This is a genomic window from Stutzerimonas sp. NM35 (genome assembly GCF_054604355.1).
Genome location: NZ_CM137728.1, coordinates 3,986,297 through 4,043,967, shown reverse-complemented (window position 1 = coordinate 4,043,967; position 57,671 = coordinate 3,986,297). Strand labels below are relative to the sequence as shown.

Sequence of the window (57,671 nt, the reverse complement as noted above, 5' to 3'; positions counted from 1 at the left end):
CCCACCGGCGAAGGCGGCACCGTTGCCGCCGCCCGCGAGGCGATGAAGATCACCTTCTTCCACTGGGGCCTGCATGCCTGGGCGATCTACGCCATCGTGGCGATGATCCTGGCCTATTTCGCCTACCGCCATGGCCTGCCGCTGACCCTGCGTTCGGCGCTCTATCCGTTGATCGGCGAGCGCATCCACGGCCCCATCGGCCATTCGGTGGACATCTTCGCCATCATCGGCACGGTGCTCGGCGTCGCCACCTCGCTGGGGGTCGGCGTCACCCAGATCAACACCGGTCTCAATCATCTGTATGGCCTGCCCATCTCGGTGCCGGTGCAGATCGTGCTCATCATCGCCACCACGGCCCTGGCGACCATTTCGGTGGTCACCGGCCTGGACAAGGGCGTACGGCGGCTTTCCGAGCTAAACCTGACGCTCGCCGTGCTGTTGATGCTGCTGGTACTGGTCGTCGGGCCGACGGTGTTCATCCTGCAGACCTTCGTGCAGAACACCGGCAACTACCTCTCGCAGATCGTCACCGCCACCTTCAACCTCTACGCCTACGAACCGAACGACTGGATCGGCGGCTGGACGCTGTTCTACTGGGGCTGGTGGCTGGCCTGGTCGCCCTTCGTCGGCCTGTTCATCGCACGCATTTCCCGAGGCCGGACGATCCGCGAATTCGTCAGCGGCGTGTTGCTGGTGCCCACTGCCTTCACCCTGTTGTGGATGACGGTGTTCGGCGACACCGCCATCCACATGATCCTCTGGGAGCACGTGACCAGCCTGGGCGAAGCCATCGACCGCGACAGCTCGCTGGCGCTGTTCGCCTTCCTCGAACACTTTCCGTTCGCCTCCGTACTGTCGCTGGTGGCGATCATCATGGTGGTGGTGTTCTTCGTCACCTCGGCGGACTCCGGTGCGCTGGTGGTGGACATGCTCGCCTCCGGCGGCCAGGAAGGCACGCCGGTCTGGCAGCGCATCTTCTGGGCCGGTTCGATGGGCGCCGTGGCCGTTGCCCTGCTGCTGGCCGATGGCCTGACCGCGCTGCAGACCGCCACCATCGCCAGCGCCCTGCCCTTCACCATCGCGCTGCTGTGTTCGATGTGGGGCCTGCTCAAGGCGCTGCGCCTGGATGCCACCAAACAGACCCTGCGTTATCAGGCCATCACCACGTCGCCGGCCACGCCACGGGCCTACAGCGACTGGCAGCGCCGCCTGCGCAACCTGATGATGTTCCCACGCCGCTCCCATGTGACGCGCTTCATCGCCGAAGTGGTCCGGCCAGCCTGCGAGGACGTCGCCGTGGAAATGCGCAAGCAGGGCTATGACGTGACGGTCAGCGAAGGCGAGGACCGCCGCATCCGCATCGAGATCGTCCACGAAGGCGAGCCCGACTTCATCTACGAGGTGCGTCCGCGCGCCTACGCCATGCCCAGCTTCGTGCCCGGCAGCGACGAGGACGAACCGGGCGAGCGCAAGTACTTCCGCGCCGAAGTCCATCTCAAGGAAGGCGGCCAGGACTACGACGTCATGGGCTGGAGTCGCGAAGGCGTGATCGGCGACATCCTCGATCAATACGAGAAGCACATGCATTACCTGCATATGGTGAGGTAAAGCGGGCTGGAGGCGAAAAGCGCTGGAGGCTGGACGAAGGAGCAAAAGCGAATCCCCATGCTTTTTCGTTCAGCCTCCAGCCTCCAGCCTCCAGCAACCATGCCGCACCTGACGACCGATTGCCGCTGCTGAATCCTCGCCCGGTATTGGCCGCGCAGCCCTGCTAAACTCCCGCCCCGCCTTCAACAACCCGAACGACCATGTCCCGACTCAATCCCCGGCAGCAGGAAGCCGTGAACTACGTCGGCGGCCCCATGCTGGTGCTCGCCGGCGCCGGCTCCGGCAAGACCAGCGTGATCACCCGCAAGATCGCCTACCTGATCCAGCAGTGCGGCATCCGCGCGCAATACATCGTCGCCGTGACCTTCACCAACAAGGCCGCGCGCGAGATGAAGGAGCGCGTCAGCAGCCTGCTGCGCGGCGGCGAAGGACGCGGGCTGACCGTCTCGACCTTCCACAACCTGGGCCTGAACATCATCCGCAAGGAGTACGCGAAACTCGGCTATAAGCCCGGTTTCTCGATCTTCGACGAAGGCGATATCAAGACCCTGCTGACCGACATCATGCAGAAGGAATACGCCGGCGATGATGGCGTCGACGAGATCAAGCACTACATCGGCAGCTGGAAGAACGACCTGATCACGCCCGAGCAGGCCCTGAGCGAAGCACGCAACCCCAAGGAGCAGACCGCCGCCATCGTCTACACCCACTACCAGCGCACGCTCAAGGCGTACAACGCGGTGGATTTCGACGACCTGATCATGCAGCCGGTGAAGCTCTTCCAAGACCACCCCGAGGTGCTGGAGAAGTGGCGCAACAAGGTCCGCTACATGCTGGTGGACGAATACCAGGACACCAACGCCAGCCAGTACCTGCTGGTGAAACTGCTGGTGCAGGAGCGCGCGCACTTCACCGTGGTCGGCGACGACGACCAGTCGATCTATGCCTGGCGCGGCGCGCGACCGGAAAACCTGATGCAACTGAAGGACGACTTTCCTTCGCTGAAGGTGGTGATGCTGGAGCAGAACTACCGCTCCACCAGCCGCATCCTCAAATGCGCCAACGTGCTGATCGCCAACAACCCGCACGCCTTCGAGAAGCAACTGTGGTCGGAAATGGGCCACGGCGACCCGATCCGCGTGATCCGCTGCCGCAACGAGGAAGCCGAGGCCGAGCGCGTGGCGATGGAAATCCTCACGCTGCACCTCAAGACCGAGCGGCCCTACAGCGATTTCGCCATCCTCTATCGCGGCAACTACCAGGCCAAGCTGATCGAGCTGAAGCTGCAGCACCACCAGATTCCCTATCGACTGTCCGGCGGCACCAGCTTCTTCGGTCGTCAGGAAGTGAAGGACCTGATGAGCTACTTCCGCCTGCTGGTCAACCCGGACGACGACAACGCCTTCCTGCGGGTGATCAACGTGCCGCGCCGGGAAATCGGCTCCACCACGCTGGAAAAGCTCGGCAACTACGCCACCGCGCGCAAGATTTCCATGTACGCCGCCTGCGACGAAATCGGCCTCGGCGAGCTGATGGACAGCCGCTTCACCGACCGCCTGTCGCGCTTCAAGCGCTACATGGACAACCTGCGCCAGCAGTGCGCACAGAACGATCCCATCGCCGCCCTGCGCAGCATGGTCATGGACATCGACTACGAGACCTGGGTGCGCTCGCAGACCTCCAGCGACAAGGCCGCGGACTTCCGCATGAGCAACGTCTGGTTCCTCATCGACGCGCTGAAGAACACCCTGGAGCGCGACGAAGAAGGCGAGATGACCATCGAGGAAGCCATCGCCAAGCTGGTGCTGCGCGACATGCTCGAACGCCAGCAGGAAGAGGAAGAAGGCGCCGAGGGCGTGCAGATGATGACCCTGCACGCGTCCAAGGGCCTGGAATTCCCCTACGTGTTCATCATGGGCGTGGAAGAGGAAATCCTCCCGCACCGCTCCAGCATCGAGGCCGACACCATCGAGGAAGAACGCCGCCTGGCCTACGTCGGCATCACCCGTGCGCGGCAGAACCTGGCCATGACCTTCGCCGCCAAGCGCAAGCAGTACGGCGAAATCATCGAATGCATGCCCAGCCGCTTCCTCGACGAGCTGCCGCCCGAAGACCTGGAGTGGGAAGGCCAGGAAGACGCGCCGGTGGAAGTGAAGGCCGCACGCGGCAACGACGCGCTGGCGGCGATGCGGGCGATGCTCAAGCGCTGACGCAGGGAAAAGCCGGGCGCTGAATAGCCAAGCTTTACGAAACAGACTTGCCCATTTTCGCCATCAGCTCAAGCAGCCTGTCATCCTTGAGCACCAGCTCTTTCATCTGCTGACGCAGGGACTCGCTGAAGTCCTGGTCAAGAATCGTTGCCTGGTAGTGCGCCTCTACTCCCTGGATACCATTGGCTTCAAGCACCGCCTGGTAATGTCCCTGGACAAGTTCGGCATACTCACTGCGCTCGGCTATCGAAGTGGATGCGGCCTGGGGATATTTTTCAGCGAACCAGTTGGCCCCGACACCCAGCTTGCCCGGTACTTGAAACATATATTCGGCGCGCCAGCCTGGCACCTGGTACATCTCCAGTGAATGCCCCATGGAAGTGCCATCCTGCACAGCGGGTATAACGCCTTCGGCACTGGCGGCCTGTCTGGCCGTATCGGATATCGTTACGCTGTCTGCTCGTTGGACATTGTTGTCTTGAGCCCTTGGGGCAGGCTCCATGACTCTTGCGCGGCTCTGGCTCGTATAGGCACCCTGCATTGCCGAATGCACATTGCTGATAAGCATGATTTCCCCTGCCCTTTCCAATACGTAGAACGTTCCATAAGCACTGCTAATGCCAAGGCTCAAGCAAGAGCCAGGCCACTAAAAGTCATACTTATTACTCATGACCATGCCCCGCTATATGCCAGTGCAATACGCCTGCTTTTGTGGGAGGGCCTTGGCCGAGAAGCGATACGCAGGCCTAACGGAAACCAACCTCGTCACTCCCGCGAATGCGGGAGCCCAGCGTGGTGCGGGGTATGACAGGCACTGGATCCCCGCGTTCGCGGGGATGACGGGGTGTGAGGGGTGATGGAACCGCGCTGATGGTTCGGGCATCTCTTCGCGGACAAGTCCGCTCCCACAAGGGGCTCGGCAGACCTCTCAAGTGCTCCTTGTAACTCACTGGGTTATCAGCCTTGCCAATGAAGGCCTCTGTCGGTGCATGACCTATGCATACTTGTAGCCGACGCTATGGATATGACCGGAAGAAGCACTTCACAGCGGCAATCTCTTGCCGATCCGAGAGTCGGTTTGCCGCTTGCGGCGGCCCCTATCCACCGACGATTTTTTCCAGCTCCTTAGCCGCCGCGCGCAGGCGTGGCGCGAAGCCCAGCAGGCGTTCCATCGAGCAGCGGATCACCGGCGCGTGGCTGAACAGGCAGGCCAGCAGCCGACCCTGGGCGTCGCGCACCGGCACCGCGCAGGCGACCATGCCGTCGATGAACTCTTCCGAATCGGTGCCCAGGTCTTCCTCGCGCACGCGGGCGAGGTCGTCACGCAGGGCGCTGAGGTCGGTGAGGGTGTTGCGCGCCAGTTGCTGGATCGGCAGGCGCGGCAGTACCCGCTCCAGCTGTTCGGACGCCAGCGAGGCGAGGTAGAGTTTGCCACTGGCGGTACACCAGAGCGGGGTATGGCTGCCGATGGGCAGGTTGATCTGCAGCGGCCAGTTGGTCTGCACCCGGTCGAAATAGAGCATGTCCAGCCCATCGGGCACGGACAGCCCGCAGGTCTCGCCGATTTCCTCGGACAGCTCGCGCAGAATCGCCTGGCGCAGCGCCTTGTGCCGGCCACTGTTGAGAATGTTCACCGCCGTCGCATGCAGACGCTCGCCCGGCAGCAGCCCGCCACGCAGGCCGAACTGCAGGAAGCCTTCGCTCTCCAGCGTCTGCACCAGACGATGGGCGCTGGCCTTGGGGATATCCAGTTTTTCCGCCAGTGCGGTCGGCGTCAGCGGGTCTTTGGCAGCGGCCACGGCTTCGATGATTTCCAGCACACGGGTGATGGAGGAGCCTTTTTCACGGGGAGTATTGCGCATTGATCGCTGCCCGCTTGCGGTGAGTGAGTAATAAGGAGCCGCCCCGAAGGGCGGCGAAGTTTAATCAATTCAGCGAAGATTCGAGCCGCTTCATTCGCGAATGAATTCGCTCCCACGAAAGCGCATCGCTACTTCATCGTCGGCATGGCGAACTCGGCACCGGCGCGGATGCCAGTGGGCCAGCGCCGGGTCACGGTCTTCATCCGGGTGAAGAAGCGCACGCCATCCGGGCCGTGCATGTTCAGCGGGCCGAAGATCGAGCGCTTCCAGCCGCCGAAGCAATGGAAGGCCATGGGCACCGGGATCGGTACGTTGACGCCGACCATACCGACCTGAACGTTTTCCTCGAACTGCCGCGCAGTATCGCCGTCGCGGGTGAAGATCGAGGTGCCGTTGCCGTATTCATGGTCATTGACCAGCTGCAGCGCCTCGTCGAACGAATCGACGCGGACCACAACCAGAACCGGACCGAAGATTTCCTCCTGGTAGATGCGCATCTGCGGCGTCACGTGATCGAACAGCGTCGGGCCAACGTAGAAACCGTTCTCGTAGCCTTCGACCTCGATGCCGCGACCATCGCAGACCAGGGTCGCGCCCTCCTCCACACCGAGGTCGATATAGCCGGACACCTTCTGCTGATGCTCGCGGGTGATCAGCGGCCCCATCTGCGGCTCGGGCTCGACGCCCAGGCCGGGGCCGGTGCGCATCTGGCCGATCTCGTCCCTGAGCATGCCGACCAGCTTGTCCGCCACCTCGTCGCCGACGCACACGGCCACCGAGATCGCCATGCAGCGCTCGCCCGCCGAGCCGTAGGCCGCGCCCATCAGCGAGCTGACCACCTGCTGCGGGTCGGCGTCGGGCATGATCACCATATGGTTCTTCGCCCCGCCCAGGGCCTGGCAGCGCTTGCCGTTGGCCGAGGCGGTCTTGTAGATGTACTCGGCGATCGGCGTCGAGCCGACGAAACTCACCGACTGCACGCGCTCGTCAGTCAGCAGTACGTCCACCGCTTCCTTGTCGCCATTGACGATGTTCAGCACGCCAGCCGGCAACCCGGCTTCGGCCAGCAGTTCGCCGATCAGCATGGTCGCGCTCGGGTCCTTCTCCGACGGCTTGAGGACGAAGGTATTACCGCAGGCGATGGCCACCGGAACCATCCACAGCGGCACCATGGCCGGGAAGTTGAACGGGGTGATGCCGACGCAGACACCCAACGGCTGCATCAGCGAGTTGGAATCGATGTCGCGACCGACGTTGGAGGAAAACTCGCCCTTGAGCAGGTGCGGAATGCCGCAGGCGAATTCGACCACTTCCAGCCCGCGCGTGACCTCACCCTGAGCATCGGAGAAGACCTTGCCGTGCTCACTGGTGATCAGCCGGGCCACATCATCGCGACGCGCTTCGAGCAGCGCCTTGAAGCGGAACATGACCCGCGCGCGCACCAGCGGCGGGGTTTTCGCCCAGCCCTCGAACGCCGCCTGGGCGGCGCCGATGGCCTCGCGGGTGTCATCCGCCGAGGACAGCGAAACCTGCAGGCGCGGCTCGCCGGTGGCCGGGTTGTAGACGGTCGCGTGGCGCTCGGAACGGCCAGCGACGGCCTCGTTGTCGATCAGGTTGCCGAGGGTCTGCATAGGGTCACTCCTGGTTCCAGACGGTTTCGTAGAGGTCGATGATTTCCGCTTCGGTAGGTACGCGCGGATTGTTGCCTGGCGAGCCGGATGCCAGCGCCTGCCGCGCCATGGTTTCGCGCAGCTCGAAGAAGCGTTCGCGGGTGATACCGAACTGCGCGGGGCTCGGCACCTGCAGCTCCTGGTTCAGTGTGCGCAGTTCGCTCAGCAGCTTGTCGTTGGCCGTTTCAGTGCTGTCGCCCTCGCCGGCCACGCCCATGGCGCGGGCGCAATCGGCGTAGCGCTCGGGTGCCGCCGGAATCGAGAACGCGGTGACCGCCGGCAGCAACATGGCGTTGGACAAGCCGTGGGGCACATGGAAGAAGGCACCGATGGGCCGGCTCATACCATGCACCAGCGCCACCGAGGCGTTGGAGAAGGCGATGCCGGCCAGGGTCGCGCCGAGCATCATCGCCTCGCGCGCGGCCAGGTTGCGCGGCTCGTGGAAGGCGCTGCGCAGGTTCGGCGCCAGCAGGCGCATCGCTTCCAGTGCCTGGGCGTCGCTGTAGAGGCTGGCCTTGCGGCTGACGTAGGCCTCGATGGCGTGGGTCAGGGCGTCGATGCCGGTGTCGGCGGTCACCCGTGGCGGCAGCGAGAGGGTCAGCTCGTAGTCGATCAACGCGGCGACGGGCATGAAGCCGAGGCCGGCGCAGAGCATTTTCTCGTCGCTGGTCTCGTCGGTGATGATGGTGAAGCGCGTCACCTCGGAACCAGTGCCGGCGGTGGTGGGGATGGCGATCAGCGGCAGCCCGGCGTCGCTGACGTCGCGCGGAAAGCGGTAGTCGCGCATCTCGCCGCCGAACTTGCCGAGGATGCCGATGGCCTTGGCCGAGTCGATGGGGCTGCCGCCCCCGAGGGCGACGATGGAGTCGAAATCGCCCTCGCGGACCATCCGCACGCCGGCTCGGATCGAAGCGGCGCTGGGCTCGGGCTCGGTATCGGCGAAGCATCGGCTGGCGATGCCCGCCTGTTCCAGTTGTTCGGCCAGGCGGGCGACATAGCCGAGCTCGACCATCATACGGTCGGTGACGATCAAGGGGCGGTTGCAGCCCAGGTTGCGCAACACGACGGCGAGCTGCTGGCTGGCGCCGGCGCCCACTTCCATCAGACGCGGTAGAACGATGCGATGACTCATGAAATCTCTCCGAAAAAGGCTGCCTGGTTTTTTTCTCAAGGCGACAGCTTCTTGTTTTGAGACTTAAAGTCTCATTATCATTTTCGGAGAGTAGGGTTACCCGAGAGTCTCGTCAACTCAAATCGAGACTTTTTATCTCATTCAGCCGTTCGCAGATCGTTCCAGCCCAGCAGCACGTCAAGCATGCGATTGGAAAACGCCCACTCGTTGTCATACCAGGCCAGCACCTTGATCAGATCGCCCTGTACCCGGGTATGGCTGAGATCGGCGACACAGGAGGCCGGATAACCGTTGAAGTCGCTGGAAACCAGCGGGCGGTCATTGCACTCCATCACGCCCAGCGGCAGCTTGCGCGCGCCCTCCACCAGCACCTGATTCAACGCTTCGACACTGGCGGGCGGTCGCTCAGCGGTGAAGGTCAGGTCCACCAGCGAGACGTTCGGCGTCGGCACCCGCACCGACAGGCCATCCAGCCGCCCGGCCAGTTCCGGCAGCACCAGGCCGATGGCCTTGGCCGCGCCGGTGGTAGAGGGAATCATCGACAGCGCCGCGGCACGGGCGCGGTAGAGGTCCTTGTGCGCCTTGTCCAGCAGGTTCTGGTCATTGGTGTAGGCATGCACGGTGTTGAGCAAGCCTTGGCGGATACCCACCGACTCGTGCAGCACCTTGGCCAGCGGCGCCAGGCAGTTGGTGGTGCAGGAAGCGTTGGATACCACCCGCTGGCTGCCCAGCAGCTCATGGTTGACGCCATAGACCACGGTCAGGTCGGCGCCATCCAGCGGATGTGAAGCGAATACCCGGCTGGCGCCGGCCTGCAGGTGCTGCTCGGCCAGCGCGCGGGTCTTGAACTTGCCCGAGCACTCCAGCACCACGTCGACACCGAGCTGCTTCCAGGGCAATTGCGAGGGGTCGCGCTCCTGCAGCAGGCGGATCGACTGACCGCGGATCTGCAGCACATCCTCGTGCAGGTCGACCTGGCCATGGAAGCGTCCGAAGGTGCTGTCGAAGCGGGTCAGATGGGCCATCGCCGCCTGATCACTGAGGTCGTTAATCGCCTCGATACGAATCTGGTTTTCCAGATTGCGCTCGAACAGGGCGCGCAATACGGCTCGACCGATACGGCCATAACCATTGATAGCAATACGTAACATGGCGGTCTCCTGGGTTCGTGGCTGAGGTCCGCCGAGGCGCGCACCGCTTCGACCGACCCTGTCTTAGGCGGAGTATGGACCACGACGTTCACTTCGATCCGACGCGGATCAAGGAACTCGCGAACCTCCTCGCCTCGCTGCAAGTCACAAGGCAGACAGGCTGCACGCAGCGGCGCAGGCACATCGACGATACGGGAGCCCAGCATGCGCGACTCGAGCGATCATCCGTGGTGGAAAGGCGCGACCATCTACCAGATCTACCCGCGCTCCTTTGCCGACAGCAACGGCGACGGCATCGGCGATCTCAACGGCGTACTGCGCCACCTCGACCACTTGCAGCAGCTGGGCATCGACGCCGTCTGGCTGTCGCCGATCTTCCGCTCGCCGATGCTGGATGCCGGTTACGACATCAGCGATTACTGCGATGTCGACCCGCTGTTCGGCTCGCTGGATGACATCGACCGCCTGATCAGCGCGGTGCACGCACGCGGCATGCGCCTGCTGCTGGATTTCGTGCCCAACCACACCTCGGACCAGCATCCCTGGTTCCTCGAATCGCGCAGCGCGCGCGACAACCCCAAACGCGACTGGTACGTCTGGCGCGACCAGCCGAACAACTGGCGCGCACAGCTGAACGCCGGCGGCGCCTGGACCTGGGACGAAGGCACCCAGCAATACTACCTACACCTGTTCCTGCCGCAGCAACCGGACCTGAACTGGCGCAACCCCGAAGTGGTCGAGGCGATGCACGGCGTATTGCGTTTCTGGCTGGATCGCGGCGTGGATGGCTTTCGCATCGACGTCATCCACTGCACCGGCAAGGACCCGAGCTTCGCCGACGATCCGCGCTGCCTGGCCGGCGAACCGCTGGCCAACTTCAACGACCAGCCCTACAGCCACGAGGTGCTGCGCGGGATACGCCGGGTGGTCGACAGCTACCCCGGCGAACGCGTGCTGGTCGGTGAGGTGAACATCCGCTCCACCGAACGGGTGCTGCAGTACTACGGGGCCGGCGACGAGCTGCACATGTCGTTCAACTTCGCGCCGCTGGACGCGCCCTGGGAGCCGGTGATGTTTCGCACCTGCATCCGTGATGTCGAACTGCTGCTGGCGCCCGCCGGCGCCTGGCCCACCTGGGTGCTGTCCAACCATGACAACAGCCGCCAGCGCAGCCGCTACCACGGGTCGCTGCGCAGCGCCCGGGCCGCGGCCGTGATGCTGCTGACGCTGCGCGGCACGCCCTTCATCTACCAGGGCGAGGAACTGGGCCTGGAGGATGCGCAGATCGACGCCGAAGACCGGGTCGACCCGGGCAACCGCGACGGCTGCCGGGCGCCGCTGCCCTGGCTGGCCGAACCGCCCCACGGCTGGTCCGGCAAGGAACCCTGGCTACCGTTCCCGCCGGATGCAGACGAGTTGGCCGCGGAGCGCCAGGTGGGCGCCGCCAACTCGACCTTCGACCTCTACCGCCGGCTGATCGCCGCACGCAAGGCCAGCCCGGCGCTGACCAACGGCAGCTGGGAAGAACTGCGTTCGCACCCCGAAGTGCTGGCCTACCGCCGCCGGCACGGCGCCGACGAGCGAATCGTCTGCATCAACTTCGCCGACAAGCCCCACGTCTGCCCGATCAACGGCCACTGGCAGGTGCAGATCGCCAGCGATGGGGTCGGCGAAGAACAGCCCTACAGCGGCGAACTCGCGGCCGGCCAGGCCCTCATTCTCTGTCCACAGGAAGCCTGACATGCGCCCCTTCTGGTACCGAAACGCCGTGATCTACCAGATCGACCCGACCCTCTTCCGCGACCACGACGGCGACGGCTGCGGCGATCTGCGCGGCGTCACCGAACGCCTGGACTACGTGCGCGGCCTCGGCGCCACCGCCATCTGGCTGATGCCCTTCTATCGCTCGCCCTTCGAGGACGCCGGCTACGACGTCAGCGATCACCTGCAGGTCGACCCGCGTTTCGGCGACTTGGCCGACGTGGTCAACCTGCTGGAAAAGGCCGAAGAGCTCGGCCTGCACGTAATCATCGAGCTGGTGGTGCAGCACACCTCCATCGAGCATCGCTGGTTCCAGGAGGCGCGACGCGACCGCCATTCGCCCTTCCGCGACTACTACCTCTGGGCCGACGAGCCGGACGACAGCATCGAGCCGATTTTCCCCACCATCGAGGACAGCGTCTGGACCTGGGACGAGGAAGCCGGCCAGTACTACCGACACCTGTTCTACAAGCACGAGCCGGACCTGAACCTGGCCAACCCGCGAGTGGTCGAGGAGATCGAGCGGATCATGGCGTTCTGGCTGCGCCTGGGGGTTTCCGGCTTCCGCGTCGATGCCGCCTCGCACCTGATCGAACAGGCCGGCGAAGGCGACAGCGCCAAGGGCTACTGGTTGCTCGAACATTTCCGCGACTTCGTTTCCCTGCGCCGCCCCGAAGCCGTGCTGCTGGGCGAGGTGGACGTGGAGCCGGAGCACTACGCCGACTACTTCGGCGATGGCGACCGGCTCACCCTGCTGCTGAACTTCTGGGCCAACAATCACTATTTCCTGGCGCTGGCCCGCAGCGACGCCAGCCCCCTGACGCGTTCACTGACCGAACAGCCGACGCCGCCCCGCCGCGCGCAATACGCCACCTGGATACGCAACCATGACGAGCTGGACCTGGAGCGTCTGACCGAGGAAGAACGCGAGGAGGTGATGCAGGCCTTCGCCCCCGATCCCGACATGCGCGCCTACAACCGCGGCATTCGTCGGCGACTGGCGCCCATGCTGGAAGGCGACGAACACCGCCTGGCGATGGCGCATGCGCTGCTGTTCTCCCTGCCCGGCACACCGATCATCCGCTACGGCGAGGAAATCGGCATGGGCGAGGACCTGTCGCGGCCCGAGCGGCTGGCCGTGCGCACGCCGATGCAATGGTCCAACGAAGTGAACGCCGGCTTTTCCTGCGCCGAAACCGACAGACTGGTGGTCGAGCCGATCGACGAAGGTCCGTTCAGCTACCGCACGCTGAACGTCTACGCCCAGACCCTGCGCGATGATTCGCTGCTGGCCAAGACCGGCAACATGATCCGCAGCCGTATCGGCCTGCGCGAAATCGGCGAAGGCAAGGCCTGCCCGGTGGATGTCGGGGTGCCATCGGTATTCGCCATTCGCCACGATGCCGATTCGACGGTACTGATGCTGGTGAACCTGGCGGACGAGGAAGTCACCGTCGAAATCCACGACAAGGACCTGGAGCAACTGGTCGATATCCTCGCCGACAGCGATTACGAACAACCCGAGGGACATCCACTGAGGCTGCGCCTGTCGGGTTACGGCTACCGCTGGCTACGCTGCAAGCAACAACTGTTCGGCTGACGATGCCGATAGTTCCGCCCGGGCGGCCCGCCAGCAGTGCGCCGATTCAACGGCACCGGGTGCCCCTGACCGGGCGGCCGCTCGTCCGAACGGCGAAACGGACTGCAGCAGCCTTTGAATTTGGAGGGGAAATTGAGCGAGAATGCGCGGCTTTCCGGACTCACGGAAAGCTCCAACGCTCGCCATCACCATTTCACGGCAGCCTGCACGCCCCGTTCCACGGCGCGTTGCCTGCCGCGTCACTGCGTATCGGGTCAAAGGGTTTCCGAAGTCTGTCCCGTGGGGTTCGCTTGAGGTAGCGCGTTCGTGGAACAGCTGAAACAGAAAATTCGCAGTGAAGGTGTCGTACTCTCCGACCGGGTACTCAAGGTCGACGCTTTCCTGAACCATCAGATCGACCCCCTGCTGATGAAGCAGATCGGTGAGGAGTTCGCCCGCCGCTTTCGCGACGAGGGCATCACCAAGATCGTCACCATCGAAGCCTCCGGTATCGCTCCGGCGATCATGGCCGGACTGGAGCTGGGTGTGCCGGTGATCTTCGCCCGCAAGCACCAGTCGCTGACCATGACCGATCATCTGCTGACCGCCTCGGTGTATTCCTTCACCAAGCAGGTGGAAAGCACCATCGCGATCTCCACCAATCACCTGTCGGACCACGACCGCGTGCTGATCATCGATGACTTCCTGGCCAACGGCAAAGCCGCCAAGGGCCTGATCGCCATCATCCAGCAGGCCGGTGCCAGCATCGCCGGGCTGGGTATCGTGATCGAGAAGTCCTTCCAGGTCGGGCGCCAGGAGCTGGAAGAAGCCGGCTTTCGCGTCGAGTCGCTGGCGCGGGTTCAATCGCTGCACGACGGTCAGGTTCAGTTCATCGACTGACCGCGACACCTTCACGCCAGAGCGTCACCAGCGCCCCTTGTGTGCCGGTCAGCGGATCGCTGATCGGCACGCCGACCCGGGCGATGCGCTCACGCGCCGCATCGTGGCTGCATTCATCTGGACGCAGCAGGTCGTAGCGCTGGTCCGGCGGATAGCCCGCCACGACCTGAAAATCGGCACTTGCCTGAACGCCACAATGGCCGGTTCCGGCCGGTAGCACCAGGGCATCGCCCGCCCGCAGCTCGAATTCCCGCCCCTGTTCGCCACCCAGCACCAGCCGCGCCCAGCCGCGAGACACGCCGAGCACCTCATGGGCGGTGGAGTGGTAATGGTGGTAGTCATAGACACTGCCCCGCCACTGCGCCGGCCATAAATGGCTGGCGAACAACCGCTCGAAGGCGGCGGCGATATCTGCATCGCTCAGCGGCAGCTGGCGATAGATCAGTACCGGGTGCGGACTGTTGGGAGTGCGCCCGTCGCTGGCGAAATGCAGCTGTTCAGGTTGCGGCGCGGAACTGGACATGACGACCTCTCGTGACGGCGCAGACCACGGGTTCGGTGGCCACAGGCTTCGAGACATCGGACCGACAGGTCGCAGCTTTGCTCCCGCAGATACGACAAAGCCGCCCGAAGGCGGCTTTGCGATGACGCGGATTATCCGATCAGAGACCGGACATGTGCTGGATCGCGCTCTTCAGCTCGTCGTCCGAGCAGTCCGCGCAAGTACCCTTCGGCGGCATGGCGTTGATACCGCTGATGGCGTGCTTGAGCAGGCCGTCCAGGCCGCCAGCCGCGTCCGCGCGGCCTTTCCAGGCGGCGGCATCGCCGGTCTTGGGCGCATTGAGCAGCCCGCTGCCATGACATGCGGTACAGAACTTGCCATAGACCTCTTCACCGCTACGGGCAGTGCCGCCAGCGGCAGCCACGGCACCGGCACCCGCCGCCGCGCATTCTTCGCCTTGAATACAGACTTCACCAACCGGCTTGAGACGCTCGGCGATGGCTTCATCGGTCGCAGCCTGAGCGCTCATTGCCCACAGGGCTACTACGGCAGTCTGCGCTACCAGGATCTTCTTAATCAGGTTCACCTTATCCCCTCATGTGGCTTGATACGCTCGCGGCCACGGTACGCGAGCGGCGGCTAGTATAGCGGCAAGCCGGGCCTGCCGAAACAACCCTTATGTCGCAAGCATGCCGGGCATCGGCCTGCGACTCGCCCATCAGAAATTCGCGGGCGTGGTGGCGCTGATCAGGCGCGCCGGCTCGCCGAACGGATTGCGAAAACGATGGGGTTTGCTGCTTTCGAAGTAGTAGCTGTCGCCGGTTTCCAGCACATGGACCTGGCCGTTCACGGTCAACTCCAGACGCCCCTCCACCAGCAGGCCGGCCTCCTCGCCCTGATGCGCGAGCATCTCCTCGCCGGTGTCGGTGCCGGGCGGATAGGTTTCGTCGAGAAAGGCGATGGCCCTGCTCGGATGCGCCTTGCCTACCAGTTTCATGCTCACTGCACCGTCGGAGATGTCGATCAGCTCACCGGCCTTGTAGACGACCTGGGTATCGCTGTCCTGATCGCCATCCGGGGAAAAGAACTCCACCAGCGACATGGGAATGCCGCCCAGGACCTTCTTCAACGAGCTGATCGAAGGGCTGACGCTGTTCTTCTCGATCATGGAAATGGTGCTGTTGGTGACGCCCGCACGCTTGGCGAGTTCACGCTGGGACAGGCCCTTGAGCTTGCGAATGGTTTGCAGTCGAACGCCGACGTCCAATACGGGAGCCCCCTTTCAAGAGCGAAGCGATGAGGGCGCTAATGATGGCAATGGCGTTCAGTATTTACAACACGCTGGTGCGATTTTCCGGGCACTCCGGATGGGCATGATGCCGTAGGGTGGATAACGCCGCTTGCGGCTTATCCACCACCACGATGGGCAAGGCTGCCCCGTTGTCCACACTATGCGGGATTGCGGCGCCTAGAGCACCGGTCCGGCCAGGTCGGGCATGGCGGCCACCACGGTGATCTCCACACGCACTTGCGGCCGGTACATCAGCGCCTGCACCGCGGTGCGCGCCGGTGCGGCTCCCGCAGGGAGCCAGGCATCCCAGACTTCGTTCATCCCTGCGTAATCGGCCATGTCGCGCAGATGTATGGTCGCCGACAGCAGCCGCGACTTGTCGCTGCCGACCTCCGCCAGCAAGCGCTCGATGCTGGCGAGCGTCTCGCGGGTCTGCTGGTGGATGTCGCCCTCGAGATCATCGGCCAGTTGGCCGGACAGATAGACCGCGCCGGCGTGTATGACCGCCTCGCTGTAACGGGTTTCAGTGTGCAGACGCCGGATGGGCATGCTTGCCAGCCTCCTTGTGCTTGCCATAGCGGAAGATGTCCAGTCCCTCGGTGCTGATCTGCGGCCGCCTGGATAACAGCAGGTCGGCCAGCAGACGCCCCGAACCGCAGGCCATGGTCCAGCCAAGGGTACCGTGTCCGGTGTTGAGAAACAGGTTGCGATAGGATGTCGCGCCGACGATCGGCGTTCCGTCCGGAGTCGCCGGGCGCAGGCCGGTCCAGAGCTCCGCCGTGGCGGGATCGCCGCCCAGCGGGAACAGATCGCTGACCACCATGGCCAGGGTGGCGCGCCGACGCGGATCGAGCGACAGGTCATGGCCGGCGATCTCGGCCATGCCGCCGACACGGATGCGCTGGTCGAAGCGGGTGATGGCGACCTTGTAGGTCTCGTCCAGCACCGTGGACACCGGCGCCATCGCCGCATCGCTGATCGGCACCGTGAGCGAGTAGCCCTTGAGGGGGTACACCGGGGCGCGCAGGCCGAGCGGCTCGAGCATGTCGGCGCTGTAGCTGCCCAGCGCGAGCACGTAGCGGTCGGCCTTTTCCAGCTTGCCGTCGATCCACACGCCGGAAAGGCGATCGCCGGCGTATTCGAGGCGCTGGATGTTCTGCTCGAAACGGAACTCGACGCCCAGCCCGCGCGCCATCTCGGCCAGGCGCGTGGTGAACATCTGGCAATCGCCGGTCTGGTCGTTGGGCAGACGCAGGGCGCCGCTGAGTTTGTCCGAGACCCGCGCCAGCGCCGGTTCGGCACGGGCGATGCCGACGCGATCGAGCAGCTCGTAGGGCACGCCCGAGGCCTCGAGCACGGCGATGTCCTTGGCCGCCGCATCCAGCTGTGCCTGGGTGCGGAACAATTGCGTGGTGCCCAGTTGGCGCCCCTCATAATCGATCCCGGTTTCGGCACGCAGCTCGTCGAGGCAGTCGCGGCTGTACTCGGACAGCCGCACCATGCGCTCCTTGTTCACTGCATAGCGCGCCGCCGTGCAGTTGCGCAGCATCTGTGCCATCCACAGGTATTGGCGGATGTCGCCGGTGAGCTTGATGGCCAGCGGCGCGTGCCGCTGCATCAGCCACTTGATGGCTTTCAACGGCACGCCCGGCGCGGCCCAGGGCGAGGCATAGCCGGGGGAAACCTGCCCGGCGTTGGCGAAGCTGGTTTCCATCGCCACGGCCGGCTGACGGTCCACCACCACCACTTCGAATCCGGCGCGGGCCAGATAGTAGGCACTGGTGGTGCCGATCACGCCACCACCGAGAATCAGTACACGCATTGCAACCTCCCACCCGTTCGACGAGCTTCTTCGGGATACGCTATTGAAAGGGAGTATAGGAAGGCTCGCCTGGTGAAATTCACTATATAAGCAGCTATCTTTGCGCTTTATTCACGTCGATAACGCTTTTCCCTGAGGTAATACACCTATGCGAACCCGGCACCAGGTACGCCGCGAACTGGACAGGATCGACCGCCAGATCCTTCGCTTGCTGCAGGCCGAAGGGCGCATGCCGTTCACCGAACTGGGCGAACGCATCGGACTGTCCACCACGCCCTGCACCGAGCGCGTGCGCCGCCTGGAGCGCGAAGGCATCATCATGGGCTATTCGGCGCGCCTGAATCCGCACCACCTCAAGGGCGGGCTGCTGGTATTCGTGGAAATCAGCCTGGCGTACAAGTCCGGCGATATCTTCGAGGAGTTCCGCCGCGCGGTGCTCAAACTGCCCCACGTCCTCGAATGTCACCTGGTCTCCGGCGATTTCGACTACTTGATCAAGGCGCGCATTTCGGAAATGGCCTCGTACCGCAAGCTGCTCGGCGACATCCTGCTCAAGCTGCCCCATGTGCGCGAATCCAAGAGCTATATCGTCATGGAAGAAGTCAAGGAATCGCTGGAAATGCCGGTACCGGATTAGGTCGAACAGGGTGTTCTTTGCTCCCTGGCCAGCGACCGGTCTACCCTTCTGCCACGCCATTCATCCAGGAGCCTTTCATGCGCGCCCGCCAAGCCGCCATTCATAGCGAAGATCACCCGGCCTCCTATTACGCCGCCAGCATCAACCGACCGCTCGAGCTGCCTCGCCTGGAGGGTGAGCAGACGGCCGATGTCTGCATCGTCGGCGGCGGTTTCACCGGGCTCAATACCGCGATCGAACTGGCCGAGCACGGCCTGTCGGTGGTCCTGCTCGAGGCACGGCGTATCGGCTGGGGCGCCAGTGGTCGCAACGGCGGCCAGCTGATTCGCGGAGTGGGCCACGACGTCGAGCAGTTCGCCCCGGTGATCGGCGAAGACGGCGTGGACGCGTTCAAGCGCATGGGCTTCGAGGCCGTCGAGATCGTCCGCCAGCGCATCGAGCGCTACGGCATCGACTGCGATCTGACCTGGGGCTACTGCGACCTGGCGACCAAACCGCGACACCTGGACAACTTCGAGGAGGAGTACGCCGACCTCCAGCGCCTCGGCTACCCCCATCCGTTGCGACAGATCGCCAAGGCCGACCTCCACGAAGTGATTGGCTCTGAGCGCTACCTGGGCGGGCTGTTCGACCCCGGCTCGGGCCATCTGCACCCCCTCAACCTGGCCCTGGGCGAAGCCGCCGTGGCGCAGACGCTGGGCGTGCGTCTGTACGAACATTCCGCCGCCGAACGGATCGACTACGGCGCCGAGATTCGCGTTCGCACCGCAACCGGCACGGTACGCGCCCGGCAGCTGGTGCTCGCCTGCAATGCCTATCTCGGCCAGTTGCATCCGCAGCTGGCGGGCAAGGTGCTGCCCGCCGGCAGCTACATCATCGCCACCGAGCCGCTGCCCGAAGCGCTCTGCCGGGAACTGCTGCCGCTGAACAGCGCCGTCTGCGATCAGCGCGTGGCGCTGGACTACTTTCGCCTCTCGGCAGACCGCCGGCTGCTGTTCGGCGGTGCCTGCCACTACTCGGGACGCGACCCCAGCGACATCACCGCCTACATGCGACCGAAGATGCTCGAGGTGTTCCCGCAACTGGCGAGCGTCGACATCGACTATCAGTGGGGCGGGATGATCGGCATCGGCGCCAACCGCCTGCCGCAGATCGGCCGGCTCGCCGAACAGCCCAACGTCTACTTCGCCCAGGCCTACGCCGGCCATGGCCTGAACGCCACGCACCTGGCCGGTCGTTTGCTCGGCGAAGCCATTAGCGGGCAGCTCGACGGTCGCTTCGACCTGTTCGCCAGGGTGCCGCACCCGACCTTCCCCGGCGGTCGCCTGCTGCGCTCGCCGCTGCTGGCCCTCGGCATGCTCTGGTATCGGCTCAGGGATCAGCTCTGAATTCCGCCGTCTCGCTGACGTCTAACAAGCCGCGAAGAAAACATCGACAACCGTAAGGGACTGACAGGCCGTTGAACATTGCAGGCAATCTCAGGCAAAGGCAGCCACAGAAGCACAGCCCGGTTGCCGCCCGTCAGCATCCGGCGTCCTTCGTGAAGCCTGCGACCCCTAACCAGGCATCCTCAACGCCAGGTTTGCGCGATGTTGTTCTTCAGTGGTCTGCCTGCCTGCGCAGGTGCCTGCCACTGACAGCGATGCTATTGCTGGCTGGCTGTGCCGGACAGGCCGCGCCACTGTCCCCGTCTTCCTCGCTGCCCAACCAGACATCCGAGCTGACACGAAGGGTCGAGACCATTGCCGCCGGCCAGCCAGCGGGGCATTCCGGCTTTCGCCTGCTGTCATCGAGCACCGAAGCCTTCGCCGCGCGGATGAAGATGATTCGCCACGCCGAAGTCAGCCTCGACGTGCAGTACTACATCGTCCACGACGGCCTCAGTACCCGCGCACTGGTCGGTGAACTCCTGCATGCCGCCGATCGCGGTGTACGCGTGCGGGTGCTGCTCGACGACACCACCAGCGACGGCAACGACTACCAGATCGCAACCCTGGCCGCGCATCCGAACATCTTCATCCACGTCTTCAATCCGCTGCATATAGGTCGCAGCAATTTCGTCACCCGCTCCCTGGGCCGCCTGCTGAACCTTTCACAGCAACACCGACGCATGCACAACAAACTGATACTCGCCGACAGCAGCCTGGCGATCGTCGGCGGACGCAACCTGGGCGACGAGTATTTCGAAATAGACAAGGGCCTCAACTTCACCGACCTCGACCTGCTCAGTGCCGGCCCGGTCGCCGAGCAACTGGCAACCAGCTTCGACCAGTATTGGAACCACCCGCTCAGCGTGCCCATCCAGCAGTTTCTCCGCAGCCCGCCCACAACCACGGAGCTGAGCGAGGCCCGCCAGCAGATCACCCTCTATCTACAGACCGAGCGCGGGAAGGATACGCCGCGCTACCAGCGCCTGATGACCGAACTGCAGGAACCGCAGCTGGAGCAATGGCTCGACGATCTGATCTGGGCACCCGGCGCGGCGCTTTGGGATCACCCCGAAAAGATCAATGCCTCAGGCATTCCCGACGCCCATCTGCTGCTGACCACCCAACTGCAGCCCAGCCTGGATTCGGTCAGCGATGAGATGACGCTGATCTCGGCCTATTTCGTGCCGACCGCAGACGGCGTGGCCTACCTCAGCCGGCACGCCGAAAACGGCGTCACCATTCGCATCCTCACCAATTCCCTGGAGGCCACCGATGTACCTGTCGTGCATGGCGGCTATGCACCCTACCGCATCCAGCTGCTGGAGGCCGGCGTGCAGCTGTTCGAGCTGCGTCGGCAACCGGACCAGGAGACGTCCATCAACCTGCTCGGCGAATCCGAATCCAGCCTGCACAGCAAGGCCGCCGTATTCGACCAGCGGGAAGTCTTCCTCGGCTCGCTGAACTTCGATCCACGCTCGGTGCTGTGGAATACCGAGGTCGGCGTGCTGATCGACAGTCCCGAACTGGCCGGCGCAGTCCATCGGCTGACGCTCGAAGGGACATCACCCACGGTGAGCTATGAAGTTCGTCTGGTCGATCACAAGGGCGCCAAACGGCTGGCCTGGATCGCCGAAGACGAGGGTCAGCAAAGGGTTCTCACCCGCGAGCCCGGCGGCACCTGGCGACGCATCAGTGCCTGGCTGAGCAGGATCATCGGCCTGGAGCGAATGCTCTAGGCAGGGCGCCACAACCAGCATTAATGGCATATCAGCCAAGTTCGCGCCTCAAACGGACGTCTCGCCCAAATCATTATCCAGTGTGACACCAGAATGCCACCAGCCCGACTAGGCTAGCGCGCTGAGGCCGCAGAGACGGCGCTTGCCTATAAAAATAAAAAGGAGCGCGATATGCACCCACGTAAATGGATCTGGCTGCTGGTTCTGCTGATCGGCTGGCTGCCAGCCCTGCTCAATCCCGCCCAGGCTCAAACCTTCACGGCCCTGGAAAGCATGCAGGTCCATGCCAACCGGGCAACCAGCAGCCTGTTGCTCTATCGCGGAGAGGGCTTCCAGCAGGCTCATCTGAAACGTCTGGAAAGCGATCTTTCCGACCTGAACACCGCCCTGAGAAACTATCCCGGCACGAACGACACGCTACGTGCACTGCATCAGGTCCTGCAAGACAGGCTTCGCGAAGGCGCCGGGTTCGGCCACGAGGAAGATGACGTGCCCTGGGGCTGGACCCTGCAGATGAGCAAGGCGCTACGCGACTTCCTGAGCGCCGTGCGCAACCAGCAGGGCGCCGATACCCAGGCCGAGTTGCCAGCCAAGGTGGAGTATCTGACGGTACAGTACCTGAGTCGCGCCTATGTCGGCTCCTTCGAGATCGCTCGCGAGCAACCGGAAACCTATCTGGGGCAGGACGAACGCCGGCTGGTACCCGCCATCGACGAGCAGCTCGCCGCACTGGACGACAAAGCCGATCCCGCCGTGGCCAGGCTGAAAACCCGCTGGAGCTTTCTCAAAACCGCGCTCGCAGACATGAACAGCGGCAACAACAGTTTCAATACCGCCTCGGGACGCGCATTCGCGCCGATCATGGTCGACCGTCACGCACGCAGCCTCAGCGACCAGTGGATGACACTCACCCACTGAAACCGCTGTGGCTGCCTCGTCCCAGGCCTCACGGCTCGGGACGATAGCCCAGACGCAAGCCGCCCCAGTGCCGTCCGCGCACCATGATCGGCACCGACAGATCATGCATCAGCTCACCGGTATCGCGGCTGTAGGTCTGTAGCAGCACCTTGCGCTGATGGCTGCCGCAGCGCCCGCCAGTGCGGTCATTGAACAGGCGCTTGCTGCGGCTCTTGACCCTGTCCACAACAGGATCACCTACCGGCGGCTGACTGAACGCCCGGTTGTGGGTCGGAACATAGCCGTCCGGGGTGATGGCAATGGCATAGACCAGTGCATCGTTGCGGTCGAGCAGCGGCTCCTGGATTGCCGGCAGCACTTCATCGGCATAGCGATCGAAACGGGTGTGGTAACGCGTCGGATCGGTACCCGGCTGCGCCTTGTAGTCACGGTCGAAGAGGTCCTCGACGCTCAGACGGCCGGCCTCAAGGTCTGCCTCGAAGCGCGCGCCGATGGTCGCCGCCCCTTCACGCGCCAGATCGAAGATACGCTGGTGATAGTCGTCTAGCTGCACTTCGGCGAGCTGTTCGCTGACCGCCTCGGCCTGGCCGACCAGCTTTTCCGCCGACTGTTCCAGCTGGCGGGTCTGTTTCTCGCTGTCGAGCGCGTCGGCACGCAACTGATCCACCGCGGTGAACAGGTGTGCGAGTCGCTCATGATTGCTGCCGGTCCCTGCCGTGATTTCCGCCACCTGGGTTTCAACGCTGGCCGCCAGCTCGGCAATATCCGTGAGCTGCACACCAGTGCCGGCAACCTGCGCAGCGGCCCCGTCGAGTTCGCTGGCCTGTTTCTGGATATGGCTGACCACCGCCTCGCTCTGGGCGCGGATATCACCGACCATCCGCCCGACTTCCTCGGTAGCGCTACTGGTGCGCCCGGCCAGGTTGCGTACCTCGTCGGCCACCACCGCAAAACCACGACCGGTCTCACCCGCACGCGCGGCCTCGATGGCGGCGTTGAGCGCGAGCAGATTGGTCTGACTGGCGATGGACTGGATCACCTCGGTGATCTGTCTGATCTCCTCGGTGCGTGTCGAGAGTCCGTCGAGCAGCTCACGACTGGCCTCGGTCTGCGCGCTGAGTCGCTGCATGCGTTCGATGGCCTGCTGCAGCTCGCTGCGACCGGTGTCGCTGCTGCGTCGCACGGCTTCGGCGGCCTCCAGTGCCTGCTGGGCACGAGCGGCGCTGTCCTGTTCGGTGACGGTCATCGCCTCGGCGCCATTGGCTATCTCGCTGATCGCCGCCAGCTGCGAGTGCAGGCGTGCGGCCAGTTGCTCGGCACTGAAGGACACCTGGGCCGCCGACAAGGCGTTGTGACAGGTATGCCGCGAGAGGTTCTTGCTCAGCTCGGCAAAGCCCTGGGCTTCAACGGCGGCCTGCCCCTCGCCCGCCGGGGTACGCCAGGGTATCAGCCAGGGCCAGAGGCCGAGCAGCAACAGCAAGGGGGCCAGCAGCTGGAGCGGCAATACCATCCAGCCATGAAGGATCAGTAATCCCAGCAATGTCATTGCATGCAACAGGCAAGCCTTGGGATGAAGGCGGAAAGCAGGGCTCATGACGGCCTCTTGTTCTGTTTGGTGTCAACCCTTGTACTCATCTCCGTCGTCAATGGGCAATCGTCCCTTGGTCGCAAATGGCCAGCAGAAAACAGGCTTTTCGCGCCCAGCCTCACATCCAGCCGTATTCGGCCATGGACAGCGGCTCGCCATCACCCACGATGAAATGATCGAGCACCCGCACATCGATCAACGCCAGCGCATCGCTCAGTTTGCGCGTCAGCTGCCGGTCCGCCTGGCTCGGCTCGGCCACGCCGGAGGGATGGTTGTGGGTGAGGATCACCGCCGCCGCATTCTGCGCCAGCGCACGCTTGACCACTTGCCTGGGGTAAACGCTGGCGCCGTCGATCGTGCCGTGAAACAGCACCTCGAAAGCCAGGACGCGGTGCTTGGAATCCAGGAAGAGACAGGCGAAAAGCTCGTGGGGCTCGTGACGCAGGCGCGCCTTGAGGTAATCGCGCACCGCCTGCGGACTTTCCAGTGCCGAGTCGCGGCGGATGCGTTCGGCCAGATGCCGCCGCCCCATCTCCAGCACCGCCTGCAACTGGGCGAACTTGGCCGGGCCCAGCCCCAGGTGCGCACTGAATTGTTCGAGATCGCTTTCCAGCAGTGTGCGCAGGCTGCCGAACTCGCCAAGCAGCTGGCGCGCCAGATCCACCGCGCTCTTGCCGGCCACGCCGGTACGCAGAAAGATCGCCAGCAATTCCGCATCGGACAAGGCAGCCGCGCCCTGCTCCAGAAGTTTTTCCCGCGGCCGTTCCGCCGCCGGCCAGTCACGAATGCTCATGTCACCTCCCTGTCGAGCGAGCGCCTATTGAGTACCTCTAAAAACTACCTGCGTTGTCATCGCCTACGTTTTTAGAAGTGCCCTATTCCCTGTAAACGCTGTGATATCGTGTCGACTTTTTATCGACTGCACCCGGCCTCTGCCGGAACCAGTTCACACCGTAACAAGGCAGGCCTATGCAGCGGCTTTATCGTAAACGCATCGTCCTCGGCGTGGGTGGCGGCATTGCCGCCTACAAGAGTGCCGAGCTGGTACGCCGGCTCCGTGATCAGGGTGCAGAAGTGCGGGTCGTGATGACCAGTGGCGGGCGCGAATTCATCACCCCGCTGACCCTGCAGGCGCTGTCCGGGCACCCGGTCCATCTCGACCTGCTCGACCCGGCGGCAGAAGCCGCCATGGGACATATCGAGCTGGCGCGCTGGGCCGACCTGGTGCTGATCGCGCCGGCCACCGCCGACCTCATGGCGCGCCTGGCCCAGGGCGTGGCCAACGATCTGCTGACCACCCTGGTGCTGGCCACCCAGGCACCGGTCGCCCTGGCGCCGGCGATGAACCAGGCCATGTGGGCCGACCCGGCCACCCAGGCCAACCGCCAGTTGCTGGAACAGCGCGGCATCCGCCTGTTCGGCCCCGGCTCGGGCAGCCAGGCCTGCGGTGACGTCGGCATGGGGCGCATGCTCGAAGCCGATGAGCTGGCGCATGCCGCTGCCGACTGTTTCGACAACGGCCTGCTCACCGGCCTGCACCTGCTGATCAGCGCCGGACCGACCCAGGAAAACATCGACCCGGTGCGCTACATCACCAATCACAGCTCCGGCAAGATGGGCTTCGCCCTGGCCGAAGCGGCTGCCGAGGCCGGTGCGCGCGTGACACTGGTGGCCGGACCGGTCTTCCTGCCGACGCCCGACCGCGTGCAGCGCATCGATGTGGTCAGCGCCCGCGACATGCTGGCCGCCTGCGAAGCGGCGATGCCCTGCGACCTGTTCATCGCCGCCGCTGCCGTTGCCGATTACCGACCGGAAGTGGTCGCACCGCACAAATTGAAGAAAGACCCCAGCAGTGGCGAGGGTATGCTCCTGCAGATGGTGCGCAATCCCGATATTCTCGCCACCCTGGCCGGACGCGAAGACCGCCCGTTCAGCGTCGGCTTCGCCGCTGAAACCGAGAACCTGCTGGAATACGCCACGCGCAAGTTGCGCGACAAGAACCTCGACCTGATCGTCGCCAACGATGTCGCCAACCCCGGCATCGGTTTCAACAGCGAAGAAAACGCCGTCACGATCATCGACCGCCAGCAGCACCAGACACGCTTCAGCCAGGCCAGCAAGGGGCATATCGCCCGCCAGTTGATCGCTTTTATCGCCGACCGTTTCCAGCAGGCCTGATCACCATGCACAAACTCCAAGCAAAAATTCTCGACCCTCGCCTTGGCCAGGATTTTCCCCTGCCCGAATACGCCACCAGCGGCTCCGCCGGCCTCGACCTGCGCGCGATGCTGCAGGCTGATACCACCCTGGAGCCGGGCCAGACCCTGCTGATCCCCACGGGGCTGTCGATCCATATCGCCGACCCCGCTCTGGCGGCGCTGGTGCTGCCGCGCTCGGGGCTGGGCCACAAGCACGGCATCGTGCTGGGCAATCTGGTCGGCCTGATCGATTCGGACTACCAGGGCGAGTTGATGGTGTCCTGCTGGAACCGCGGCCAGAGCGCCTTCAGCATCGCCATCGGCGAGCGTATTGCCCAGCTGGTGCTGGTTCCGGTGATCCAGGCGCAGTTCGAGCTGGTCACCGAGTTCGACAGCAGCGAGCGTGGCGCCGGCGGCTTCGGGCACTCCGGCAGCCACTGAGCAGACCCGCCCTTCAGGACGACCCGAGGAGCTCCATGAAACTCTTCAAGCGCACCGCCAAGGACACCGGCGTACTCAATCCCGCCGACGCGTCCTCGCCTTCGACCCGCCGTCCTCTGGGCCTTGGCGCCCTGACACCCGGCCTGCTCACGGGCCTGCTCGGGCTCGCGGCGGCCACCGCCCTGCTCTGGCTCGCCTACCAGGCCGGCCAGCGGCAACAGACCGCGCAACTGGCGCAGGCCTGGGGCCAGAGCCAGGCATCGGCCATCAGCCAGGCCCTGCGCCAGCTGGCCGATGACACCCGCAGCGCCGCAAGCGATCCGCACGTGCTCGAAGCCCTGCTCAGCGGGCAGCCCGAGCGAGTGCGCGCCGCTGAACAGGCGCTGATCGGCCAGGACGGCATCGTCGATGCACATCTCAGTCAGCGCGGCCAGGCCCGGCAGTACCCGGATCGTCCCGGCCCGCTGAACTTTGCCGCGCTGGATATCCTGCAACGCGCCGAAAACGGCCAGTCGCCGGCGCTCGAAGCCTTCCGCGTGGGCAATCAGTGGCTGGTCTACAGTGCCGTGGCGCTACGCTCAGACCCGCAGCAGCCGGCCCAGGGCACCCTGTTGCGGGTGATCAGCCTCGATCGTCTGCTGGCCACGCTGCCGAACCTGCCAGCCGAGGCGGGGCAATTGCGTCTGATGCAGCAATTCGCCAACGCGCCCGCGCAGTTGCTGGCGCAACGCGGCGGCACGGGCCTGGACGCTCAGGCGATCAGCCTGCCGAGCGGCAATCCGAACTGGACACTCAGCTTTCTGCCCGCGGCGCAAACCGGCGCCATGCCACTATCCCCCGCACTGCTGCTGGGCGCTGCGCTGGCCGCACTCTGTGGTCTGCTGCTGGGCCTGCAGCTGGTACTGGGCGCGCAGCAGCGGCGGCTGCGTGAAGATGTCGCGCACCTGGGGCAGATGCTGCAGGAACTCTCCCATGGCAAGGCCATCAAACCTCCGACCTTGAGCCTTCCGGCGCTTGACGCGCTGGCCAGGAATCTGGCCCGTCTGCCACTGCGCAGCGCGGCAGTGGCCGTCCCCATAGCCAACGCCGCAGCGCGTCAGGCCCCATCCACCGAGTACATCGACCCTCTGTTTCAGAACACCGATATTCTCGACATCGACATTCTCGACGAAGACCAGGATTGGCTGGGTCTCGATACGAAGGAGCGAGAAACCGCAATGAGCATCCCGAAAGCCCCGCAATTACCCGCCAGCATTTTCCGTGCCTACGACATCCGTGGCGTGGTCGGCGACAGCCTGACCACGGAAACCGCGTACTGGGTAGGCCGCGCAGTCGGCTCCGAAAGCCTTGCCAGAGGCGAACCGGACGTATCGGTTGGCCGCGATGGCCGGCTGTCCGGCCCCGAGCTGGTCGAACACCTGATCCAGGGCCTGGTGGACAGCGGCTGCAGCGTCAGCGACGTCGGCATGGTGCCGACCCCGGTGCTCTACTACGCCGCCAACGTGCTGGCCGGCAAATCCGGGGTGATGCTTACCGGCAGTCACAATCCGCCGGACTACAACGGTTTCAAGATCGTCATCGCCGGCGACACCCTGGCCAACGAACAGATCCAGGCCCTGCGCCTGCGCATCGAGAACAACGACCTGGCCGAAGGGGTCGGCCAGGTCGAGCAGGTCGATGTGCTGGCCAGCTACTTCAAGCGCATCCGCGAGGACATCGCGCTGGCCAAACCGATGAAGGTGGTGGTCGACTGCGGCAACGGCGTCGCTGGCGTGATCGCCCCGCAACTGATCGAAGCCCTGGGCTGCAAGGTGATTCCGCTGTTCTGCGAGGTCGACGGCAACTTCCCCAATCACCATCCCGACCCGGGCAAGCTGGAAAATCTCGAAGACCTGATCGCCAGGGTCAAGTCAGAGAATGCCGACCTGGGCCTGGCCTTCGACGGCGACGGCGACCGCGTCGGCGTGGTGACCAACACTGGAACCGTGGTCTATCCGGACCGTCTGCTGATGCTGTTCGCCAAGGATGTGGTCTCGCGCAACCCGGGCGCCGACATCATCTTCGACGTCAAGTGCACACGCCGCCTGACGCCGCTGATCAGCGGCTACGGCGGCCGCCCGGTGATGTGGAAGACTGGGCATTCGCTGATCAAGAAGAAGATGAAGGAAACCGGCGCCCTGCTGGCCGGCGAGATGAGCGGCCATATCTTCTTCAAGGAGCGCTGGTACGGCTTCGACGACGGTATCTACAGCGCCGCACGACTGCTGGAAATTCTCAGCCAGGACAAGCGCACCGCCGAACAGGTGTTCGCCGCCTTCCCCAACGACCTGTCGACGCCGGAAATCAACATCACCGTCACCGAAGAGAGCAAGTTCGCCATCATCGAAGCCCTGCAACGCAAGGCCGAGTGGGGCGAAGCCAGCGTCACCACGCTAGACGGCCTGCGGGTCGATTACCCGAAAGGCTGGGGCCTGGTGCGCGCCTCCAACACCACACCGGTGCTGGTGCTGCGTTTCGAGGCCGAAAGCGAGGGCGAGCTCAAGCGTATACAGGACGTCTTCCGCGCCCAGCTTTATACTGTCGCGCCTGATCTCAAACTGCCGTTCTGACTCGCGGAGCCCTGCATGACCCTCAGCCGTGAAGCTGCCACCCAATTCGCCCAGGTCCTGTCCGAGGCGCTGCCCTACATTCGCCGCTTCGTCGGCAAGACGCTGGTCATCAAGTACGGCGGCAACGCCATGGAAAGCGAGGAGCTGAAAACCGGCTTCGCCCGCGACATCGTGCTGATGAAGGCCGTCGGCATCAACCCGGTGGTGGTGCACGGTGGTGGCCCGCAGATCGGCGATCTGCTCAAGCGCCTGAACATCGAAAGTCACTTCATCGACGGCATGCGCGTGACCGACAGCCAGACCATGGACGTGGTGGAAATGGTCCTCGGCGGCCAGGTCAACAAGAGCATCGTCAGCCTGATCAACCAGCACGGCGGCAGCGCCATCGGCCTGACCGGCAAGGACGCGGGCCTGATCCGCGCCAAGAAGCTCAAGGCCAGCCGCAAGACGCCGGAAATGACCCAGCCGGAAATCATCGACATCGGCCACGTCGGCGAGGTCACCGGCATCAACACCGAGTTGCTGGACATGCTGGTGCATGGCGACTTCATCCCGGTCATCGCGCCCATCGGCGTCGGCGAGCATGGCGAGTCGTACAACATCAACGCCGACCTGGTGGCCGGCAAGGTGGCCGAGGCGCTGAAGGCCGAAAAGCTGATGCTGCTGACCAACATCGCCGGCCTGATGGACAAGCAGGGCCAGGTCCTGACCGGCCTGTCCACCACCCAGGTTGATGCCCTCATCGCCGACGGCACCATCTACGGCGGCATGCTGCCGAAGATCCGCTGCGCCCTGGAAGCCGTACAGGGCGGCGTGCACAGCGCCCACATCATCGATGGCCGGGTGCCCAACGCGGTGTTGCTGGAAATCTTCACCGACATCGGCGTCGGCACCCTGATCACCAACAACCAGCGCTGATCTCGCGGCCTTCGAGAAACGACGAAGGGGAGCCGAGGCTCTCCTTCAGAGTTTTATCCAGGTCGCCTTCAGCTCGGTGTACTTGTCGAAGGCATGCAGCGACTTGTCGCGACCGTTGCCCGACTGCTTGAAACCGCCGAAGGGCGCGGTCATGTCGCCGCCATCGTACTGGTTGACCCACACGCTGCCGGCGCGCAGCGCCCGGGCGGTGCGGTGCGCCTTGGACAGGTCCGAGGTCCAGAGCGCGGCAGCCAGGCCATAGGGCGTGTCGTTGGCAATCGCGACCGCCTCCTCGACGCTGTCGAAGGTGATCACCGAGAGCACCGGGCCGAAGATTTCCTCCTGGGCGATCTTCATGGCGTTGCTGACGCCATCGAAGATGGTCGGCTCGACATACAATCCGCCAGTCTCTTCGAGAGTGCGCTGACCGCCGATCAGCACCTGCGCGCCCGCCTCGCGCCCGGCGTCGATATAGCCGAGCACGGTATCGAGCTGCTGGGTATCGACCAGCGCGCCGACATTGGTCGCCGGGTCCAGCGGATTGCCCGGCTGCCAGCCCTTGAGCGCTTCGACCACCATGGGCAGGAAGCGCGCCTTCACCGCCCCCTCCACCAGCAGCCGTGAGCCGGCGGTGCAGACCTCGCCCTGGTTGAAGGCGATGGCGCCCGCAGCCGCTCTGGCCGCGGCCTGAAGGTCCGGCGCATCGGCGAAAACGATGTTCGGGCTCTTGCCGCCGGCTTCCAGCCAGACGCGCTTCATGTTCGACTCGCCGGCATGGATCATCAGTTGCTTGGCGACTCGCGTGGAGCCGGTGAATACCAGCGTATCGACGTCCATGTGCAGCGCCAGCGCCTTGCCCACGGTATGTCCGTAGCCCGGCAGCACGTTGAGCACGCCCGCCGGGATACCGGCTTCGATGGCCAGCTGCGCCATGCGGATGGCGCTCAGCGGCGACTTCTCGGAGGGTTTGAGCACCACCGAGTTGCCGGTGGCCAGCGCCGGGCCGAGCTTCCAGCAGGCCATCATCAACGGGAAATTCCACGGCACGATGGCCGCCACGACGCCAACCGGCTCGCGCGTGACCAGCCCCAACTGGTCATGCGGCGTGGGCGCCACCTCGTCGTAGATCTTGTCGATGGCCTCGCCGGACCAGCGCAGCGCCCGTGCCGCGCCGGGTACGTCCACCGCCAGCGAATCGCTGATCGGCTTGCCCATGTCGAGGGTTTCCAGCAATGCCAGTTCCTCGGCGTGTGCCTCCAGCAAGTCGGCGAAACGGATCATCACCGCCTTGCGTTTGGCCGGCGCCAACCGCGACCAGACGCCGGACTCGAAGGCCGTGCGCGCACTGAGCACCGCCCGCTCGGCATCGGCTGCATCGCAGCTGGCCACCTGCGCCAGCACCCGGCCATCGATGGGGCTGATGCAGTCGAACGTGGCCCCGGCAACGGAGGCGGTGCATTCACCCTGGATAAAAGCCCGGCCTTCGATATGCACATCGCGGGCGCGCTGTTGCCAGTCGGCGAAAGTCAGGGTGGTCATGGTGCGTCCTCTGTTGATCGTCAAGTAATCAGAAACGGAACCCTAAACCAGCGGCGCCAGACCTATCAATATTTTTTACGAAGACAGGGATTTCCGCCTTGTTTTGTGCGTTTTATTAAACATAGACTCGGTCATCCGCTGTACGAGCGGTAGTTTGTACGCATCAGCATAGCCCCCAAACGCTGCATGACCGGAGCTACCATGGCCAACGATCCGCGCTCCAGCGCAACCGCTGAACATTTCTGGATGCCCTTTACCGCCAACCGCCAGTTCAAGGCGAACCCGCGCCTGCTGGAGAGCGCCGAAGGGATGTACTACGCCGATACCGACGGACGCCAGGTGATCGACGGCACCGCCGGGCTCTGGTGCTGCAACGCCGGTCATGGCCGGCGGGAAATCACCGAGGCGGTGAGCCGGCAGATCGCCAAGATGGATTTCGCGCCGACCTTCCAGATGGGCCACCCGCTGCCCTTCGAGCTGGCCGAGCGCCTGGCGCAGATCGCTCCGCCCGGCCTGAACCGGGTGTTCTTCACCAACTCCGGCTCCGAATCAGCCGATACCGCACTGAAAGTGGCCCTGGCCTATCAGCGAGCCATTGACCAGGGCAGCCGCACCCGCCTGATCGGACGTGAGCTGGCCTATCACGGCGTCGGCTTCGGCGGCATCTCGGTGGGCGGCATGGGCAACAACCGCAAGGCCTTCGGCAGCGCGCTGCTGCCGGGCGTCGATCACCTGCCGCACACCCTCGACCTTTCGCGCAACGCCTTCAGCAGAGGTCTGCCGCCCCACGGCGCGGAAAAGGCCGATGAGCTGGAACGGCTGGTTACCCTGCACGGTGCGGAAAACATCGCCGCAGTGATCGTCGAGCCCATGTCCGGCTCGGCGGGGGTGATACTGCCGCCGCAGGGCTATCTGCAGCGCCTGCGCGAAATCACCGCGAAACACGGCATCCTGCTGATCTTCGATGAGGTGATCACCGGTTTCGGGCGCGTCGGCAAGGCCTTCGCCGCGCAGCGCTGGGGCGTCACGCCGGATATCCTCACCTGCGCCAAGGGCCTGACCAACGGCGCAATTCCCATGGGTGCGGTGATGGTCTCCGAGCAGATCCACGAGGCCTTCATGCACGGCCCGGACAGCGCCATCGAATTCTTCCACGGCTACACCTACTCGGGGCATCCGGTGGCCTGCGCCGCCGCCCTGGCGACCCTGGAGATCTACCAGCGCGAGCAGCTGTTCGAGAAAGCCGTCGAGCTGGAAGATTACTGGCAGGACGCCCTGTTCAGCCTGCAGGACCTGCCGAACGTGACCGACATCCGTACCATCGGGCTGGTCGCCGGCATCCAGTTCGCCCCTCATGCCGATGGCGTCGGCAAGCGCGGCTACGAGGTGTTCCGCCAGAGCTTCGAGGACGGCCTGCTGGTGCGCGCCAGCGGCGATACCATCGCCCTGTCGCCGGCGCTGATCGTCGAGAAGGCGCATATCGACGCCATCATCGAACGCTTCGCCGATGCCATTCGCAAAACGGCCTGAGCACAGCAAAACCACAGGCCAGAACGAAAAAACCCGCCGGAGAGGCGGGTTTTTTCTTCAAGGGCCGATGTCGGGTAGAGATGAGCCATTGCTGGCCCACCTCCCCCTAAGAACCGTACGTGCGCCTTTCAGCGCATACGGCTCAAGCCTTTAGCAAAGCCCCCGCAGGAGCCGGCTTACTCACTGTCAGGCCACGGCTATGTAACTGCTGATGGCAGTTCGGGTGCAGCAGCACCCGGTTGACCAGTGCATCGCTTCCGCCTTGCGTGCGGTGGACGATGTGATGGTCGTGCCATCCCGTTTCCTTGGTTATCGGTTGTCCACAGAGTACGCACCGCCCTTTCTGGCTCACATACAGGCTTGTAATCTGCTTTCGGTACTTCAGCTTTTTCAGCATCCGATCCATCCGCAGCTTCTCGCCCATTGCTTCCATCGAGGGATCAAACGGGTTGTATTCCCCGTTGATCTTGATGTGCCGCTCTATTGGTGTCTCCGACAGGGTATGCAGCACAAAATCCTTTTTGCCCCCTACCTCGGTGAATACCGTGGCAGCAAACACCCAGTTCTTGCTCTCACTCGTCCGGAAATACTTCTTCCGTATCCATTCGAGATTTTTCCTTGAGTGCCGCCGTTTCGCCCAACGCCATAACGCTTGAAAAAGCAGGAAATCCATACGACTGAACGCCTGCTTGGCAACCACAGGCTGGTGATACAATGCCCAGCCCTTCAAGATCGGATTGAGCAGGCGGATCAGATTATCCTGCCTCATCGTCTTGTTGCTGCTGATCGCTTCCTTCACCTTGCGATAGAACGCTTGCGCGTTTTTCTTGCTCGGCTTGATCAGGAGCTTCCCGTCATACTTACGGAAGTTCCATCCCAGAAAGTCAAAGCCTCGATCTATATGAACGATCTGCGTTTTCTCGGGTGACAACCGCAGCCCGCGTACCGCCAGGAACTGCTCTACCCAAGGTTTGACCTCATCTGCCAGCATCTCCGGAGAGTCGCCAGTAATCACGAAATCATCCGCATAACGCACCACATGTACCTTCAGCCTCTTTGCCTTTGCCCGCCCCAGATACTGCTTGAGACCTGACTCCAGCCCGTCCAGCACCATGTTTGCCAAGGTCGGCGAGATGATCCCGCCTTGTGGCGTACCGGCATCCGTTGCCTGTAGTTGGCCCTTATTAACCACGCCAGCCTTCAACCATTTCCGGAGAACCGCTTTATCCGTGGGGATACTCGCGATCAACCAGTCATGATTGATGTGATCGAAGCAACCTTCGATATCCGCCTCCAGTACCCATCTAGCCGAGGCCTTCTGGGACAGGCAGGTGAATAGCTGACTCATCGCATCCGCCGTCGAGCGTTCGATCCTGAAGCCGTAGCTGTTCGGATCGCCCTTGGTTTCTGCAATGGGCGCCAGTGCCAGCAGATACAACGCCTGCATGGCCCTGTCGGTCATGGTCGGGATGCCCAGCGGGCGCTCCTTCCCATTCGACTTCGGAATGAACACACGCCGTAAAGGCCGTGGTTGGTATCCGCGCCGCTTCAATCCACTTGCCGCTTTCCATTTGGCGTCAGGTGTATCCCAGAGCACGCGGTCGACTCCCGCCGTGCGCTTACCCTGGTTTTCAGTGACTCGTCGTACAGCCAAGTATCTGGCCGACTTCGAGCGGGTCAGCATCCGTTGCAGGGCTTTCACCCTGCACCATTTGCCTTCCCGACAAGCCTTCGCAATCCGTATCTGCATTCCCCGGACGTTCCGCTGAACCCGACACCAGTCGATGTCGTGCCAATGCTGCGGAGTGCCGGAAAGCGCAGACCCGGCCTGTTGGCTGAGCTCTATCATGCTGCTTTCCTCTCAAGATGGTTGAACCATCCCGAGCGGAAGACACACGCCGGCCCCTGACGGGAAGCGCATATCCCGCCAGGGTTGGTTTGGTAGGGCTCGATGAAGCCGAGCCTGAAATTCATGAGACAGGGTCAGTCAGACGTCATGCGACGAAAGACCACGCAGAAGTCTGCCCGGTTTCCCGTGGGGTAATGTTCCAACCCCTATCCGGACCATTACAGCCCGGCATTCGCTTTCTCTGCGATCCCATACCCGCACCGCCAACAGCTCGCCTTGCGGCTCACCTGCCACGAGGGCAGCAATACGGGCTTACCACGTTCCCTATCTGTCACACGACTGGTTTAGGACCTGCCTATTCGCCGGTGGTACTGAGACGACGTATCCCCATAATCGACAGGGATAACCGACCACGCACCTTTTGGTTATTGCCTAACAGCAGTTTTGGCAATTTGATCATAACGACGTTTATCAGCAGTTCACTTACGTTGCCCATGCCAGCCAGCCTAGCGCCTCAACCCGGTACTGCTCCGAGCATCCACGGCTTGCCTCACGGCAGAACCGCACCCTCGCGGGGGCTACATTGTCGGGAAAGCTTCACACCCCACCGTTACCAGTGACGCATGTTTCCCTAGGCTGTCGTTGGTCGTACAACGAGTCCGCTACCGTTCCATACAGGCAATGGCTGGACAATGACAGACAGAGCTTTCGCTCATGTCTCCGGTTGATGTGAACAAGGACTGGTGACCAGCTTGCTCAAGGTGATTGCCTCTCGTTTTCTAGGCGAGAGGAGCCCCAGCGGGGGCTCGCCCCGCGTGGGTATAGGTACTACAGCCGAACTAGATGTGCTTATGCCTGAGTCTTTTCATCTTGCGCTTGATATCAGGCAACAAGGCATAAAGCCCTGTCCCGCCCATTACGACAACAATCATGGCAAGAATGATCAAACCGGACGTTTGCTGATCCATTTCGACCTCCTACAAGTAGGCATCCATCATCGATTACGATGACCGCTCATTCTTCCGAATGCTAAATGAGCTTAGGTTAAGTCAGCCGCCGCTGCGACCCATAGCTTTCAGACTCGGCTACGTGGGTATGTTTTGTTTCTTAGAGCAACGCTCTAAGCATTTGGATTCCTTCCAGAAATCCACCAAGATGACATGACACCTCGGTTCGGAGACACGCTACGCGTGTCGCACCAATTACTTGATCTTGGCTTCCTTGTAGATCACATGCTTGCGCACGACAGGATCGTACTTCTTGATTTCGATCTTGTCGGGCGTGGTGCGCTTGTTCTTGTCGGTGGTGTAGAAGTGGCCGGTACCGGCGCTGGACACCAAACGGATCAGGTCACGCATGATAGTTCTCCTTAAACCTTTTCGCCGCGAGCGCGGAGTTCAGCCAGAACGGCGTCGATGCCACGCTTGTCGATCACGCGCATGCCCTTGGCAGTCAGGCGCAGACGAACGAAACGGTTCTCGGACTCGACCCAGAAGCGATGATGCTGCAGGTTCGGCAGGAAACGACGACGGGTTTTGTTGTTCGCGTGGGAAATGTTGTTCCCGGTTACCGGACCCTTACCGGTAACTTGACAGACTCTCGACATGCCTCAGCCCTCTAAAACCACATGCCCAACCCGGCATGGGTTGGCCGCTTGAATTCAACTTTCTTTTTTGGCGCTCAGCGCCGCGTTTCATTGGGGTCTTACCGGCTACGCCGCACACGAACAAAGCGTGCCCCTAGAAAAGAGCGCTGCTTTATATCAGAAGCCCCCCAACGCATCAACCAAAAGTTGATTATTCAATCTGCAGTCAACCGCCAGGAAACGCCCCGTTCCGGCTGCTTGCAGGGCTGCTCAGGCCCGCACGCTGTCCCAGGCAATCTGCGCCAGCAGGTCACGATATTCAACCAGCGGTTGCTTGCCACGCCCGGCCAGCCAGTTGCGCGCCATGTCCTGCGTCGGGCCGATCACCACCGAGACGAAGCACTCGCCGGGAATCGCCTTGAATGCACCCACTTCGCGATGCCGCCGCAGGATCGCCGCAATGCGGCTACCGTGCGCCTGATTGAACTCGCGCAGACGCTCGCCCCCCTCGCCCGCCTCCACCCGCCCCCGGTTGTGCAGGATGAAGCGCGCCCAGTCGGCGTTGGCCACTACCCAGTCGACGTAGCAGGTGACGAACAGTTTCACGCAGGCCTCGGCTCCCAGCGTGTCCACCAAGCCGGCTTCCAGCAACGCCGCGTATTCGCCGATACCTTCCAGATAGAGCGCGGCGATGATCCGCTCGCGGTTGCCGAAGTGGTGATAGAGGCTGCCGATGCTGGCGCCCGAGCGGTCGCGGATCATCTCGATGGTGGTGGCGTCCACGCCATGCTCGGTGAAGCAGGCAAGCGCGGCCTGGAGGATGTCCTGTTTGCGTGACGAGCGGGCCATCAAGCCTCCAATGAACTAGAATATTTTTCTAGAAATTTGTTCTGGTGATCGTATACTCGCCCATCGAACCTGTCCGGGAAAGTGCGGAGAACAAGAAAATGGCAACCCTACAGCCCGAGCTGCGCTGGATCGACAACGGCAACGGCCAGCAGCTGGCCAGCCAGTGGTACACACCTGCGGAGCAACCTCGCGGCGCCGTATTGATCGCGCCGGCAATCGGCGTCAAGCAACGTTTCTACAGCGATTTCGCCACCTGGCTGGCCACCGAGGGTTATCTGGCGGTGACCTTCGACTATGCAGGCATCGGCCAGTCGCGCCGCAGCTCTCTGCGCAAGCTGAAGGTCGATATTCTCGACTGGGCCAGATACGACGGCAGCGCCATGCTTGGCCAGCTCGCCAGCACGGCGCAAGGTGCGCCGCTGTACTGGATCGGCCACAGCCTGGGCGCGCAGGTGCTGCCGATGGTCAGAGGACATGAGCGCCTGACACGCATCATCACCATCGCCGCCGGCAGCGGCTACTGGCGCGAGAACAGCCCGCAGATCCGCAAACAGGCCTGGCTGCTCTGGCACGGCATGGCGCCACTGCTCACCGCCGTGGCCGGCTACTTCCCCGGCGAGCGCCTCGGCGCGGTGGGCGACCTGCCAGCCGGGGTGATCCGCCAGTGGCGGCGCTGGTGCCTGCACCCGGACTACCTGATCGGCGTCGAAGGCGAGCCCATACAGCGCGCCTTCGACGCGGTGAGAACGCCGCTGGTATCGCTCTCCTTCAGCGACGACGAAATGATGTCGGCGCGCAATACCGAGTCGCTGCATGGTTTCTATAGCTCGGCGCCGAAAACCATGCACCGCATCGCCCCGAATGAAATCGGCGTGGAGCGCATCGGCCACTTCGGCTTCTTCCGCAAGCACTTGCAGACCCGCCTGTGGGAACCCCATCTGCTGCCAGAGCTGCGGCTGGAGCCTGAGGGCGGATTCACTCGATAAGCACGCGGATCGAGCAGGTTCGCGCTGGCGGAAAGATTTCCGCCCTACGGCTCATGACTTCAGCGGCGCACTACTCAGGAGCTGCGGATCGAGGCGCAGCAGGCGCACGGAACGCGCATCGGCCAGACTGGCAAGGGGGGCATCAGTCGGCAGGGCGAGCAGCAGACCGGTCAGGTTCAGCACCAGCGCTTCGCGGGTGAACACCTCGGAGCCCAGACCGTAGTAGGCGGCAATCGCCTGGCGCAACCCAAGCGGCAGGCGCCACTGGATGCGCAGCGAGGAACCGAAACCTGCCGCACGCTCCTGTAGCAGCGTCGGCAGTTCCTCATCCCGTAGCTCACCGCCACTGTCGAGCCAGTTCTGCAGGCTGCGCAGCAGCGCCAACTCGCCGAGGTTGTGCAACAGGCCGGCGGTGTAGCAGAGATTGATATCCAGCTTGAGCCGGCGCGCCAGCCAGCCGGCGAGCCTGGCCGCACGCAGGGCTTGCTCGCTGATGCCGAAGGCCAGTTGCGCCAGACACGGGTCGGCCAGTTGCGCGTTACGCTGCACAGTCATTTCCAGCACCAGATCGAGCGTGCGCCTGACGCCCAGCCGCGGCAGCGCCTGGGCCAGCGTCTGGCTGGTAGTACCCTGATGCTGACCAGCGCTGTTGGCCACGCTGATCAGCCGCGCGGTGATTTGCGGGTCGCGGGAAAACTGCTCCTCCAACATACCCAGATTCCTGTCGGCGGCATTCAGGCATTCGCTGATCGCCACCTGCACCGACTCCAGCAAGGGCGCCCCAGGATTGCTCTTGCGCATGCGCTCAAGAAAGGTGGCCAGCGTATCGGTCGGAGGCGCATGCGCAGAACGGCCTCCTGCCGACTGCGGCAACAGCTTGTCCAGCCGCTGGCGCAGGTCGTCGAGATCACAAGGCTTGCCGAGGTACGCCGCAAGCCCGAGCGGTAATGCCGCGCGGACGCTGGCCCTGTCCATGCGCTCGCTGATCAGAATGCACGCCAGCCGCTGCGTCGGAACCCGGCGGCGCAGCTCGCGCAGCAAGGCACGGCCATCCAGGCCAACCAGCTCGCCATCGGCAATCAGCAACCGGGGCAGTTCGCGCTTGCACGCGGCCAGGGCAGCATAACCATCGTGAACCTGGACGATGCGCAATCCCGGACGCAGGCTAGCGACCAGCTGGCCGAGCTGATCGGTACGCCAGGGCTCGCTGAAGGCGATCAAGACAAATGAGGGGGCCGGAGTGGGCACAGCGTTCCAGATAAAAGCGCAACGTAGGGCCTTATTCTGGGCTGCACAGGGCAAAAGAGCCAGACCCGAGCAGGGCTGGCCCCTCACGCACTACCTGCTACAAACCCAGGCAGAGGTATTTGATTTCCAGATAATCCTCGATGCCGTAACGGGATCCCTCGCGCCCGAGACCAGAAGATTTCACCCCGCCAAACGGCGCAACCTCGGTGGAAATCATCCCAGTATTGACCCCGACCATGCCTGACTCCAGCGCCTCGGCCACGCGAAACACGCGGCCCAGGTCACGCGCATAGAAGTACGCCGCCAGGCCGAACTCGGTATCGTTGGCCAGGGCGATGGCCTCGGCCTCGTCCTTGAAGCGGAATAGCGGCGCCAGCGGACCGAAGGTTTCTTCCTTGGCCACCTTGGCCGTGTGCGGCACGTTGATCATCAAGGTCGGTTCGAAATAGCTGCCGCCCAGGCTGTGCGCCTTGCCGCCGGTGACCACCTGGGCGCCGCTGGCCACGGCGTCCTCGATATGCTCCTTGACCTTGGCCGCGGCGCGATCGTCGATCAGCGGGCCGACATCGACGCCATCGTCCAGGCCGTTGCCGATCTTCAGGTTCTCCACCGCCGCCTGGAATTTCTGCGCGAAGACGTCGTACACGCCGTCCTGCACGTAGATGCGGTTGACGCACACGCAGGTCTGCCCGGCGTTGCGGTACTTGGACTGCATGGCGCCCTTCACCGCCTCGTCCAGGTCGGCATCGTCGAACACCAGGAACGGCGCGTTGCCGCCCAACTCCAGCGAAACCTTCTTGATGCCCGGCGCGCATTGCGCCATCAGCTTGGCACCGACTTCGGTGGAGCCGGTGAAGGTGATCTTGCGCACGATGGGGTTGGCGGTCAGCTCGTTGCCGATCTCGCCCGCCGAGCCGGTCACCACGCTGAACACGCCCTTGGGGATGCCGGCGCGCCCGGCCAGCTCGGCCAGCGCCAGGGCGGAGAACGGTGTCTGCGAAGCCGGCTTGACCACCATGGTGCAGCCCGCCGCCAGCGCTGGACCGGCCTTGCGGGTGATCATCGCCGCCGGGAAATTCCACGGCGTGATCGCGGCGGTGACGCCGATCGGCTGCTTGATGACGATGATGCGCTTGTCCTTCTGATGCCCCGGAATGGTGTCGCCGTAAATGCGCTTGGCTTCCTCGGCGAACCATTCGATGAAGGATGCCGCATAGGCGATCTCGCCACGGGATTCGGTCAGCGGCTTGCCCTGCTCCAGGGTCATCAGCCGGGCCAGGTCTTCCTGATTTTCGAGGATCAGCTCGAACCAGCGGCGCAACGTCTGCGAACGCTCCTTGGCGGTCAGCTCGCACCAGGCCGGCAGCGCACGCTCGGCGGCCTCGATGGCGCGGCGGGTTTCGGCAGCACCCATCTTCGGCACGGTGCCCAGAATGTCGCCGCTGGCCGGATTGTTCACCTTGAGCGTCAGCCCCTCGTCGGCATCGAGCCAGGCACCATCGATATAGGCCTGCTGGCGGAACAGGGAAGGATCTTTCAATTGCATGGTGCTCTCCTGAAGACTTGCTGCTGTGCCCGAAACAGGCGACGCGCGCCAATGGAAATGTGCTTGCACGACGACTATCCGAACCCTCGGACACGGCCCGGTTCAACCGCCTGCAGATGACAAGCGATCATCCTATGGTCGCCATCGGCAGCCGGGCAAGCTCATGTCGCCAGACAGTGTTGAAGCATAGATCGCCCTGACAGGCATTCTGTTAAGCCTTGTTACGCATCACCACCGAGGCGTACGGGGCAGGGTATAGTTTCGCGCGGCGGCTTAGAGGCTGCCGTCCCTGTTTAATGGATTGTTGAGGAACTACCGTGAAAGCACTGTTGATGGGCGCCATGGCGGCAGCCCTGCTGGCAAGCACTGCCGCGCACGCGCAAATGAAGCCCGAGGAAATGGTCGAAGCCCGCAAGGCCGGCTACCAGTTCATGGCCTGGAACATGGGCAAGATCAAGGCACAGGTCATCGACGGCAAGGAGCCTTTCGACCAGGCCAAGGTCGCCGCCGCCGCCAATGTCATCGGCGCCATCGCCAACTCCGGCATGGGCGCGCTGTACAGCCCGGAAACCACCACCGATCAACTGGGCAACAAGACCCGCCTGAAGCCCGAATTCTTCCAGAACCTGGAGAAGGCCGGCCAGATCGGTCGCGAATTCACGGCTGCAGCCAACCAGCTCGCCAGCGTCGCCGCCGACGGCGATCAGGCCGCAATCAAGAAGGCCTTCGGTGACGTCGGCGGTTCGTGCAAATCCTGCCACGACAACTTCCGCGCCGAGCGATAAGCCGAACGCGAATGCCGGTCGGCCCGCGCCGCCCGGCTTCGGCTACCAGTCCAGCGTGGGTGCCGCAGCCGCGGGCGGCGGCGCCACCCAGCCGGCAACCGACTGCACCGCCCATACCGCACCCAGCGCCAGCGCCACGACCAGCACCGCCATTACCAACGAACCACCCTGCGCGTCCTGTTGGGCCGGGTACTCACGCCTTGCGCGCCCCTTGATCATCGCGCCAACCAGCGGCTTGCGCCGGACCAGTGTGTACCAGGCAATCGCCACCAGATGCAGGCCGATAAAGCCCACCAGCAGCCACTTCGCCTGCCGATGCAGCCCCGCCAGCCAGTTGCCGGTATCACTGGAGACCAGCGCATACAGCGGCCCCTTGAAGGCGATATCGTCAGTCGACATCAAGCCACTCACCACCTGAAACCCCACCAAACCCAGCATGGCGAGCACCGACAACGCTCCCAGCGGATTATGGCCCGCTTCCCGCCAGTTGCCTTGCAGATACGTTCTGACGCCAAACGCCGCGCCCAGAATGCGCAACCAGCGCGCGTAGGTGGAACCGACGAAGCCCCACAACAGGCGAAACACCAGCAACCCCAGCACCAGCAGCCCCAACCGCCCGTGCCAGACCATCAGGCCACCACCCAGCCAACCAGTGGCGATGGCCGCAACCACCGCAACGGCAAAGGTCCAGTGAAAGATGCGCAGCGGCGCGTCCCAGAGCTTGATATGGCTCGACATTCCCTACCCCCGATAACGTCCCGACTTCGGCCAAAGGCCATCGTAACGATCAAGGTTAACAGCCGGACCCGCTCCTGGCAGCCCATGCCAGAGCCGTTACAGGCACAGCAGTCCATCACCGCAGCCACTTCGGAAGCACTCTCGAACCTCCTCGCCAGCATGGACGCCCCCGATGGACATGGGTATGATTGCCCCCCGCAACGCACCAGTAGCTCAGCTGGATAGAGTACCGCCCTCCGAAGGCGGGGGTCGTGGGTTCGAATCCCGCCTGGTGCGCCATATCTCCTTGATTCAAAATATTTTTTAAAGTTTCCCCGACCCGAACCTCGAACCTCGAACCTCGAATCGCCTCTCGCCCCAACATTCCGCTCACACCTGCCTTTACGCCGGAATGAGTATTGCCCTCAAGGCTGCTTATCGACCGTTTTTTGGGCCGTGCCAATCTTGTGCCCAAATCGTGCCGCACGGCCATAAGCCCAGCTACATGTCAGCAACCGAACGAGTACTAGCCAGCTCAAGCTCTACTTGGGATGGTTCTCCACCTAGCAGGGGAAAACTGACTCACTCTCGCCATCCTCGAACTTAATCCCCCCAGCACCCAGATGATCAACCGGGCGATCGATGTCTTGTTGTTCGCCAGCTACTTTCTCAGGAGCTCTCGCTAGGTTCGGCGACGTCAACCGTTTCGCTAGATCGCGGAGCCTTTTTTCTCAGTCACCCGACTCCTCGGTATCTTGCGGAAGCATCTCCCTCATCTCGCTGGCCAGAGACAAAGCTACTTTCGCAAAACTTTCCAGCCGATCAGCTCGATCGAGCATGGCCTGCCTATTTGCCTCTTTTTGGCTCTTCAGCAGGCCTTCTGCGACGAACCTTGAGACCCGCAACTCCACGGTTGCCTCCATGCCTCCCTTTACGACCTCCTCTAGCCATGGTTTGACCACGTTGACTGATCGTTCGGCGGCAACGCTGAGTGCGTAACGGATCAGCTCCCTGGCTGCCTGATCAATGCCGAACGCGAACTCGAAGAGCTTCTTCTCGTCCTCTGTGGCACCTTCAAGCTCTTCGGTGCTAGGCGGTCGCGCGAAAAACCTGAATTCATCTGCCTCATTCACACCTAAGGAATTAAGCGTGCGCAGCAGCGGGTCTAGCTCCCTCAACGGTCGCATGTACGGAGGCAATGTGTACCGGTGCCCCCAGAGTTTCAGGATGACATCCATGCACTCCGCCACCGCTGAATCTCGCAGAGTTTCCGACGCATTCTCAGCAGCGGAGATTTTCTCGGCTACTAGGTGTGCCATCCATTGGGCAGTGACATCGTCGCCAAGCATCAAGCCGGCAACGATCCGCTTGCCGAGCTCGATGACAGCCTTAGAGCGATCTAGTGATTCCATCGTGTCCGATCATGTAGTAGCAGTTGTATGGATAGTTGTAGAAGGAGTAGTCATCGCTGGCAGTCTCGTCTTTCGGTGGCTTGCGGCGGACCTTGACGCAGACGATCAGAGATGTGTTTGGATGCCCATCCAACAGCGCGCGAATGAACTTGTCGTCGGCGCTGAGCCGAGTGCCGGTCAGGACATCGCGCTCCTCCCCGTAGCCCGTGCTGCGCGACCACGATTCGCTTCTCGCCCTGCCACCGTCTGGTAGCGTCCACGATCGCGCGTCTGGATCTGTCATCGGATTCAGGGCATTGAGGATTTCTTGACAAGGCTGCGGGCCCGGGTTGGCCACCTTGCCAGCCCATGGGTCATATTCATCAAGGCTCAACGAGTCGCTTCCCGACTTGACCCAGCCGAGCAGCCTCAGCTCTGGATCATCAACCTCCTCTCGATGGTCGATGTGATCCGCGTCTGGAAGATAAATGTCTCCTGGGCTAGGGCTCGTCTGCATGGCGGTTAGAAGAGCAGCCGCATGGCACGAAGGAACGAGTACAGACCTGACCGACACCGTTTCACCATTGACTGCATCGGTGGTGGTCCAATGGCCCCATAGGGCCGTCATACCGTCATCCGTTTTCAGTTGGTCATCCAGACACTGTCTATCGACTTGCCAACACCATGAGGCATCCGATCGATCTTTCTCCGACACGGCGCTCTTCAGGATCTCGGGATCGCGTCGATCCGCAAGCCACCTGTCATCACTGCGAGTGAGCAACTGCCCTTTCAACCAATCGTCGAATGGATCCTCTTCCTCGTCAGCGCGACGGCGCACCGGCTTGGTCTCCAAGAGTAGACCTGCTACGAACATCATGGCGTGATAGGACTGGTAAACGAGGCAGTCTTCCACTTCAGGCATCCTGCCGTGTGAGTGGCTTGTCTCTCTCCCCCGAAAGAGCCCGCGCTTGTAGCGTTGATCATCGACGCGATGGCGAGGACCTAGCGACATACGACCACGCAGGACTGCCCATGCTCGTTGTTCAATCGACTGCTGATTCAAACCGAAGACGCGGCCCAACGGTGCGAACCAATAGGGGCCGATGTCGATGCCGAAAAAGTACCTCTCGTCGTCGTCCACGGCTTCGTCATCCGAGGCGTTGTCATCAACGATCTCGTACTCGCGATGGTCGTAGACGTCCCTGGACAGCGCAGCCCGGTTTGCGCCGTTCGCAATGGCGAGCAAATCCGATGACAACGTATGGACTTCATGCAGGCGTCTCAATGCATCCGAGGCGAAGTGCCGGATAACGACGTGCTGCTCCCTTGCGCAAGAGTCAAGGAACGCGAGAAAAGGAGCAACGGCAGGAGGTACGTCCATGGCGCCCCGTGCCAAGGCAATACAGAGCCATTGGCGGGCATGCCACTCATAAAAGACCAGGCCGTGGTCGACAAATGGCTGCGGGGCAGCTCCCGATGCGCGAGTGGCCAGCGCGGACAGCAAGGATTGCCAGTCGAGCTCAAGACAGTTACGGACGCAGTGGGCGTGCTCCCAGCGTACCGCAGTGGACGGGCGCGCCAGACCCGCCCATAAGTAGCCAGCCAAGGCTTCCTCGCAAGAGGATGACGGTACGAGAGAGTTGCTCCAAGGGCCATCACCGTCTTCGCTTTCGAGAACCTCTTCGAGCAGGTCAAAGCCAAAGTTCAAAACCTCATCGGCCTCGTCGCTGGTCAAGTGCCGCGCGAGCGGCTCCACCAGATGGAACAAGTCGTTCGCACCAAGTGTGTCGAGCTGAGACAGATACCCCTTGATCCGAGCTGAAGCGACGTCCTTCTCCACGACGATGCCCTCTGCATAGAGACCATCAAAGGGGCCCTCATAGCCCCAGCCGCGGCGCCCCACGCGGTTGGGTTCACTTGCAGCCAGCAAAAGGGCCGCCTTTCTGAGTTCGCTGCGGACGGACAAGAGCCTCTTGCTCGGCTCGGTGAGGTGCCTGATGACGTCCATGAAACTGTACACACTGAACTCGTCGTCCAACTGGATCGCACGGAGGTATCCGTCGATCTCCGACAGTTTCGCGCGCCGAAAGCCTTGCTCATAGAACTCGCGAACGTACGAACGGCCGTCAACCTTCTTGAGCGATTGCCGTGCCGTGAGAACCACAGCTGCGTCGCAGAGATCGACGCCATTGAAGATGGCATCCCAGTCGGGCTCCTGCACCTCTTTGCGAGGCACCGACCGGGGCGCGCGAGCTGCAGTTACCGACTCACCGGCTCCTTTGGTCACAGATGCCTGAAGCAGCCTCTCCAAATCTGGAAGCGACATCGCCAAGGAGTCGGCTAGAACCTTGAGTTTGCGCCAGGGGGGCGTTTCGTGGTGCAGGATACGGAGGAATCGGTAGGCGATCCGCAGGATTGATCTTTTCCGATTGTTGTCAGATTCCGCCTCGATGGCGGCTTTGATGTCGCTGACGCGCTTCCATCCCGTCCCGGTGCCACTCAGGGCCACCGCGGCCTTTTTTGGAAGGAGTCCTTGGTCGATCAGGCTGTAGATTGCGACGGGAAATAGCTCGCCAGCAGAGCCGAACTCTCGATCTCGCCAGCGGCTCAGAATTGCGAGGCTGGATGAAGGACAAAGACCGACCAAGCCCTCGACCAAGCGATCCCAGTCCATGTACTTGTCTCGGGCCATATGCTCATAGCTGAGCTCGGCAATCCTTGCCAGACGATAGGCGGTCCGAGATCTTGCCCCACCCGAGCAATGTGCGGCGTCCGCCAATTCTAGGAACGTTGTCCATCGAGAGAGGTGTTCCTCTCCGATCTTGCTGGCGATGTCGATCGCCTTGTCGAAATAGGCAGCCGCTTCCGACTTGCTCACGCAAAAGATGGCGCGCGCTAGCTCCTGAAGATCGTCAACCTTTATCTCTGCATCGCTGCGCGACGCGGTGATTTGATCGAACGCCTTAGAGCTGAGTCGCAGTGAGAGGTCGCCCATCCCTGCTGTTCGCGCGGCAATGTGGCACATCCTCGTGAGAGTGCTCGAGTAGATGCGGTCGTTATTGTCGACCCACTTCAGCAGCGCGTCGATCTGAGCAGGCTTAATGGAGCCTGCATCGCGAAGGATCTGTACCCATTCGATTGCAGCCGCCTTCTCCAAATTGAAGTTCCGCTGATAGTCACGTGAGGATGCAGATTTCATCTGTCCCAGCGCAAGCTCGACCTCGTGATCAAGGTCCGGAGGCTGGCGGCCACAAGCAATCTCAGCAGCCAAGATGAACCAGGCGAGGACACCCCCTGTTACGTGCTGCAGCTGGGAAGCTTGTTCGCCCCTAATGGGGGAGCTTTTCGTCTCAAACTCCGTGCGAACATCCTTTGGCGCCAGGTCAATCAACTCAATTCGTTTTCCGCGCAGAGCGGCTTCCAAAGCGTAAGCCCGAATGAAGTCCGCTCGCTCGTCATCGAAGTCATGGAACTGGCGAGGCGGATCTTCTGGCAAATACCGGCGCAACGTCTCCGCCCAAGTCGCATCGTCGCGCGGGAGACATCTGAGGGCCAGCGTAATTGCAGACCGGACTCCATCCAGTACGTTGCACCCAGGCCTCCATGAGAGATGTTCCTCAGGTAACTTGACTTTAGGGTCGACCAAGATGCCCATCAGTTGGCGCAGCGGCTCCGCCGGCAACAGATGTGCGACCCGGACCGCTTCGGTTACCAGGCCCAGCAGCATCCAGGCATCTCCTTTGGCGTGCTCGGCGAGCTCATCGATTCCCTTGAAGTCGCCAACGTCCGCAAGTCGAGCGGCCACGCACTTCGTGGCTCTCAGTACGGTGGATTTGGAATTCCATGCTTTCAGGAATTGCGCTGCCTCAGCAGGGCCCCGCAATCTCAGGACTCCAATAGCAAGCTCGGCGATATCGGCGTCGTCGATCTTGTCCTCCTTGCGGCGCTTGGGTGGCAGCTTGCTCCAAGCGATCAATGACTCCCAGGCCATGCGCAACCTGCTTCTCGCCTCAGGGATGAGGTCATCGTTTCCGGCAAGCAGCACCGCCTCGTACGCGTGATGCGAGCCAAGGAATCCGCCGCCGAACGTGCGCCTGGAGACCATTTCTTGGATGCGATCTGGCGCAAGCAGAACGCTGGCAATGTCAGTGTTCTGCTGGATGAGCGTGTTCTGGCGAGCCTCGCCAGCTACCTCGCCGCCGACCTTCAGCGCGAGCTTAGCAGCGGCAACATGCCGTCCCTGCTGCAAGCACGCTCTGAGCGCGAACATCAGTCGTTGCAGCTCGACGTCTCGTCGCTCCAGAGGGTTGAGCTCTGGCAAGCTCTCATTCGAGAGCGCCAGCGCAATCAGCTCGTCCATCCGGCCGGCAGACAGTAGCAACTGCGGCAGCGCCGCCGCCACATATGAACTGGTCGACGCAAGCGGCTTCAGTTTTGCAAGAAACGCATCAAGCGAAGCCGCATCGGGCTTGAATGTCTCGTTGAACCAGGTCTCTGCCGGTTCGTCCATGAAGTGCAGACCTGAGTCCTTGACGAACAGCGGTCGCCCAAACTCAGTAGCAAACGTACGGACGGCGCTCTCAGGAACGCCGGCGATCTGCGCCAAGATGGAAATGGGTACCAAGGGCCGGAGCACCGCGAGGCCCTTGCAGATGAGGTCTATCTGATTCGCTTCTGTCGGGCCCCACTCGGCTTTCAGCCTATCGATGGCTTTGGTCAGCAGGCCTCCGATCGCGAGTTGAACCGTCGTCGGTGTTGGCCCCAGAGCCCTCAGCATGTTGCCGATGGGTGGGGTTCCCTCCATCGCCAGCGCTTGAACGCGCGGGTTATCGCTACTTAGAAAAGCGAATTCCGCAGCCTCCGCGTCCGTTGCCTCGGGATAGCTCAGCCGTAGGTGCGTGGCAGTCTCAGCTTTGGAGAACGGCTCTAGCTTGATCACTATGGCGTCCAGCGGAGCTCCCAGGTGGCCTCGCCGGTGTGATCGGCATGTGAATGCCAACCGCACCCCGTCGGGCATGTCTGTGTTGATCAAGTCATGGACAAAGGCACGCTCACTGATCTCATGTGCCGCCATATACGCGTTGTCGGCCGCGTCGACGATGACGCAAAGGCTCGCCTGAGGCGTGCGAGCTCTAAGAAGATCAATGGCCTGCTTGAGACGAGACACAAAGGCCCGCATGAACTGCTTGGAGTCCGTGCCGCTGGACGGAATCAACGGCAGGCAAAGCTGCTGCCCTGAGAGCTCGTTCGCGATCTGAACGAGGGCATCGCGGTACCGATGGCGATACTTCAACGCTTGGCGATAAGTCCCGTCACCGAAGCAGTCGTACAGAACCGCCACCGATCCAGCAGGCATGGCACGGGCCAGGTGAGCAGAAAGAGTCGACTTGCCTACACCACCGTCTGCATGGATGACCACCGGGCGTTGTGCGGTGAGCAGCGTCGCCAGGATGTCTGCCTGCTGCGCTCGTGGAAGCACCTGCTTCGGTTCCGAGATCAACGAGGGCGCCGGCAGTAGGTCGATTTCGGTCACCCGCAGTGCGCGGAGTACGTCGTAGAGGCGGACAGAGCGGTTCTTCGCTCCCTCATCGGTTGCCCGGCGGGTGACCAGTTCCTTCAGTTGGAGTGCAGCCTCGGTGTCCGGTTCGGACAAGTATGCGCTCAGGCCCAGACTCAGGAGGTTGCACTGTTCCCATAGATCCGGCTCACCAGCCTCAACCGAGAAGGCGGCGAAGAAGCTCTGTACGTTGCTGCTAGCTGACGCCGCGTACCGTTTCAGCAACTCGTCAATTTCGCGGTGCCGCGGCGCTGTCGACCCCACAGCGAGATCGGCCAACGCTTCAAGAACAGCTCCGTCCATAGGCCTGTTCGTCAGAAAGACGAGCCGAACCTTATTAGCCAGTACGTCCAGGCCAAGCGACGCCTCCAGCTCCTTGAAACGCCCAGCGAAGCCTTCGATGGTTCCTTTGAGGCCGCTTGCCGTCCAGGGGGTGTGCGCTTGCCTGGACGAGTGTTTGAGCTGCACATAGCGGATGGACGTTGCCGCTGTAACTTCCTCGCTCCCGTAGTACAGGCCGACGTCAATGACCTCGTCGCCGACGCTCGTAGATGCATCCCCCTCGTCCAGTGACGCTCCTTCGATCGCCACCGCCACTAGGCCATTTTCTCCGGTAAGCAGCCCGAGGCACTGCCGGGCAGCCCATTGATAGTGGAACTGATCGCCGCTTCTGGAAGGGCCTACAGAACCTTGCTTCGCCATATTTTCTGCACTCCCTGCGTCCGCGTTTTGACGGAGTTTACAGGCCCGAGATCTCTTCGGCGGATCTGCTTACGACCAGAGCTGTTAATATCAAACGTTATTAAGCCGCTTTTGGGCGTCGAGTTTGGCAAAGTGAAGGACGCACCCGCTACCCTGCTAACGCCAGCTCTGGCGCCCCCGTCCATGACGATTAACCAACCAGAGGCAGTTGCTCTGCAGCTATTCTTGGTTGAATGCGCCAACCTGTAATAGAAGGCTGTACAGCATCATTGGTGCTGCGACTGGCTCTACTCCCCCGCTTCAACTGCCAGAGCATCGCTCCAAAGTCTGTCGAGATCGACGTCCTCGCTGGCAGGCTGCTTACCGTCTAGCAGCCGGTCCACTTGGATCACCATCGGCAGCTCAAAAGCGGTACCAGTGATTACACAACACCCTTGGGAAAGCGCAGGGATGAGGCTGCGAGACAAAGAATCCAGCGTAGAAATCGTATTGTCGATCAAGTAAAGATCACGATCATTCACCAAGCGGTGATTGAAGAAATTGTGTAGCTGCGAGACGACGGTGGGCGCAGGTGCATTCTAAGCCGAGCAACCCATGAGCCGAGATAAATCACTCCACGCCCAGTCCAAACTGCTGCTTCGACCAGTCCCGCCGAAGCGTTTTTTGCATTGCTCGACTGCGCGCCATACATCCCCCTGCGCCGCAATTTTTTCGATCAGATCGTAAAAATCACGAACAACGCCTTACGGGATTGGCCCTGGGGATTTGAAACGCCACGATTTATCGAAATTTAGCAATCTACCTGTCCATGAAATCATCCAGCCCCCTGCTCGATAACCGTCCCAAGGTACAACGGTCATCTGAACTTTCAAAATTCGGCGCGTCCAGATGACCGTTCATGGCCGCTTCGAGCCTGTGCGACAGGCCAAAGTCGTCCATTGGCGGAGACTCATGACCTTACAATGGAAATGAGAGCGCCCCCAAGCTAGTCGCGGCTCAAATCGAAGGAGAAGTAACTACCGTGAAACGTTTCATCCAGGGTAAGTATCGCGGTCAAAGACCATTGCAGCCTGAGGGCTAGATGATTACGAGGCGGACACCAACCCGGCGCGGTGAGTCGATGTTGCGGCAGAGCTTGGAGAGTGTCGAGGAAAACCAGGGCGATTCAGAGCGGAGAAGACCTTAACTGAGGCACTTTATTTCTTCACCGGGTCTGATGGCTGTACAACTACAGCTTCCTAATTTGTACCTGCTCTACTTCGTAAGCAATGATTTGGAACATGCTTCCTGTTTTAACGGATTTCACGAAATATTCTGGCTCTCGGGCAAACCAAAAAGTCTGAATGTATTTATTTCCATTCTGAACAACCTCGCTCCAAGCATGCCTAACGGCGTCCTCCAAATAGCAAACTAATTCACCATTCCGGCTATAAAGAGGAACAATTTCTCTCTTGTTATCCTGACCTTCATAGCGAAAATTGGGATTATTTATTTCGGCGATAGACTCTTCCATGGCATTCAAATCTAGATAGTAAAGGGGGCGGGTATATCTAGGACCTAAACACTGGCTTACCATTTCTTGGCCCGAAATCTTGATAAAGCTCCGCGCGTCAAGGGAGTTTATACCTACAATCATTTCACCTTCTTCAAGGTAAGGTTTCGGTGAGAGCACAACACCGACAGCAAAAAGATCATGCAACTTTATTAAGCACACTAACCCAATAGTGTCGCTGCTTGCCAGTACCAAATAATGCGTACGGCTGTCCAAGTCCAAGAACTGATTGAAGGGATCCCATATTTTATCCTGCAACCCATTCCCGATCTTGACGTAATCAAGCACGTCGTCGTAATTGGCATCGCGGAGTATCTCGGAAGCTCTTATAGCTGCATCATCCTCGAAGTAGCTCGGAAGAGAGTCAACTGCAAACTCATAGGCGATTTTCAACAAGCCGATTTTGAATTTCTGAATATCAATCGTCCATCGACTTGTATATGCGGACCGATCAAACTCTAGCGTTTTTTCACCTCTGATAACTGCTTCTGCTGGGATTTTCTTACGCAAAAGCGTTTTGGCGACTATCTGATCAATTTTTCCTTCATCTTTCGGATCGACCGAAATGCTCAGGAGAATTTTTCCGTCTTTCTCCCCCCACTGAATCTCGGGAGCTTGGTATAGCTCTAGGGTACCGTCGTTTCCTACGTCTAGCCTGGCCTTTTTCGTAGGTAAATCCTTCCCTACAAAGGTGCCAGCAAATGGGTTGGGGATTTTTCCAGACTTCCCAGCAATCTCTTGCCCAAACCGGTACAGCTCAGAAAGCTTGTGATTGACTAGCGGCGAATCGACTTTTTCTCCAAGTTGAGAGTTGCAGTCTATACAAACGCTATAGATGTGATAATAACCACCCAGAGAGTCGGGAATTACGTGCTCGTCGTTAAAGCAATTCGGCGCTTTCTCGTTCCTGCAAATAATGCACTTCATTAATATTTCTTCCATGCAATTTCCTGAGACGCTGTCGTTCTTTCTTAAGATTCTTTGTATGAGGCTAGCTAATTGCTGATCCCCTTGGATGACGAGGTGGGGCGATTGAGGCTTGCAGACGAATTCATGGAGATCAGTTAAGCATCTCATTGGATGGTCAGATCATCTGTTCCGCGGGCAGGACGGCTCCCCCCCCAAACAGTATCGACGCGAAGTTACAGGCATCGCAGAAATGTGCAAGAGGTCGAGTTGGCATCCACGACGTAATCATCCAGCCGTTCGGGTAGTGGCGTGTTCTGGCCTCGACATTCGCCCTGGATGAAACGCTTCATGGGCTACCTCCCGCTATGAAAACTCCCCGGCAGCATAGCAAAGGCGCGGGCCACGTTTTTACACAGCCTAGGCCAGAGGCGGCCATTTAATAGGGCTGCTTCCGACCCACCGCAGACATTCAGAGAAAAGCCCCATCTCGACACTCGCCCCATCACAGTTGACTATTACCGAAACTTTGAAATCGCATTGCCAAACACTATCAGTAGAACGATGCAGCTCCCGGCCCAAAATCCGACCATGCTGCTCAGCGTACTGATTGAACCCACGGAGCTATGCATTGCTCCTAGAGTGGTTTGAAAAATTATCTTCCAAAACGTTGCCCCCCCCCTCTAGTCGGGGTTGGGGCCGAATCAGGTGCAGGGGTTGGTGCATCACCTGCAATTTGGGAATACCCTGTCAAGAATGAAGGCAGCTCACCAAGCTCAAGATCAATGCTAGGAAGTGCTGCGACTTCTACATTAATTACAAATGGGAGTTGATTCTGCTCCGCGAACTGTTTAATGGTAGCCACTGCGCGATCAGAATAGTCCAGCTCAAACCCTCTGAAGTTATTTCCTAGAGCTACGACCCAAGGGCGCCCATAATGGTGTAGCAAATTTCCATTAATGCCTTCCATGCCAGCCTCAGCAAAAGTGCGTGCGAAAGATGTTGGAATAGCCGTCACGCACGCTCCTTGAGAGGCGCCTGAATCATACAATATGACTTGGCTAGCAGAAGTATTGCGATTGATTTTAGAAAGCTGACCTGCATTTAGAGCTCTAAATCCAGCAGTCTTGCCAGATTTGAAATACTGCTTTTTAGCTTCGTAAAAGGCAACGCCCTCAACGTACCTTCCTGGCACCAGCCATACCTTTACAAAAATAGCGATATCTCCATAGTCGGTTTCGTGTTGGCCAGATAATTTGTATGCCTGCCATTGAGCACGCTGCGGGCAGTTAGACCAGCTCAAGTCAGTTCCTGCTGTAGAGATCGCTTTAATAACCTCGGTGGTTATGTGATTTTCCTGCCACCCTCCGATACTGGCATTATTGAAACAGCTTAGCATAGTTTCTTGAATTCTAAGGTTAACATTCTCTAACCAGTCTTTTAATGGGCGGCGCTCTTCAGACATAGTGTATGCTCGGTATTTTCGTGTGATTGTTCATTAGATAACTTTGAGCGAGAACGGCGCATGGTTTGCGCCAGGACGCCTCGCCCCCATCAACCCATTTCTGCGTACTATCAAATTAGGGCTGCCAGTACTCCAGCTCGGACTTTCCGGGCTGATCGATCACAATAGCCAGACTTTGCTTGGCTCGGGTAACCGCGACGTAAAAAGCAGCAGCTGCCATCGACTCCAGACGCGTTCCGCTCTTGATGAAATTTTCTATGTTTTTGGTAGGAACAATCAGAACTCGCTCAAAGGTGGAACCTTTCACGCCTTTGAAATTCAGGAATGGGAGATCCAAGTGTTTCGCAGTGGTAATGCTATATCGCAGGCATTGAGGAGCATAACGAGCAATATATTCAGGTATGTGCTCACTACGTAACAGAAAGACTCCGTCATGCCCTGTTTCATCCGAGTTTTGGGAAGTAGTGCCAGGGAAGCCCCAGTCTGCATCAAAAATGCTGTCTGAGAAGGTCGCGATTTCTTGCCTGCACCGATAGCTGACTGTCGAGTAGGTAATGTTCAAGCAGCCCTCAGCCTCCCGCTCTCGGAACCACTCCAAGGAGTCGGCGTAGTCGAATCGCTTGTTTTTTCGACCGCGAGGATTTGTCGACAAAACAGCTTGACGCACGTCCCCAACCAGCTGCACCTGGAGGTTGGATTTAAGTAGTACCTCTAGGATTTCCCAATCCCAGCTTGCTAGATCCTGAACCTCATCGATCAATATCTCGTCGTAGACGCACTCCAGGCGGCGTAATAGAGCGGGTGTGGCCTCCATTAAGGCAAAAGAAAGCCTGCCTAGTTCGCAACCATACAACCGGTTATCGGACGTCATGAACCTGCTTTTGCCCTTCGCGTATCTGTCAGGACGCCCTTCAAAATCGAACCCTCTGACCCGTTCGTCTGGAAACAAGAACCGCAGGAACGGCTGTGCGAAATGCCTCAGCAGAAATGTATACCACCCCAAGACCTCCACCCCGGTGGCATGACCTGCTTGAGCAGCTAGGCGGGACTTCACCTCTTGCTGATTCGTTTGGGTGAAGGTCAGCAGGGCTACGCGCCGCTCGGAGGGTAGTGCCCTGCAGTGATTTACTAAGCCTTGAGTCTTGCGGCCGCCGGCCACTGCTAAGGTCAGAACATTAGGCATGCAGAATAAACTCCGCAGCAGCGCTCATGTACGCTGGCGGTGTAAGCGCCTTATCCGTCTCGGCGATTAGTAGGGCCCCTTCGGTCTTTTCGCGCGTCATCCACGTAATCAGATTAGCCCTGGGCGCGATGTTCAGGATCCCCCGGAGGTGCGCCTCGCCATTCGCCGTCACTAGCTGAGGCTCTAGGGTGTGGCCGTCGGCGACTGCGCCGATAAACAACTCTCGCCTTTTTCCGTCGAGCCACTGCTCAACGCTATCCCTCAACTCAGCAGGCTCGACGCCATCGTTATCGCGCATCACCGCTACTGGCTTATCGATTATGTGGCAAAGCTCCAGACAGCGAGCGAGAGCTAGCCCACGCATGCTGATGACGTCAATCCCGGCATCCATGGGCGTCATCCCAAACTTGTCGAAAAACACTCGCTCGAAGATGATCTCGTCCGAAGGTCCCTCAACCAGGACGACCTTTCCTGCTAGGACTAGGCGCAAGGTGTCGTAGCCAGGCAGTCGCTGGAAGTATCGGACGGTGTCGGGTGACAGATCCGTAATTTTTGACACGTGATTTCGCGCCAGCAGATGCAAGGCATCCAAGCCAAGGCGGTTAAGGACGTAAGTGCTGTGAGTCGAGATGAAGAGTTGTTGCTCATCCGAAGCTAGAGCCTCAATGCGGTCGAGCAAGATCCTCAAGCTGGTGTGCGAGAGGTGATTCTCGGGTTCCTCGATCATGACAACCTTCACTTTGGCGGCATGCCGTTTCATTGCGAGTGAGATCTTGATCGCTGCTTGTTGACCAAGACCTGCCATCGCAAATGGCACTCGGTCGACATGAGGGGTGACGGCACTTTCCCAAGAAGTTCGAGAGGTCTGATCCATGGCCAGAGCCATGGGCTCGGCTTGCAACGCTGCTCCTAGCTTTGAAATACGAGCATTAACGTCAGCAAGGGCCCCTTCTGTCATTGAGGCCTTGATCTTCCTGTAGTCTAGCGAGATTGCCGCCTTCTCAGGAGCCTCAAGGTGATCACTCAGAATTTGCCGCAGATGGTAGTCAATACCGGTCGCGGACTTGACTGTCCGAGAGTCAATTGTCGCAACAGATAGCGTTCTTGGCCGCTTAACCAGCTCACGATCAGCAAAGGAGCGCCACTCGCAGGTGTAGTACTCAACAGGCAATAGCTCGTTAGGATCCTTCAGCCATTCATCCAGCATGTCTTGATATTCGTCATTCGCGAATATCCGCAGGAATACGCCTGGACAGGCATTAGTCGGCACTGCGCTATTCACCGCTCCACACAACACCTGGAGATCGTCGTCATCGCGCAAATACAACTCTATCAGGATCTCAGGGAACGAGGGTTTCTGGCCCGCTTTGCACGCAGCTACGAACTGACTCACTAACTCAGTGTTGAACCAATAAGGATTCAGCTCCTCCATCACACCCCGGCCGGATATGCGCCCAGTCAGTGCCAGGGAGATCGCCTCCATTAACGTTGATTTGCCAGCATCGTTGTCCCCAACCAAGATGTTGTTCTTGGCGTTGGGGCAGAACGTGAAGCTCTTGTATACCCGGTACCCACAAATGTGGACTTTGGTGATCATGATCGGCCGTCCTTTGTCGATTGATGTGAAACCTGGGCAATCAGCGTTTCCGGTACAGGCAGCAATTGATGCCTAATCCGAGTCCTATTTCAAGTTCTCGGCCAGAGGACTTTCAGCCCAAAGGCTTCTTTCGGATCATCTCGACTCTCGCGGCCCAAGGTCGACTAGGTCCTCGTCCCGATGCGGGGCTCAGAAACTGAGTACCCTTAGAGTTCAACGATAGCCGTGCCCTACAAGCACCCAAGCAATCTGAAGCACCCTTGGCTAGATAGCCGCCCGCGAGGTGTCTGACTCTGGCCAGTATCTGCCACACACTTGGGAGAGCACTGCAATGGTCAACCGGGCTACTTTGGTTAGGGATAAACGAAGGGGCCTTTCGGCCCCTTTCAAACTTAGTTACCCAACAGGCTATCAAGCTTCTCGATCAGATAGTCCAGCGGACTGCGACCCTCCAGGCGCTTCTCGAAAACTTCGTTGCGGTGGTAGGCAACCCAGGTTTCGAGGGCACGCCGATTATCCTTCTCGTAGCCGGAGCCGAGGATGCAAATAAGCTCGGTGCCATGGGGGTTCTCAAGGTAGTGACTCATGGCTGAAGCCAGATGCTTGAGGTACGCATGCTCGCGGGCCTCCATCGATGAATGCAGAGGGGTCACGTTGTCACATTTGATCAGTTTCATGCAGAAGCTCCTCATGCCTTGAGATTGGCTTTAATCAGGTTGTC

Annotated in this window: 45 protein-coding genes, 1 tRNA gene and 1 pseudogene (2 of these 47 running past the window's edge); 17 read left to right on the top strand and 30 right to left on the bottom strand. The window is 61.4% G+C overall.

What is annotated here, in order from left to right; translation table 11 throughout:
* Positions 1-1,608: the 3' portion of a BCCT family transporter gene (locus ACYCFC_RS18650; protein ID WP_181082797.1), read on the top strand. It extends 366 nt beyond the left edge of the window; 1,608 of the gene's 1,974 nt are visible here — the last part of the coding sequence; its start codon lies off the left edge, out of view; it ends in the stop codon at positions 1,606-1,608.
* A 200-nt stretch (positions 1,609-1,808) separates the two neighbouring features.
* On the top strand, positions 1,809-3,818 hold the full coding sequence (gene rep / locus ACYCFC_RS18645; RefSeq protein ID WP_459652544.1) for a DNA helicase Rep: 2,010 nt from the start codon (positions 1,809-1,811) through the stop codon (positions 3,816-3,818).
* Between the two features lie 34 nt (positions 3,819-3,852).
* Here the strand turns inward: rep and ACYCFC_RS18640 are convergent, their stop codons facing one another.
* The 5 genes from ACYCFC_RS18640 to gap form a co-directional block, all read right to left on the bottom strand.
* The gene (locus tag ACYCFC_RS18640) at positions 3,853-4,386 is read right to left on the bottom strand and encodes a hypothetical protein (protein WP_459652543.1); all 534 of its coding nucleotides are present in this window, start codon (positions 4,384-4,386) and stop codon (positions 3,853-3,855) included.
* 529 nt (positions 4,387-4,915) lie between these two features.
* Positions 4,916-5,680 (bottom strand): IclR family transcriptional regulator, encoded by a 765-nt coding sequence (locus tag ACYCFC_RS18635; RefSeq protein WP_459652542.1) that lies wholly within the window; start codon positions 5,678-5,680, stop codon positions 4,916-4,918.
* A gap of 128 nt (positions 5,681-5,808) precedes the next feature.
* A complete protein-coding gene (locus ACYCFC_RS18630; protein WP_459652541.1) occupies positions 5,809-7,311 on the bottom strand; it encodes a CoA-acylating methylmalonate-semialdehyde dehydrogenase in 1,503 nt (500 codons plus the stop codon).
* Positions 7,312-7,315: 4 nt separating this feature from the next.
* Positions 7,316-8,482, bottom strand: a complete 1,167-nt coding sequence (locus tag ACYCFC_RS18625; RefSeq protein ID WP_459652540.1) for an iron-containing alcohol dehydrogenase — start codon at positions 8,480-8,482, stop codon at positions 7,316-7,318.
* A gap of 137 nt (positions 8,483-8,619) precedes the next feature.
* Positions 8,620-9,633 carry a type I glyceraldehyde-3-phosphate dehydrogenase gene (gap, locus tag ACYCFC_RS18620; protein ID WP_459652539.1) on the bottom strand — a complete coding sequence of 338 codons (1,014 nt, stop codon included), beginning with the start codon at positions 9,631-9,633 and terminating at the stop codon, positions 8,620-8,622.
* Between the two features lie 204 nt (positions 9,634-9,837).
* Between gap and ACYCFC_RS18615 the strand changes: the two genes are divergently transcribed.
* The 3 genes from ACYCFC_RS18615 (at position 9,838) to xpt (ending at position 13,873) form a co-directional block, all read left to right on the top strand.
* Complete coding sequence (locus tag ACYCFC_RS18615) at positions 9,838-11,373, top strand: alpha-amylase family glycosyl hydrolase (protein ID WP_459652538.1); 1,536 nt, start codon at positions 9,838-9,840, stop codon at positions 11,371-11,373.
* 1 nt (position 11,374) lies between these two features.
* Positions 11,375-12,994 (top strand): alpha-amylase family protein, encoded by a 1,620-nt coding sequence (locus ACYCFC_RS18610; RefSeq protein ID WP_253162391.1) that lies wholly within the window; start codon positions 11,375-11,377, stop codon positions 12,992-12,994.
* A gap of 306 nt (positions 12,995-13,300) precedes the next feature.
* Positions 13,301-13,873 carry a xanthine phosphoribosyltransferase gene (gene xpt / locus ACYCFC_RS18605; protein WP_253162392.1) on the top strand — a complete coding sequence of 191 codons (573 nt, stop codon included), beginning with the start codon at positions 13,301-13,303 and terminating at the stop codon, positions 13,871-13,873.
* Here the strand turns inward: xpt and ACYCFC_RS18600 are convergent.
* The 5 genes from ACYCFC_RS18600 to dadA all read right to left on the bottom strand — a co-directional run bounded on the left by ACYCFC_RS18600 (position 13,863) and on the right by dadA (position 17,488).
* The gene (locus tag ACYCFC_RS18600; RefSeq protein ID WP_253162393.1) at positions 13,863-14,396 is read right to left on the bottom strand and encodes a DNA-binding protein; all 534 of its coding nucleotides are present in this window, start codon (positions 14,394-14,396) and stop codon (positions 13,863-13,865) included. The genes xpt and ACYCFC_RS18600 overlap by 11 nt on opposite strands.
* Before the next feature lie 139 nt (positions 14,397-14,535).
* A complete protein-coding gene (locus ACYCFC_RS18595) occupies positions 14,536-14,961 on the bottom strand; it encodes a c-type cytochrome (RefSeq protein WP_459652537.1) in 426 nt (141 codons plus the stop codon).
* Positions 14,962-15,093: 132 nt separating this feature from the next.
* Entirely contained in the window at positions 15,094-15,642 is a 549-nt protein-coding gene (locus tag ACYCFC_RS18590; RefSeq protein ID WP_014851366.1) for a cupin domain-containing protein, read from the bottom strand.
* A 201-nt stretch (positions 15,643-15,843) separates the two neighbouring features.
* Positions 15,844-16,215, bottom strand: a complete 372-nt coding sequence (locus ACYCFC_RS18585; protein WP_058074301.1) for a RidA family protein — start codon at positions 16,213-16,215, stop codon at positions 15,844-15,846.
* Positions 16,190-17,488: a D-amino acid dehydrogenase gene (dadA, locus tag ACYCFC_RS18580; protein ID WP_459652536.1), complete on the bottom strand. Its 1,299-nt coding sequence runs from the start codon at positions 17,486-17,488 to the stop codon at positions 16,190-16,192. Before dadA ends, ACYCFC_RS18585 begins: the two co-directional genes overlap by 26 nt.
* Before the next feature lie 148 nt (positions 17,489-17,636).
* Between dadA and ACYCFC_RS18575 the strand changes: the two genes are divergently transcribed.
* From ACYCFC_RS18575 to ACYCFC_RS18560, 4 genes are all read left to right on the top strand, one after another.
* Positions 17,637-18,125 (top strand): Lrp/AsnC ligand binding domain-containing protein, encoded by a 489-nt coding sequence (locus tag ACYCFC_RS18575; protein ID WP_014851363.1) that lies wholly within the window; start codon positions 17,637-17,639, stop codon positions 18,123-18,125.
* A gap of 77 nt (positions 18,126-18,202) precedes the next feature.
* Positions 18,203-19,513 carry an NAD(P)/FAD-dependent oxidoreductase gene (locus ACYCFC_RS18570; protein WP_459652535.1) on the top strand — a complete coding sequence of 437 codons (1,311 nt, stop codon included), beginning with the start codon at positions 18,203-18,205 and terminating at the stop codon, positions 19,511-19,513.
* A 227-nt stretch (positions 19,514-19,740) separates the two neighbouring features.
* Entirely contained in the window at positions 19,741-21,291 is a 1,551-nt protein-coding gene (locus ACYCFC_RS18565) for a phospholipase D family protein (RefSeq protein ID WP_459654029.1), read from the top strand.
* A gap of 171 nt (positions 21,292-21,462) precedes the next feature.
* Positions 21,463-22,209: a hypothetical protein gene (locus tag ACYCFC_RS18560; protein WP_181082782.1), complete on the top strand. Its 747-nt coding sequence runs from the start codon at positions 21,463-21,465 to the stop codon at positions 22,207-22,209.
* Positions 22,210-22,237: 28 nt separating this feature from the next.
* Here ACYCFC_RS18560 and ACYCFC_RS18555 read toward each other — a convergent pair whose 3' ends face one another.
* Complete coding sequence (locus ACYCFC_RS18555) at positions 22,238-23,803, bottom strand: methyl-accepting chemotaxis protein (RefSeq protein WP_459652534.1); 1,566 nt, start codon at positions 23,801-23,803, stop codon at positions 22,238-22,240.
* Positions 23,804-23,915: 112 nt separating this feature from the next.
* The gene (gene radC / locus ACYCFC_RS18550; protein WP_181082780.1) at positions 23,916-24,590 is read right to left on the bottom strand and encodes a RadC family protein; all 675 of its coding nucleotides are present in this window, start codon (positions 24,588-24,590) and stop codon (positions 23,916-23,918) included.
* A 176-nt stretch (positions 24,591-24,766) separates the two neighbouring features.
* On the opposite strand from radC, the gene coaBC reads away from it, so the two are divergent.
* The 4 genes from coaBC to argB all read left to right on the top strand — a co-directional run bounded on the left by coaBC (position 24,767) and on the right by argB (position 29,963).
* Positions 24,767-25,975 carry a bifunctional phosphopantothenoylcysteine decarboxylase/phosphopantothenate--cysteine ligase CoaBC gene (gene coaBC, locus ACYCFC_RS18545; RefSeq protein WP_459652533.1) on the top strand — a complete coding sequence of 403 codons (1,209 nt, stop codon included), beginning with the start codon at positions 24,767-24,769 and terminating at the stop codon, positions 25,973-25,975.
* Positions 25,976-25,980: 5 nt separating this feature from the next.
* Positions 25,981-26,436 carry a dUTP diphosphatase gene (gene dut, locus ACYCFC_RS18540; protein ID WP_181082778.1) on the top strand — a complete coding sequence of 152 codons (456 nt, stop codon included), beginning with the start codon at positions 25,981-25,983 and terminating at the stop codon, positions 26,434-26,436.
* 1,217 nt (positions 26,437-27,653) lie between these two features.
* Entirely contained in the window at positions 27,654-29,045 is a 1,392-nt protein-coding gene (algC, locus tag ACYCFC_RS18535) for a phosphomannomutase/phosphoglucomutase (RefSeq protein ID WP_459654028.1), read from the top strand.
* Positions 29,046-29,060: 15 nt separating this feature from the next.
* Positions 29,061-29,963: an acetylglutamate kinase gene (gene argB / locus ACYCFC_RS18530; RefSeq protein ID WP_181082776.1), complete on the top strand. Its 903-nt coding sequence runs from the start codon at positions 29,061-29,063 to the stop codon at positions 29,961-29,963.
* A gap of 45 nt (positions 29,964-30,008) precedes the next feature.
* Here the strand turns inward: argB and ACYCFC_RS18525 are convergent, their stop codons facing one another.
* Positions 30,009-31,502, bottom strand: a complete 1,494-nt coding sequence (locus tag ACYCFC_RS18525; protein ID WP_459652532.1) for an aldehyde dehydrogenase — start codon at positions 31,500-31,502, stop codon at positions 30,009-30,011.
* Positions 31,503-31,703: 201 nt separating this feature from the next.
* On the opposite strand from ACYCFC_RS18525, the gene aptA reads away from it, so the two are divergent.
* Complete coding sequence (gene aptA / locus ACYCFC_RS18520; RefSeq protein ID WP_459652531.1) at positions 31,704-33,032, top strand: omega-aminotransferase AptA; 1,329 nt, start codon at positions 31,704-31,706, stop codon at positions 33,030-33,032.
* A gap of 142 nt (positions 33,033-33,174) precedes the next feature.
* On the opposite strand, the gene ltrA is transcribed toward aptA, so the two are convergent.
* From ltrA to ACYCFC_RS18495, 5 genes are all read right to left on the bottom strand, one after another.
* A complete protein-coding gene (ltrA, locus tag ACYCFC_RS18515) occupies positions 33,175-34,881 on the bottom strand; it encodes a group II intron reverse transcriptase/maturase (RefSeq protein WP_459652530.1) in 1,707 nt (568 codons plus the stop codon).
* Between the two features lie 839 nt (positions 34,882-35,720).
* The gene (locus tag ACYCFC_RS18510; RefSeq protein WP_258189245.1) at positions 35,721-35,849 is read right to left on the bottom strand and encodes a hypothetical protein; all 129 of its coding nucleotides are present in this window, start codon (positions 35,847-35,849) and stop codon (positions 35,721-35,723) included.
* 234 nt (positions 35,850-36,083) lie between these two features.
* A complete protein-coding gene (gene rpmG, locus ACYCFC_RS18505) occupies positions 36,084-36,239 on the bottom strand; it encodes a 50S ribosomal protein L33 (RefSeq protein ID WP_014854577.1) in 156 nt (51 codons plus the stop codon).
* A gap of 11 nt (positions 36,240-36,250) precedes the next feature.
* Complete coding sequence (rpmB, locus tag ACYCFC_RS18500; protein WP_019339373.1) at positions 36,251-36,487, bottom strand: 50S ribosomal protein L28; 237 nt, start codon at positions 36,485-36,487, stop codon at positions 36,251-36,253.
* Between the two features lie 249 nt (positions 36,488-36,736).
* Positions 36,737-37,315, bottom strand: a complete 579-nt coding sequence (locus ACYCFC_RS18495; RefSeq protein WP_459652529.1) for a TetR/AcrR family transcriptional regulator — start codon at positions 37,313-37,315, stop codon at positions 36,737-36,739.
* 98 nt (positions 37,316-37,413) lie between these two features.
* On the opposite strand from ACYCFC_RS18495, the gene ACYCFC_RS18490 reads away from it, so the two are divergent.
* Entirely contained in the window at positions 37,414-38,301 is an 888-nt protein-coding gene (locus ACYCFC_RS18490) for an alpha/beta hydrolase family protein (RefSeq protein ID WP_459652528.1), read from the top strand.
* Between the two features lie 51 nt (positions 38,302-38,352).
* Here ACYCFC_RS18490 and ACYCFC_RS18485 read toward each other — a convergent pair whose 3' ends face one another.
* Positions 38,353-39,549, bottom strand: a complete 1,197-nt coding sequence (locus ACYCFC_RS18485) for an HDOD domain-containing protein (protein ID WP_459652527.1) — start codon at positions 39,547-39,549, stop codon at positions 38,353-38,355.
* Between the two features lie 97 nt (positions 39,550-39,646).
* Entirely contained in the window at positions 39,647-41,095 is a 1,449-nt protein-coding gene (gene gabD / locus ACYCFC_RS18480) for an NADP-dependent succinate-semialdehyde dehydrogenase (RefSeq protein WP_459652526.1), read from the bottom strand.
* 329 nt (positions 41,096-41,424) lie between these two features.
* Here gabD and ACYCFC_RS18475 point away from each other — a divergent pair, with 329 nt between their 5' ends.
* A complete protein-coding gene (locus tag ACYCFC_RS18475) occupies positions 41,425-41,880 on the top strand; it encodes a c-type cytochrome (protein WP_181082917.1) in 456 nt (151 codons plus the stop codon).
* Positions 41,881-41,922: 42 nt separating this feature from the next.
* Here ACYCFC_RS18475 and ACYCFC_RS18470 read toward each other — a convergent pair whose 3' ends face one another.
* On the bottom strand, positions 41,923-42,618 hold the full coding sequence (locus ACYCFC_RS18470; RefSeq protein ID WP_459652525.1) for a cytochrome b/b6 domain-containing protein: 696 nt from the start codon (positions 42,616-42,618) through the stop codon (positions 41,923-41,925).
* A 202-nt stretch (positions 42,619-42,820) separates the two neighbouring features.
* Here ACYCFC_RS18470 and ACYCFC_RS18465 point away from each other — a divergent pair.
* Positions 42,821-42,897: transfer RNA gene (locus ACYCFC_RS18465), tRNA-Arg, on the top strand.
* A gap of 431 nt (positions 42,898-43,328) precedes the next feature.
* Here ACYCFC_RS18465 and avs3b read toward each other — a convergent pair.
* From avs3b to ACYCFC_RS18420, 9 genes and pseudogenes are all read right to left on the bottom strand, one after another.
* Positions 43,329-44,009 carry an AVAST type 3 anti-phage proein Avs3b gene (avs3b, locus tag ACYCFC_RS18460; RefSeq protein ID WP_459652524.1) on the bottom strand — a complete coding sequence of 227 codons (681 nt, stop codon included), beginning with the start codon at positions 44,007-44,009 and terminating at the stop codon, positions 43,329-43,331.
* Positions 43,987-50,247, bottom strand: a complete 6,261-nt coding sequence (gene avs3a / locus ACYCFC_RS18455) for an AVAST type 3 anti-phage nuclease/ATPase Avs3a (protein WP_459652523.1) — start codon at positions 50,245-50,247, stop codon at positions 43,987-43,989. Before avs3a ends, avs3b begins: the two co-directional genes overlap by 23 nt.
* Positions 50,248-51,475: 1,228 nt before the next feature.
* On the bottom strand, positions 51,476-52,741 hold the full coding sequence (locus tag ACYCFC_RS18450) for an HNH endonuclease (RefSeq protein WP_459652522.1): 1,266 nt from the start codon (positions 52,739-52,741) through the stop codon (positions 51,476-51,478).
* A gap of 233 nt (positions 52,742-52,974) precedes the next feature.
* Positions 52,975-53,058: pseudogene (locus ACYCFC_RS18445) on the bottom strand (hypothetical protein); the annotation flags it as partial.
* Positions 53,059-53,360: 302 nt separating this feature from the next.
* Positions 53,361-54,170 carry a hypothetical protein gene (locus tag ACYCFC_RS18440; RefSeq protein WP_459652521.1) on the bottom strand — a complete coding sequence of 270 codons (810 nt, stop codon included), beginning with the start codon at positions 54,168-54,170 and terminating at the stop codon, positions 53,361-53,363.
* A 115-nt stretch (positions 54,171-54,285) separates the two neighbouring features.
* Complete coding sequence (locus ACYCFC_RS18435; RefSeq protein WP_459652520.1) at positions 54,286-55,353, bottom strand: UvrD-helicase domain-containing protein; 1,068 nt, start codon at positions 55,351-55,353, stop codon at positions 54,286-54,288.
* A complete protein-coding gene (locus ACYCFC_RS18430) occupies positions 55,346-56,950 on the bottom strand; it encodes an ATP-dependent nuclease (protein ID WP_459652519.1) in 1,605 nt (534 codons plus the stop codon). Before ACYCFC_RS18430 ends, ACYCFC_RS18435 begins: the two co-directional genes overlap by 8 nt.
* Positions 56,951-57,342: 392 nt before the next feature.
* Positions 57,343-57,627, bottom strand: coding sequence for a hypothetical protein (locus tag ACYCFC_RS18425; RefSeq protein WP_459652518.1), 285 nt, complete (start codon positions 57,625-57,627; stop codon positions 57,343-57,345).
* Positions 57,628-57,638: 11 nt separating this feature from the next.
* A protein-coding gene (locus tag ACYCFC_RS18420) for an Arm DNA-binding domain-containing protein (protein WP_459652517.1) crosses the window boundary here: on the bottom strand, positions 57,639-57,671 show its final stretch. 1,128 nt of this gene lie beyond the right edge of the window; only the last 33 of its 1,161 coding nucleotides appear in the window; the start codon falls outside the window, past its right edge; its stop codon occupies positions 57,639-57,641.

Coding starts and splice junctions, on each gene's coding strand:
- rep (WP_459652544.1), top strand. CDS start 1,809: ATGTCCCGACTCAATCCCCGGCAGCAGGAAGCCGTGAACTACGTCGGC.
- ACYCFC_RS18640 (WP_459652543.1), bottom strand. CDS start 4,386: ATGCTTATCAGCAATGTGCATTCGGCAATGCAGGGTGCCTATACGAGC.
- ACYCFC_RS18635 (WP_459652542.1), bottom strand. CDS start 5,680: ATGCGCAATACTCCCCGTGAAAAAGGCTCCTCCATCACCCGTGTGCTG.
- ACYCFC_RS18630 (WP_459652541.1), bottom strand. CDS start 7,311: ATGCAGACCCTCGGCAACCTGATCGACAACGAGGCCGTCGCTGGCCGT.
- ACYCFC_RS18625 (WP_459652540.1), bottom strand. CDS start 8,482: ATGAGTCATCGCATCGTTCTACCGCGTCTGATGGAAGTGGGCGCCGGC.
- gap (WP_459652539.1), bottom strand. CDS start 9,633: ATGTTACGTATTGCTATCAATGGTTATGGCCGTATCGGTCGAGCCGTA.
- ACYCFC_RS18615 (WP_459652538.1), top strand. CDS start 9,838: ATGCGCGACTCGAGCGATCATCCGTGGTGGAAAGGCGCGACCATCTAC.
- ACYCFC_RS18610 (WP_253162391.1), top strand. CDS start 11,375: ATGCGCCCCTTCTGGTACCGAAACGCCGTGATCTACCAGATCGACCCG.
- ACYCFC_RS18600 (WP_253162393.1), bottom strand. CDS start 14,396: ATGTCCAGTTCCGCGCCGCAACCTGAACAGCTGCATTTCGCCAGCGAC.
- ACYCFC_RS18585 (WP_058074301.1), bottom strand. CDS start 16,215: ATGCCCATCCGGCGTCTGCACACTGAAACCCGTTACAGCGAGGCGGTC.
- dadA (WP_459652536.1), bottom strand. CDS start 17,488: ATGCGTGTACTGATTCTCGGTGGTGGCGTGATCGGCACCACCAGTGCC.
- ACYCFC_RS18575 (WP_014851363.1), top strand. CDS start 17,637: ATGCGAACCCGGCACCAGGTACGCCGCGAACTGGACAGGATCGACCGC.
- ACYCFC_RS18570 (WP_459652535.1), top strand. CDS start 18,203: ATGCGCGCCCGCCAAGCCGCCATTCATAGCGAAGATCACCCGGCCTCC.
- ACYCFC_RS18560 (WP_181082782.1), top strand. CDS start 21,463: ATGCACCCACGTAAATGGATCTGGCTGCTGGTTCTGCTGATCGGCTGG.
- ACYCFC_RS18555 (WP_459652534.1), bottom strand. CDS start 23,803: ATGAGCCCTGCTTTCCGCCTTCATCCCAAGGCTTGCCTGTTGCATGCA.
- radC (WP_181082780.1), bottom strand. CDS start 24,590: ATGAGCATTCGTGACTGGCCGGCGGCGGAACGGCCGCGGGAAAAACTT.
- coaBC (WP_459652533.1), top strand. CDS start 24,767: ATGCAGCGGCTTTATCGTAAACGCATCGTCCTCGGCGTGGGTGGCGGC.
- dut (WP_181082778.1), top strand. CDS start 25,981: ATGCACAAACTCCAAGCAAAAATTCTCGACCCTCGCCTTGGCCAGGAT.
- algC (WP_459654028.1), top strand. CDS start 27,654: ATGAGCATCCCGAAAGCCCCGCAATTACCCGCCAGCATTTTCCGTGCC.
- argB (WP_181082776.1), top strand. CDS start 29,061: ATGACCCTCAGCCGTGAAGCTGCCACCCAATTCGCCCAGGTCCTGTCC.
- ACYCFC_RS18525 (WP_459652532.1), bottom strand. CDS start 31,502: ATGACCACCCTGACTTTCGCCGACTGGCAACAGCGCGCCCGCGATGTG.
- aptA (WP_459652531.1), top strand. CDS start 31,704: ATGGCCAACGATCCGCGCTCCAGCGCAACCGCTGAACATTTCTGGATG.
- ltrA (WP_459652530.1), bottom strand. CDS start 34,881: ATGATAGAGCTCAGCCAACAGGCCGGGTCTGCGCTTTCCGGCACTCCG.
- ACYCFC_RS18510 (WP_258189245.1), bottom strand. CDS start 35,849: ATGGATCAGCAAACGTCCGGTTTGATCATTCTTGCCATGATTGTTGTC.
- rpmG (WP_014854577.1), bottom strand. CDS start 36,239: ATGCGTGACCTGATCCGTTTGGTGTCCAGCGCCGGTACCGGCCACTTC.
- rpmB (WP_019339373.1), bottom strand. CDS start 36,487: ATGTCGAGAGTCTGTCAAGTTACCGGTAAGGGTCCGGTAACCGGGAAC.
- ACYCFC_RS18495 (WP_459652529.1), bottom strand. CDS start 37,315: ATGGCCCGCTCGTCACGCAAACAGGACATCCTCCAGGCCGCGCTTGCC.
- ACYCFC_RS18490 (WP_459652528.1), top strand. CDS start 37,414: ATGGCAACCCTACAGCCCGAGCTGCGCTGGATCGACAACGGCAACGGC.
- gabD (WP_459652526.1), bottom strand. CDS start 41,095: ATGCAATTGAAAGATCCTTCCCTGTTCCGCCAGCAGGCCTATATCGAT.
- ACYCFC_RS18470 (WP_459652525.1), bottom strand. CDS start 42,618: ATGTCGAGCCATATCAAGCTCTGGGACGCGCCGCTGCGCATCTTTCAC.
- avs3b (WP_459652524.1), bottom strand. CDS start 44,009: ATGGAATCACTAGATCGCTCTAAGGCTGTCATCGAGCTCGGCAAGCGG.
- avs3a (WP_459652523.1), bottom strand. CDS start 50,247: ATGGCGAAGCAAGGTTCTGTAGGCCCTTCCAGAAGCGGCGATCAGTTC.
- ACYCFC_RS18450 (WP_459652522.1), bottom strand. CDS start 52,741: ATGGAAGAAATATTAATGAAGTGCATTATTTGCAGGAACGAGAAAGCG.
- ACYCFC_RS18440 (WP_459652521.1), bottom strand. CDS start 54,170: ATGTCTGAAGAGCGCCGCCCATTAAAAGACTGGTTAGAGAATGTTAAC.
- ACYCFC_RS18435 (WP_459652520.1), bottom strand. CDS start 55,353: ATGCCTAATGTTCTGACCTTAGCAGTGGCCGGCGGCCGCAAGACTCAA.
- ACYCFC_RS18430 (WP_459652519.1), bottom strand. CDS start 56,950: ATGATCACCAAAGTCCACATTTGTGGGTACCGGGTATACAAGAGCTTC.
- ACYCFC_RS18425 (WP_459652518.1), bottom strand. CDS start 57,627: ATGAAACTGATCAAATGTGACAACGTGACCCCTCTGCATTCATCGATG.